Source organism: Streptomyces sindenensis, assembly GCF_014649035.1.
Lineage (GTDB): Bacteria > Actinomycetota > Actinomycetes > Streptomycetales > Streptomycetaceae > Streptomyces > Streptomyces sindenensis.
Map to the genome: position 1 here is coordinate 1 of NZ_BMSG01000023.1, position 55,142 is coordinate 55,142.

Here is a 55,142-nt window from a genome sequence, read left to right on the forward strand (position 1 = left end):
TCGGTCCACTGGAGGTCTGTGGTGGTCGGCTTGATGCTCACCCTGAGTCAGGGCTCCTCTCCACTGTTGTAAACCGGTGACTGTTGCCGCACCGGGCGTTGTCGAGCCTACCCCCGTTGCCGGACACGCTTTCCGTGCACTTTCCAGGGTGTGGGCGACCTGTGGAGTTCGCCTCCCGGCGGAATGCACATCCGGCGAACAGTCACCCTCAACACGACCCCACCCCCGCGAAGGGCGGTGTATCCCCAACGTCTAGAGTGGTCGAGTTCGCGCAAGTCTTCACAAGGGCCTCTCGGTCCGGAGCTTGCTGGGATTTCTCTGTCAGGGGTGTGCGTGACGGCCGTCGAGTCCCGACCCGCAGGGGTCGCCTTGACTCCCAGCCCAGGGGGCCATCGCCCGTTCGGGGCCCGCGTCAAGGCATTCGTGGCGCTTACCAAGCCACGGATCATCGAGCTGCTGCTCATCACCACCGTTCCGGTGATGTTCCTGGCTGCCCAGGGCGTACCCGATCTGTGGCTCGTTCTCACGACCACCATCGGGGGATACCTCTCCGCGGGCGGCGCCAACGCGCTCAACATGTACATCGACCGGGACATCGACGCGCTGATGGACCGTACGTCCCAGCGCCCGCTGGTCACGGGCATGGTCAGCCCCCGCGAATGCCTGGCCTTCGGCATCGGCCTCGCGGTGTTCTCCACGCTCTGGTTCGGACTGCTCGTCAACTGGCTCTCGGCCGCCCTCGCGCTCGGCGCGCTGCTCTTCTACGTCGTCATCTACACGATGCTGCTGAAGCGCCGCACCTCGCAGAACATCGTCTGGGGCGGTATCGCGGGCTGCATGCCGGTCCTCATCGGCTGGTCGGCCGTGACGAACACGGTCTCCTGGGCCGCCGTCATCCTCTTCGCCGTCATCTTCTTCTGGACGCCGCCGCACTACTGGCCGCTGTCGATGAAGGTCAAGGACGACTACGCCCGGGTCGGCGTCCCGATGCTGCCGGTCGTCGCCACCAACCGGGTGGTCGCCAAGCAGATCGTCCTCTACAGCTGGGTGATGGTCGCGGTCTCGCTGCTGCTGACCCCGCTGGGCTACACCGGCTGGTTCTACACCGCGGTGGCGCTGCTGGCCGGCGGCGCCTGGCTCTGGGAGGCCCATGGCCTGCAGAACCGTGCCAAGGCCGGGGTGACCGGGGCCAAGCTCAAGGAGATGCGGCTCTTCCACTGGTCCATCACCTACGTCTCGCTCCTCTTCCTCGCCGTCGCGGTGGACCCCTTCCTCCGCTGACACCCCCGCTTCCGGCGTACGGGCGGGTCGCGTGGCACAAGCCACGTGACCCGCCCGTCGCCAGTTCGTCTACCCGTCGGTAGCATCCTGTCCATGGCAGAGACGGCAGCAGACGCAGCGGACACCGAGCAGACCTCACGGACGGACGCCAGGAAGGCGGCGCGCGACGCGCGCAGGGCGGCGAAGCTCGCCCGCGAGATCGGTGCCTTCGCCAAGGAGCACGGCGGAGCGGAGGGACAGCTCGCCTACATCGGCCAGGCGGGCGCCCGCATCGTCCTGGTCGGCCAGGACGGCGCCTGGGGCGACCTGGTGGCCCCGACCTACGCGGTGGCCGAGAGCGCGACCGCGAAGTCCGGCATCACGATGCACGACGAGTTCGACGGGGAGTTCGCACTCAAGGTCCGCACCGGCCCGTACGAATGGTCCCGGATGGCCGGGATCCAGGTCGGCGGCCCCTCCAACGACCGCTGATCCGGCTTCCGCTCCCGGCGGGTGCCCCGTCGGGCCACGCCTGACCCGGGGCTCACCCGTTGGGCCGTGCGTACCCACGCCGTCCCAGGGAGCCCCGGATGACCGACACCGTGCCCGTGGCCGATCCGGTCGACCAGAACGGCCACGGCGTGCTCCGCACCGAGCTGGGCCTCGGCACCTTCGAGGCCCGGCTCGGTGCCGCCCGCGCCCCGGCCGCCCCCGGCACCACCTTCTTCGGCACCCGGACCGGCTTCGCCGTGCGCCGCTGATGCCCGCCGCTGCTCGGCCTCGAAGCCCACTGCCCGCCCACCCGCCATCCGGCCAGGCGGCGCGAGCCGGGCGTCGCCGAGACCTCTTCGCCGCCTGCTGCGGGCCACCGGGCCCGGTCCGGGTGTGGGCGGCGGCCGGACGCGGCCCGGGTCGCCACGATGATCGGGTCGGGCAACGCGCGCCGGGTGTACGGGCTGGAGTGAGGCGCGAAGAGGGCGGCAGGCCCTCGGCCCCGGAGCACGGGTGAGGGGCGGCAGCCCCCGGCCCGCCGCCCCTCACCCGCTGTACGTATGTGTCTGCTCAGGCCGTACGTGTGTGTCTGTTCAGACGGCCGTCGCCGGTGCCGTCCGAGGCCGCTCGGCGGACGGGCCGGGCAGCGGGGCGGTCGCGTCGTCGCCGCGCTCGCGCATGCTCAGGACGAGCCGTACCACGGCGATCAACAGGATGGCCGAGCCGAACATGTGGACGCCGACCAGGATCTCGGGGACGTCGCTGAAGTACTGCACGTACCCGATCGCGCCCTGGGCGAGCAGCACGAGCAGCAGGTCACGGGCGCGGGCCCGGGTGTCGGCGGGCGCGTCGACCACCCGCAGGGCCAGCCACATCGCGATGGCCAGGGCGCAGACCACCCAGGCGGCGATGGCGTGGACATGGGCGGCGGCCGACCAGTCCCACGGCATGCGCGGCACGTCGCTGCTGTCGCCGGCGTGCTTGCCGGAGCCGGTCACCGAGGTGCCCAGCACGATCAGTACCACCGTCGTCGCCACGATCGCCCACGCCAGCCGGCGCACCGGCAGCGGGGCCCGGGGCCGCGGCGGACCGTCGCCCTCGCCGATCCGTACCCAGGTGATCACGGCGATCGCCAGGAGCGTGTTGGCCAGCAGGAAGTGCCCGGCCACCGTCCACGGGTTGAGTCCCGCCCAGACCGTGATGCCGCCGAGCACGGCGTTGCCCAGCACGATCCAGAACTGCGACCAGGCCAGCCGGGTCAGCTTGCGGCGGCGTGGCTTCATCGAGCTGACGGCGATGATCGCCCAGCCGACCGCGGCCGACAGCACATAGGTCAGCATCCGGTTGCCGAACTCGATCGCGCCGTGCAACCCCTGCTCGGGCGTCGCGAACAGGCTGTCGTCGGTGCACTTGGGCCAGGTGTCGCAGCCGAGGCCCGAACCGGTGAGCCGGACGGCCCCGCCGGTGACGATGATGAAGACGCTCATCACGACGGCGGAGAGCGCGGCGCGCTTCACCACCTTGGTGGACGGCGTCCAGCGCTTGGCGATGAGGGAGATGGGGGTTTCCACGCGGACCATCGTAGGACGGGGCTTGTGCGCGTTTTCACGAGGGGGTGGTACGTGCTTGCTTGCCCGGGAAGATCCCCGTTGCAGCCCTACTCCCAGCGGAAGAACTTCGCGGCCGCGCCGAGCCCCAGCACCGCCCACACCGCGAGGATCCCGGCCTGGGCCCACGGCATCGACGCGCCGTGCTGGAGGACGTCCCGCAACCCTTCCGAGAGTGCCGAGACGGGCAGCAGCCCCAGCACCGACTGCACCGCGTCCGGGAACTTCTCCAGCGGCACGATGACCCCGCCGCCGACCAGCAGCAGCAGGAAGACCAGATTGGCGGCGGCGAGCGTCGCCTCCGCCTTCAGCGTCCCCGCCATCAGCAGCCCGAGCCCGGAGAACGCGGCGGTTCCCAGGACCAGGAGCAGCAGCACCGAGAGCGGGTTGCCCCCGGGCGACCAGCCGAGCGCGAAGGCGATCGCCGTCAGCAGCACGATCTGGAGCACCTCGGTGACGAGCACCGACAGCGTCTTCGCGGTCATCAGAGCCCAGCGGGGCAGCGGGGAGGCCCCGAGCCGCTTGAGGACCCCGTAACGGCGCTCGAAGCCGGTGGCGATGGCCTGGCCGGTGAAGGCGGTGGACATCACGGCGAGGGCCAGGATGCCCGGGGCCAGGAAGTCGACCGACGCGCCCGAGCCCGTGTCGACGATGTCGACCGCGCTGAACAGCACCAGCAGCAGCGTCGGGATGATCACCGTCAGCAGCAGCTGCTCGCCGTTGCGCAGCAGCATCCGGGTCTCCAGCGCGGTCTGCGCGGCGATCATCCGGGGGAGCGGGGCGGCGCCGGGGCGCGGGGTGTACGTACCGGCGCTCATGCGCGCAGCTCCTTGCCGGTCAGTTGCTTGCCGGTCAGTTCGAGGAAGACGTCCTCCAGGGTGTGCCGCTCGACCGAGATGCCCTCGGGCATCACGCCGTGCTGCGCGCACCAGGAGGTCACGGTGGCCAGCAGCTGCGGGTCGACGCTCCCGGTGATCCGGTACGTCCCCGGCAGCGGCTCGGCCGCCCCGCAGCCGTCGGGCAGCGCCTTGAGGAGGGAGCCGAGGTCGAGCCCCGGCCGGCCGGTGAAGCGCAGGGTGTTCTCCGCGCCGCCCCGGCAGAGCCGCTCCGGGCTGCCCTGGGCGACGACCCGGCCCGCGTCGATGATCGCGACGTCGTCGGCGAGCGTTTCGGCCTCGTCCATGAAGTGGGTGGTCAGCACCACGGACACGCCGTCGGCGTGCAGCTCGCGGACCAGGTCCCAGGTGGACCGGCGGGCCTGCGGGTCGAGCCCGGCGGTCGGCTCGTCCAGGAAGACCAGCTCGGGCCGGCCGACGACCGCCATGGCCAGCGAGAGGCGCTGCTGCTGGCCGCCGGAGAGCCGCCGGTAGGCGGTGCGGCCGCAGTCCCCCAGGCCGAGACGCTCGATCAGCGTGTCCACGTCGAGGGGGTGGGCGTGCAGCTTGGCCATGTGGCGGAGCATCTCGTCGGCGCGGGCGCCGGAGTACACGCCGCCGGACTGGAGCATCACCCCGACCCGCGGACGCAGCCGCTCCGCGTCGGCGACCGGGTCGAGGCCGAGGACCCGTACGGTGCCCGCGTCGGGGCGGCGGTAGCCCTCGCAGGTCTCGATGGTGGTGGTCTTCCCGGCGCCGTTCGGGCCGAGGACGGCCGTCACCGCGCCGGCCGCGACGACCAGATCGAGGCCGTTCACCGCGGTCTTCGCGCCGTACCGCTTCACCAGGCCGGTGACCTGTACGACGGGCTCGTTCTCCATGGCAGGGAAGTCTAGGCAGGGTCCGGAGGAGGCCCGCCCCCGGGGCCAGATTAGGTAACCCTAAGTGACGAACCACACCGTAGATCGTTTCGGACCGTGGTTGTCAGGGTCGAATGAATTACGCAACAATGGTGTTGTGAAATACGACGGACGGGCTCCTCAGGAGGAACTCGCGACCGGTGAGCGCTCGACGCGCAACCGGGTCGCGCGCTCCATCCTGGACCACGGTCCCTCCACCGTCGCGGACCTCGCCAAGCGGCTCGGTCTCACCCAGGCCGCCGTCCGCCGCCACCTGGACGCCCTCGTCTCCGACGATGTCGTCGAAGCCCGTGAACAGCGGGTGTACGGGGCGCGGACCCGCGGCAGGCCCGCCAAGGTGTTCGCCCTGACGGACTGCGGCAGGGACGCCTTCGACCAGTCCTACGACAAGCTGGCCGCCGACGCCCTGCGCTTCATCGCCGAATCCGGCGGGGACGAGGCGGTCATCGCCTTCGCCCGCGCCCGGATGGCCGCGATGGGCGAGGCGTACCGCGCCGCGGTCGAGGCCGCGGAGCCCGCGAGGCGCACCGAGGCCCTGGCCAGGGCCCTGTCCGCCGACGGGTACGCTGCTACGGCGCGAAGCGCGCCGGGCCCGCAGCAGGGCGAACAGCTGTGTCAGCACCACTGCCCGGTGGCGCATGTCGCCGAGCAGTTCCCACAGCTGTGCGAGGCGGAGACGGAATTCTTCTCCAGCCTCCTCGGGACCCATGTGCAGCGGCTGGCCACCCTCGCCCACGGCGACGGCGTGTGCACGACGTATGTGCCGCGAAGTGGCCACGCAGCACCCCCACAGACCACCCATTCAGCATCTGCAAGCACGGCCGGGAGGAACCCCGCATGACGCTCCCCACGGAGACTGCCCACCCTGAGCTCGAGGGTCTGGGTACGTACGAATTCGGCTGGGCCGACTCCGACGCGGCAGGCGCGGCGGCGAAGCGCGGTCTCTCCGAGGCTGTCGTCCGCGACATCTCGGAGAAGAAGAACGAGCCCGAGTGGATGCTGAAGCTGCGGCTCAAGGGCCTCAAGCTCTTCGACAAGAAGCCCATGCCCAGCTGGGGCTCGGACCTGTCGGGCATCGACTTCGACAACATCAAGTACTTCGTGCGCTCCACGGAGAAGCAGGCCGCCTCCTGGGAGGACCTGCCCGAGGACATCAAGAACACGTACGACAAGCTCGGCATCCCCGAGGCGGAGAAGCAGCGCCTCGTCGCCGGTGTCGCCGCGCAGTACGAGTCCGAGGTCGTCTACCACCAGATCCGCGAGGACCTGGAGGAGCAGGGCGTCATCTTCCTGGACACCGACACCGCGCTGAAGGAGCACCCGGAGCTCTTCAAGGAGTACTTCGGCACCGTCATCCCGGTCGGCGACAACAAGTTCGCCTCGCTGAACACGGCCGTGTGGTCCGGCGGCTCGTTCATCTACGTGCCCAAGGGCGTCCACGTGGACATCCCGCTCCAGGCCTACTTCCGTATCAACACGGAGAACATGGGCCAGTTCGAGCGGACGCTGATCATCGTCGACGAGGACGCCTACGTCCACTACGTCGAGGGCTGCACCGCCCCGATCTACTCCTCGGACTCGCTGCACAGCGCCGTGGTCGAGATCATCGTGAAGAAGGGCGGCCGCTGCCGCTACACGACCATCCAGAACTGGTCGAACAACGTCTACAACCTGGTCACCAAGCGGGCCGTGGCCTACGAGGGCGCGACCATGGAGTGGGTCGACGGCAACATCGGCTCCAAGGTCACCATGAAGTACCCGGCCGTCTACCTGATGGGCGAGCACGCCAAGGGCGAGACCCTGTCCATCGCCTTCGCGGGCGAGGGCCAGCACCAGGACGCCGGCGCCAAGATGGTCCACATGGCCCCGAACACCTCCTCGAACATCGTCTCCAAGTCGGTGGCGCGAGGCGGCGGCCGCACGTCCTACCGCGGACTGATCGAGATCGGCGAGGGCGCGCCGGGCGCGAAGTCCAACGTCCTCTGCGACGCTCTGCTGGTCGACACGGTCTCCCGCTCGGACACCTACCCCTACGTCGACGTCCGCGAGGACGACGTGTCGATGGGCCACGAGGCGACCGTCTCCAAGGTCTCCGAGGACCAGCTCTTCTACCTCATGAGCCGTGGTCTCACCGAGTTCGAGGCCATGGCGATGATCGTGCGCGGCTTCGTCGAGCCGATCGCCAAGGAGCTGCCCATGGAGTACGCCCTGGAGCTCAACCGGCTGATCGAGCTGCAGATGGAGGGTTCGGTCGGCTAGGTCCGCACCCGAGGACCACCGGGACGGCCGTGCGCGGCCGTCCCCGCCCCACCGAACCACCCCCCTTCTTGACTGAGAAAGCGAGCACTACGACAGCCATGGCTGAGGCTCAGAACACTCCGGTGGGCTCCACCACCGCCGGCTCCATCGCGGTCGCCGCCGAGTCGACCGTCGCCACGCGCATGAGCGCGCCCCCGTCCTTCGACGTCGCGGACTTCCCCGTCCCGCACGGCCGCGAGGAGGAGTGGCGCTTCACGCCGCTGGAGCGCCTGCGCGGACTGCACGACGGCACCGCGGTCGCCACCGGCAGCGGCGTGAAGGTCGCCATCGAGGCCCCCGAGGGTGTCACCGTCGAGACCGTCGGCCGGGACGACTCCCGGCTCGGCAAGGCCGGCACCCCCGTCGACCGGGTCGCCGCCCAGGCCTACAGCTCCTTCGAGCAGGCCTCGGTCGTCACGGTCGCCAAGGAAGCCGTGCTCACCGAGCCGATCCGGATCGCCGTGCACGGCGAGGGCGGCACCGCCTTCGGCCACCAGCTCATCGAGCTGGGCGCCTTCGCCGAGGCCGTCGTCGTCATCGACCACACCGGCGACGCGGTGCTCGCCGCCAACGTCGACTACGTCCTGGGCGACGGCGCCAAGCTGACCGTCGTCTCCGTCCAGGACTGGGACGACACGGCCGTCCACGTCGGCCAGCACAACGCGCTGGTCGGCCGGGACGCCTCCTTCAAGTCGATCGTCGTCACCTTCGGCGGCGATGTCGTCCGCCTGCACCCCCGGGTCGCCTACGCGGCCACCGGCGGCGAGGCGGAGCTCTTCGGTCTGTACTTCACCGACAAGGGCCAGCACCAGGAGCACCGCCTCCTGGTCGACCACAACACCCCGCACTGCAAGTCCAACGCGGTGTACAAGGGCGCCCTCCAGGGCGACGGCGCGCACGCCGTCTGGATCGGCGACGTCCTCATCCAGGCCGCGGCCGAGGGCACCGACACCTACGAGATGAACCGGAACCTCGTCCTCACCGACGGTGCCCGGGTCGACTCCGTGCCCAACCTGGAGATCGAGACCGGCGAGATCCTCGGAGCGGGCCACGCCTCGGCGACCGGCCGCTTCGACGACGAGCAGCTCTTCTACCTCCAGTCCCGCGGTATCCCGGCGGAGGAGGCCCGCCGCCTGGTCGTGCGCGGCTTCTTCGCCGAGCTGGTCCAGCAGATCGGTCTGCCGGACGTCGAGGAGCGGCTCATCGAGAAGATCGAGGCCGAGCTGAAGGCGTCCGTCTGATGTCCTTCGTCAAGGCCTGTGCGCTGAGTGAGCTGGAGGACGACACCCCCAAGCGGGTGGAGCTCGACGGCACACCCGTCTCCGTCGTCCGCACCGAGGGCGAGGTGTTCGCGATCAACGACATCTGCTCGCACGCGAACGTCTCCCTCTCGGAGGGCGAGGTGGAGGACTGCGCGATCGAGTGCTGGCTGCACGGATCCGCGTTCGACCTCCGCACCGGCAAGCCGTCCGGCCTTCCCGCGACGCGCCCCGTCCCCGTATACCCCGTAAAGATCGAAGGGGACGATGTGCTCGTCTCCGTCACCCAGGAGTCCTGAGTCACCCATGGCAACGCTTGAAATCCGCGACCTGCACGTCACCGTCGAGGCCGACAACGCCACGAAGGAGATCCTCAAGGGCGTCGACCTGACCGTGAAGCAGGGCGAGACCCACGCCATCATGGGCCCCAACGGGTCCGGCAAGTCCACCCTCGCGTACTCGCTCGCGGGTCACCCCAAGTACACGATCACCGGCGGTTCGGTCACCCTGGACGGCGAGGACGTCCTGGAGATGTCCGTCGACGAGCGGGCCCGCGCCGGCCTGTTCCTCGCCATGCAGTACCCGGTCGAGATCCCCGGCGTCTCGGTCTCCAACTTCCTGCGCACCTCCGCCACCGCCATCCGCGGCGAGGCCCCCAAGCTGCGGACGTGGGTCAAGGAGGTCAAGGAGACGATGGCCGAGCTCCAGATGGACCCGGCCTTCGCCGAGCGCAACGTCAACGAGGGCTTCTCCGGCGGTGAGAAGAAGCGCCACGAGATCCTTCAGCTGGAGCTCCTCAAGCCGAAGATCGCCGTCCTGGACGAGACCGACTCCGGCCTGGACGTCGACGCGCTCAAGACCGTCTCCGAGGGCGTCAACCGGGTCCGCGCGACCGGCGAGGTCGGCACCCTGCTGATCACCCACTACACCCGCATCCTCAAGTACATCCAGCCCGACTTCGTGCACGTCTTCGCCAACGGCCGGATCGCGGCCTCCGGCGGTGCCGAGCTGGCCGACCAGCTGGAGAACGAGGGCTACGAGGCCTACACGAAGGGTGGCGCTTCCGCGTGACTGACGCCCGACAGGGGCTCTCCGGCCTCCTCGACACCGAGGCGATCCGCAAGGACTTCCCGCTCCTGGACCGCACGGTCCACGACGGCAAGAAGGTCGTTTACCTGGACTCCGCGGCGACCTCCCAGAAGCCGCGCCAGGTCCTCGACGCGCTCAACACGTACTACGAGCGCCACAACGCGAACGTGCACCGCGGCGTCTACACGATCGCCGAGGAGGCCACCGCGCTGTACGAGGGCGCCCGCGACAAGGTCGCCGCCTTCATCAACGCACCCAGCCGTGACGAGGTGATCTTCACGAAGAACGCCTCGGAGTCGCTGAACCTCGTGGCGAACATGCTCGGCTGGGCGGACGAGCCCTATCGGGTGGACCGCGACACGGAGATCGTCACCACGGAGATGGAGCACCACTCCAACATCGTGCCGTGGCAGCTGCTCGCGCAGCGCACCGGCGCGAAGCTGAAGTGGTTCGGCATCACCGACGACGGCCGGCTCGACCTGTCGAACATCGACGAGATCATCACCGAGAAGACGAAGATCGTCTCCTTCACGCTGGTCTCCAACATCCTGGGCACGGTCAACCCGGTCGAGCGGATCATCCGCCGCGCCCAGCAGGTCGGCGCGCTGGTCTGCATCGACGCCTCGCAGGCGGCGCCGCACATGGTGCTGGACGTACAGGCGCTCCAGGCGGACTTCGTGGCCTTCACCGGCCACAAGATGGTCGGCCCGACGGGTATCGGCGTGCTGTGGGGACGGCAGGAGCTCCTGGAGGACCTGCCTCCGTTCCTCGGCGGCGGCGAGATGATCGAGACCGTGTCGATGCACTCGTCGACGTACGCCCCCGCTCCGCACAAGTTCGAGGCCGGTACGCCCCCGATCGCCCAGGCCGTCGGCCTCGGCGCGGCCGTGGACTACCTCACCTCGATCGGCATGGAGAAGATCCACAACCACGAGAAGGCGATCACCGAGTACGCGCTGAAGCGCCTGCTGGACGTCCCCGACCTGCGGATCATCGGTCCGACCACGGCGGAGGACCGCGGTGCGGCGATCTCCTTCACGCTCGGCGACATCCACCCGCACGATGTGGGCCAGGTCCTCGACGAGCAGGGCGTCGCCGTCCGGGTCGGCCACCACTGCGCCCGCCCGGTCTGCCTGCGGTACGGAATTCCTGCGACGACGCGAGCGTCGTTCTATCTGTACTCCACGCCCGCCGAGGTCGACGCCCTGGTGGACGGTCTGGAGCACGTCCGGAACTTCTTCGGCTGAGGGTTGTCTGGTGAAGCTTGATTCGATGTACCAGGAAGTGATCCTGGACCACTACAAGCACCCCCACGGGCGTGGCCTGCGGGACGGTGACGCCGAGGTGCACCACGTCAACCCGACGTGCGGCGACGAGATCACGCTCCGCGTGAAGTACGACGGCGAGACCATCGCCGACGTGAGCTACGAGGGCCAGGGCTGCTCCATCAGCCAGGCCTCCGCCTCCGTGCTGAACGATCTGCTCGTCGGGAAGGAGCTGTCCCAGGCGCAGAAGATCCAGGACGCCTTCCTGGAGCTGATGCAGTCCAAGGGCCAGCTGGAGCCGGACGACGCGATGGAGGAGGTGCTGGAGGACGCCGTCGCGTTCGCCGGCGTCTCCAAGTACCCCGCCCGGGTCAAGTGCGCGCTGCTGAGCTGGATGGCGTGGAAGGACGCGACGGCCAAGGCGCTGTCCGAAGGGAAGACCGCATGAGCGACAACGAGACCGCGACCATGAAGCCGGCCTCCGAGGAGGAGGTCCGCGAGGCGCTGTACGACGTCGTCGACCCCGAGCTGGGCATCGACGTCGTCAACCTGGGCCTGATCTACGGCATCCACGTCGACGACGCCAACATCGCCACCCTCGACATGACCCTGACGTCCGCGGCCTGCCCGCTGACCGACGTCATCGAGGACCAGGCGAAGTCCGCCACGGACGGCATCGTCAACGAGCTCCGGATCAACTGGGTCTGGATGCCGCCGTGGGGCCCGGACAAGATCACCGACGACGGACGCGAGCAGCTCCGCGCGCTGGGGTTCAACGTCTGATCCCGCGCTCCGCAGAGCGCTGAACGGCCATGCCCGCCAGGCAACACCGGCGGGCATGGCCGTTTCCGTGCGGCAGGCCGTCAGACGTGGGCGGGCGGCGGTGGCCCGTACTGCTCGGGCAGCGTCGAGGCCGCCGCCTCGGCCAGGACCGGGCCCAGGTTCTCCGTACGCATGCGGAGGTCGACGTAGAGCAGGCCGATCACCAGCGGCGGGAAGATCGCCGTGAACAACTGGGCGATCAGCTGGCTGATGAACGACACCAGGATCAGACCGCCGAACAGGGCGATGAGCTCCCCGCCGCTCGGGTCGGTGCCCATCTCCTCGGGTTCGAACAGACCGGGGAGCATGCCGACCATCTGGAACGGCATCTGGATCATGTAGCCGATCATGGACGCGAGCGCGTAGGCGAGCAGCCCGACGCCGAAGACCCGCCACCACGTGCCGCGCACCAGCTGGGCCGAGCGGCGCAGGGCCGCGACCGGGCGCTGGCCCTCGAAGACCACCACGGTCGGGGCCAGGGAGAACCGCACCCAGAGCCAGATCGCGAACGGGCCGATGAGCAGCGCGCCGATGAGGCCGGTCACGATCAGCGGCACGACGCCTTGCTCGTCCCCCAGCGAGATCGTGTAGATCATCAGCCCGGCGAAGCCGGCCAGGAAGAGCGCCATCGGGACGAGCATGATCAGCCCGGTCAGGAACACCGTGCCGATGATCGACCAGACCCGCGCCCACGCCCGCTTCCAGACCTCCCCGAAGCGGATCGGCCGGCCGAGGACGGCTTCCTGGAGGACGACGGGGACCGCCGCCTGCACCACGGCCGACGCCAGCAGGTAGGCGATGAGGCCGACGACCATCAGCACACCGAAGGCGACGCCCAGCGGGATCAGCTGCGCCGCGTCCGGAGACCCCGGGGAGTCGGAGGTCAGCTCGTCCCACTGGCTCGCGACGGCGGAGCCGGCCACCACCAGCGCGACGAGCATCACGAGCGTCGCGGCGCCGAACAGCGTCAGAGCCATGCCGATCAGCGGCTTCCAGTACCGCCCGAGTGTCGTGAAGGCGCCGCTGAGCATGTCCGAGATCCTCAGCGGCGCCAGGGGTATCACCCCCGGTCTGGGCGGTGCGGCCCATCCGCCGTGCCAGCCGCCGCCCGGTCCCTGCGCGCCCCCGTGGAAGGGCCCCCCACCGTGAGGTGCGCCCCCGTACGGGCCACCGCCCCACCCTGCGTCCTGCGCCACTGCTTCTCCGTCGAGTCGTCGGCCCGGTCGGCCGGGCCGTTCGTTCAGTCGGCACACCGTAGCGCCCCCCGGCGCGGGCCGATGATATGTACGGGCGTACGCAACGTTGAGTACAGTCGTACACATGGGATACGCATACGGACTGCTCGCCGGTGCCATCGCGGCGGAGGTGGCCGGGACGACGGCCATGAAGTACAGCGAGGGCTTCACCCGGCTCTGGCCCTCGATCGGCACCGTGGTGGGCTACCTCATCGCCTTCACCCTGCTCGCCCAGACCCTCAAGACGCTCTCCGTGGGCACCGCGTACGCCATCTGGGCCGGCGTCGGCACCGCGGCCGTCGCCCTCATCGGGATCCTCTTCCTCGGAGAGTCCAGCAGTCTGGTCAAGATCGCGGGCATCGCGCTGATCGTCGCCGGGGTCGTCGTTCTGAACCTGGGCGGTGCCCACTGATGGCCCGCCGGTACGACCCCGAGCGGCGGACGCGGATCATCGACGCGGCGCTGGCCGTGATCGCGGCCGACGGCATGGCCGGGCTCAGTCATCGCACCGTGGCCGCCCGGGCCGACGTGCCGCTCGGCTCGACCACGTACCACTTCGCCTCGCTCGACGAACTCCTCGTCGCCGCCCTGCGCCGGTGCAACGAGAACTTCGTCCAGGCGCTGCGCTCCAGCGGTCTCTTCGCCGAGGAGGGGGGAGCCGGGCGGGGTGAGGAGGGCGCCGGGCAGGGCGCGGCGGGGGCCGGCCTCGCGGAGGAGCTGACCCGGCTGCTCGACCGGTGGTTCGCGGGCGAACGCGGCGCGATCGAGCTGGAGTACGAGCTGTACCTCGCGGCCCTGCGCCGCCCCGCGCTGCGCCCCGTCGCCGCCGAGTGGACCGAGGAGGCCGTCGCGCTGCTGTCCCGGCGCACCGATCCGCAGACCGCGCGGGCCCTCGTCGCGCTGATGGACGGCGTCTGCCTCCAGGTCCTGCTGACCGGGGGCACGTTCGACGCGCCGTACACCCGCGTGATGCTGGAGCGCATCGTCGCGGGCGGCGGCGTCTGACCCCGCCGTGACCTCCGCTCAGGCCGCCCCGCGGCGTACCGCCTCCAGCGCCTCCCGCACGCTCGCCCCGATGTCCGTGATCGGGTACAGCACCTCGCGGATCGTCCGCTCCCGGTCCACCACGAGCGTCAGCCGCTTGAGTCTGCTCACGCCCGCCGCCCGGAACGTCGGCAGCCGCAGCGCCGCCGTCAGGGCCAGGTCCGCGTCCGAGAGCAGCGGGAAGCGCAGCGCCTCCTTCTCCGCGAAGGCGCGCTGCTCGTCCGGGCGTTGCACGGACACCCCGTGCACCGTCGCGCCCGCCGCCGTGAACTCGGCCAACTGGTCGCGGTACGTGCACGATTCGAGGGTGCAGCCGCTGGCCCCCGGGATCCCCGCCCAGCCCGGCGGATAGGCGTCGCGGGTGGCGTAGGCGCTGGGGAAGCAGTACAGGACGGTGTACGGGGTGCCGGCGACCGGGTCGCGGAGCCGGCCGTCGTTCCCCGGCAGCAGCAGCTCCGGCAGCCGCGTCCCCTTGAGCGCCCGCACCCGGGCCGCTTCCTGCGAGGCATCCGTCGTCGTCGCCATCGTCTCCCCTTCGCCCAGTACCCAGGTGTCGCCCCAGTCCTGGAGCGCGATCAGCACGGGCAGCAGGGCCCGGCCGCGCGGGGTGAGGTGGTACTCGTACCGGACCGGGCGGTCCTGGTACGGCTCCCGGTTCAGCACGCCGGCGTCGACCAGCAGCCGCAGCCGTTCGGTCAGCACCTTGCGCGAGACGCCCAACTCCCGCTGGAGCGCGTCGAACCGGTGCACCCCGCGCGCGGTGTCCCGCACGATCAGCAGCGTCCACCAGTCGCCCACGACGTCGAGCGCCTGGGCGATCGAGCAGTCGGCGTCGGCAAGGCTGGTGCGCTGGGGCATGGTCGTCCTCCGGTTGTGGCCGCTGTCCGCCCCGCCCACCCCGCCGGGGCCTTTCGGTTGACCCCGATGGAATCATGCTGCCATAGTCAGTTCCCATAAGGAACTCGCTGATGGGCGGCGGGTCGTCCAGAGGGGGGCGGGGGATGGGCATGGTGCGCGGAGTGCCGCGGACGGTACGGCTGCTGACGCTCGGGGCGTTCCTCAACGCCGTCGTCAGCTTCACCTTCGTCTATCTCTTCGTGTACCTCGTGGGGCCGCGCGGCCTGAGCGTCACCCAGGCCGGAGTGATCAGCGGCGTCGGCGGCATCGGCCTGGTCGCGGGGAACTTCACCGGCGGCTGGTTCGGCGACCGGTTCGGCCACCGCCGTGCCCTGCTGACCGGCGCCTGTGTGAGCGGCGCGGCGCTCGTCGTCCTGCCCGTCCTGCCGGTCGCCGCCCTGTACGCGGTGCTTCCGGTCGCCCAGTACGCGGCGGGCGTCGTCCGCGCCGCCAACGCCGCACTCGTCGCGGTCTCCGTACCTGAGGGCGGAAGCCGCCGCCAGAGCTTCGCCCTCTTCCGCTTCGCCTCCAACGGCGGCTTCGCCATCGGCCCGCCGCTCGGCGCGCTGGTCGCCACCCGCTTCTCGTACGACTGGCTCTTCGTCGCCGACGGCCTCGGCACCCTCCTCTTCGCGCTCTACGCCGCCCGGATCCTGCCGGCCCGCGGCAGCGCCCACGCGGTCCCCGCCCACGACCCGGACGCGCCGGGCCTCTGGCGCGAACTGCGGGCCCGGCCCGCCGTCCTGGTGCTGCTCGCCGCGATCGTGGTCGTCGACACCGTCTACCGGCAGCAGTACTCGACCCTGCCGGTCTTCCTCGCCGACCACGGGCACACCACCCAGCTCTACGGCTGGCTGCTCGCCGTCAACGGCGGCGTCATCCTCTGCCTCGAACTGCCCGCCGCCCACGCCCTGCGCCGCCGCACCCCGCTCGGCCTCGTCGGCGCCGGACTCCTGCTCGTCGGGCTCGGCTACGCCGTCCTGATCCCCGGCGCGGGCGTGCTCTTCGCCGTCACCATGATGCTCTCCCTGACCCTCGGCGAGATCCTCTACAAGACCCCCGCCACCGCCTACGTCGCCGACCAGGCGCCCGGCCACGCCCAGGGCCGGTTCCAGGCCTGTACGCCGGTGCCTCGATCAGCGGACAGGTGCTCGCCCCGCCGCTCGGGGCCGCCCTGTACGCGGCGGCGCCCGGCCTGCTCTGGCCGCTCTGCGCCCTGCTGGCGGCGGCCGCCGGGGTGGCGGTGCTGGCGGCGCGACGGCTGCCCGGGTCCACGGAGCGGGCCCGGGTGGCGGGAAAGGGGCCGCAGGCCGAGACCGGTTCGCCCGAGCGGGCCCCGGCCGGTTAGGTTGCTGTTCATGACCGACACGACTTCCCAGGGATCTGCCCGTACCACCGGCGCCGTCGCCGCCGGCCTCGCCACCGTCGCCGGTGACGGCACCGTCCTCGACACCTGGTTCCCCGCCCCCGAGCTGACCTCGGACCCCGGCCCGGCCGGTACGCAGCGGCTCACCCCGGACGAGGCCGTGAACCGGCTCGGCGAGGGCGCCGCCAAGGCGATCGGCGTGGACGCCCGGCGCGGCGTCGAGGTCGTCGCCGTGTCCACGGTCATCTCCTCGCTCGACGACAAGCCGCTCGACGCGCACGACGCCTACCTGCGTCTGCACCTGCTCTCGCACCGGCTCGTCCAGCCGCACGGCCAGAACCTCGACGGCCTCTTCGGGCTGCTCGCCAACGTCGCCTGGACCTCGCTCGGCCCGGTCGCCGTCGACGACCTGGAGCGCGTGCGGCTCAACGCCCGTGCCGAGGGCCTCCACCTCCAGGTCACCTCGGTCGACAAGTTCCCGCGCATGACCGACTACGTGGCCCCCCAGGGCGTCCGCATCGCCGACGCGGACCGCGTCCGCCTCGGCGCGCACCTCGCCGCCGGGACCACCGTCATGCACGAGGGCTTCGTCAACTTCAACGCGGGCACGCTCGGCACCTCCATGGTCGAGGGCCGGATCTCCGCGGGCGTCGTCATCGGCGACGGCTCCGACATCGGCGGCGGCGCCTCCACCATGGGCACCCTCTCCGGCGGCGGCAAGGAGCGCATCATCATCGGCGAGCGCTGCCTGGTCGGCGCCGAGGCGGGCGTCGGCATCGCGCTCGGCGACGAGTGCGTCGTCGAGGCCGGTCTGTACGTCACCGCCGGTACGCGCGTCACGCTGCCGGACGGCCAGGTCGTCAAGGCCCGCGAGCTGTCCGGCGCCTCGAACATCCTCTTCCGCCGCAACTCGGTCACCGGCACCGTCGAGGCCCGCCCGAACAACGCGGTCTGGGGCGGCCTGAACGAGGTCCTGCACGCCCACAACTGAGCTTGGGTGGCCGTGACCTGCAGCCGTCCACGTGCCCCCGGCTCTGAACTGGCGCGGTGCTTACGGCAAGTGTCGGCATAATCGCCGACGAGCGCCCTCTCACTTCCTGGACAGGCATGGGAGGGCGCTTGTCCGTCGCCCGCCAGCTCGCCTTGAAGCCCCGTCGCCCCGGGGCCAGGCGGCAGTTCGCCTCATAGTGAGCGTTTTCAGCCTTGTCTCGTTCGACGGGTGCACGGGCTGCGGACAGGGCCCGGTTCGCGGTCTGCTCGGTGGTCGTGACTTCGCAGCTCGGTGGGCGGCGCCGGGCGTGGTGATCCAGTCGTCGGCACTGATACAGGCCACGGCCATACGGGCGAGGGTGTCGTGGCGGCGCAGGTGCACGAGTGTGATCAACGCACGCTGGTACGGCAGGAGTTGCACCGGCCGGCGGTGACCTTCACAGGTGACGATGAGTAGCGTGCCCCGCTCGACCAGGGCGTGAGGCTGGTCGAGTGCGGCAGGATACGGAACCGACAGGGCTCCTGGGTTGCTGAGTTGAGACGTAGAGCACCTCCCTCGACGGCACGGGAGCCCTGTCCGTTGCGCACTCAGATCCCACACAGCCCCGTCACCCGATCAGTGGCGACGCTGAAAGCGCTCAGTGAACCCCCTGCTCGTATCCGGCGTCGGCTACGATCGGAGAGCGTACGAAAGCGCCCTGTATCCAGGCTCGTGGGGGAAACTTGGAAGCAGTTCGGGTTTTCTTCGGGCTGTCGGCGCCGTTAGTCGTGTGCTGGGAGCGAAGGTGGTTCACAGCCCGCCCGGGGCTGACGATTTTGCTGACGCTCGCGTATGGCACCTATGCGATAGCTCCGTACGTCGATGACGTCAGGTCGTGGAGCGCCCTGGTGAGCGCGGCATTGCTGGCCGTGGGCTGCATCCTGCTGTACCGGTCTTCATCCACTCCAGCACTGGGGTTCTCGATCACGAGCCCGTTACCCACGGGCCTGAGCGTCGGCAAGCGATTAGGTATCGTGGCGGTACTGCTGGGCGTGTCGGGCGGCACATGGACGGCTTGGGCTACCGCCTCGGCCTTTTTCGATCAGGTACTCCACAATGACACGCTGGCTGTGATGTTGTCCGCCCTGCTTATTGCGGTTTTCGGAGGCGGAGCCTTCGTCAAGGCGGCAACCGACCCTGTGGTGGAGGAGGTCCACCGGCTGCCCAGTGGGCCGAACAAAGACGCAGCCCTGGCGTTGATTCGAAGTGGCGGCCGGGCTATCGGCCTCTTTGAGCGTGGGCTGCTGTTCATCTTCCTTGCCGCAGGCCAGCCCGAAGCCGCCGCCTTGGTGCTGGCGGCCAAAGCGCTGGCGCGTGCTCCGGTCGATCACGTCAACCAGGCTTCCAAGTACTTCCTCACCGGTACGCTGGCAAGTGTCATCGCGGCATGGATTATGAGTGTGGCTGCACGCGCGGCTGTAGGGCTTCCGATCCTCTAGGAGGAACCTTGGGACTGCGGCAGCACCCTTTCATCCGAGAGTTGCTCTCACTGAATCTGCCCACTGATGACTACGTAGTAGCCGGAAGTGGCCCCTTGCTTGCGCATGGTCTCAGAGGGGATGTGAATGATCTCGACATCGTGGCGCGTGCGGATGCCTGGAAGATCGCTCTGAGCATGGCCGATGCGACGGTGCCGCCATCGGGCCACGGCCAGATGGTGGCACTGTTCGATGGTGACATCGAGATCTTCGACCGGTGGCTGCCGGGGGCACCGAACCCAGATGAGATGATTGATTGTGCGGAAATGGTGGACGGGATCCCTTTTTGTCCGCTCTCTTGGGTTCTGGAATGGAAGCTGTTCTCAAGTCGAGAAAAGGACATGCGGGACATTGAGTTGATCAGGCAGAGGATGGAAACGCCTCAACCGTAGAGGCTGCTTCGCCCGTCGGCCGGATCAGCAGGCGGCGGGGAGTTCCTCGTACGCCTTCCGCAGCCCGTCGGCCGCCTCGCGCCCGGCGGGCTGCAGCGGTTCCCGGACCGGGCCCGCGTCCAGGAGCGCCTTCGCCGTGACGGTCCCGGGCAGCCCGCTCGCCATCATCAGCTCGACGAGCCGGGCCGTGAGTCCGTTGAGCCGGGCCGCCTCGTCCGTGCGGCCCGCGTCGAACGCGTCCAGCGGCGCCCGCATCTGGCGCGGGGCCACGTTCGCGACCGTACTGACATAGCCCGCGCCGCCCACCGCGTACAGCGGCAGGTTCAGTTCCTCGCTGCCCGAGTAGTACGCCAGCGAGGTGCGGGCCAGCACCTTCGTCGCGCCGAGCAGGTCGTAGGAGCAGTCCTTCACCGCAACCACCCGCGGGTGGTCCGCCAGCCGCAGCAGGGTCTCCGGCTCGATCCGGACGCCGGTGCGGCCGGGGATGTCGTACAGCATCAGCGGCAGACCGGTGGACTCGGCCACCCGCAGGAAGTACGCCTCGACGGCGGCCTGGGGCGGGCGGCTGTAGTACGGGCTCACCACCAGCAGTCCGTCCGCGCCCGCCTCCTCGGCCTCCCGGGCCAGGCGCAGGGCGGACGCCGTGTCCGGGCCGCCGACGCCGGTGAGCAGCGGCACCCCGTCACCGACCTCGGCCCGCACGGCACGCAGCAGGGCGGACTTCTCGGCGCCGGTCGTGGTGGGGGACTCGCCCGTGGTGCCGCTGAGGACGATCCCGTCGCAGCCCTCGGCCACCAGGCGCGCGGCGTGCGCGCGGGCGGCGTCCGGGTCCAGGGCGCCGTTGGCGGTGAAGGGTGTGATCATGGCGCAGAGCGTGCGGCCGAAGGGGCGCGGCGGGGTGGTGGTCATGGAGGAAGTCTCGACGCCCGGAACCATAAAGGTCCACTTAGATCTCCTTGTGGTGAACGGCAAGAGCTGCTGAAGAGTGGGGTGGCCGCTGCCGTTCCTCTGACAAGATCGAACGCGCGGACGACCGGCCGCGGCGAGGGGTGGGCGACATGAGTGATGGCGTACGGGTCCGGGTGCGGAGACGGGTCCGGGTGGCCCTGACGGCGGCCGCGCTGACGGCACTGACCGGCTGTTCCGGCTTCCTCGTCCCGGCAGGCGAGGGCGAACGGCCGGACCCCACCCCGTCCGCCTCCGCGTCCGGGCCAGGCATCGTCCGCGCCGAGACCCTGCCCCCGACCCCCGCGCCGGGGGCCGACGCGCCCGCCTACGGCGCCCCCGCGCAGACCGGCCCGACCTCCGCCCCGCCCGGGACGTGCCCCGCTTCCGGGGTCGTGGTGGACATGGGCCCGGTGGAGACCGGCATGATGCACCGGGCTGTCGTGCTCACCCTCACCAACTGCGGCAGCAAGCCCTACGCCGTCGACGGCTACCCCTGGGTCCAGGCCCTCGGCGAGGACGGCAACCCGCTCCCCGTCAAGGTCAACGAGGACGGCTCGTACTTCGGCAGCGACCCGGGCCCGAAGAAGCTGCTCCTCGACCCCGGCCTCACCGTGAAATCGATCCTCGCCTGGGTCTCCACACCGGAGGGCGGCGACCTCATCGAGGGTGACGCCCTGGCCATCTCGGCCGCCCCCGGCCTCCCGGTGCGGGTCTTCCCGCTGGAAGGCCACGACATCCGGCTGATGGACGAACTCAACACGACGGCCTGGCGCACCGAACTCGGCGGCTGACACCGGGAGATCACCGGCGATCACGGCACAGCCCGGGAGCGGGCCCGCCGGCGGATCGCCCCCGCGCCCCTCACGCCCCGGGCGAACGCGGTACGGCCGCACCCGGCGACATCCGGCCGGTACGGCCGCATCCGGCGACATCCGGCGGAACCGCCTTGACCTCAACCGAGCTTGAGGTGTGAACGTGGTGGTCACGCGCACCGAGCGGTGCGCGCGAGAGGGGAACGCCGCCATGACCACGCACTTCACCGACCGCCCCGACCCGGCCCGCGCCGACGCCCAGATCGCCAAGGCCAGCACCTGGAACGTCGGGACACCGCAGCGGCAGCAGGAGGCCGTCGACGCGATCCGGGAGGTCTGGGGGAGCCGGGAGTGGCCGCATCCCGGGCTGCTCTCCTACAGCGTCCACACCGGGGAGGACGGCGCGACCCTGCTGCACTACTCCCAGTGGACCGGCGAACAGGCCTACCAGGACTTCGTGCGCGAGGGGCGCGACGCCCGCAACGCCGAGATCGACGCGGCCGTTCCCGGTATCGAACGGCTCGCGCTGCACACGTACGAGCTGTACCGCTCCGGGCCGCGGGCCGAGGGTGACACCCGGGAGACCGGCTGCGTCGTCATCGTCGACGTCGAGTTCGACGGGCCCGACGCGGCGCGTCAACGCGACTGGGTGGACAGCGTGTTCGAGGCGCTCGGCGAGGAGGAGAGCCTGCCCGCCGGCGGCATCGCCGCGCACTTCCATGTCGGCACCGACGGCACCCGGGTCCTCAACTACGCCGAGTGGGAGAGCGCCGAGCACCACATCGCGGCTCTCGCCGCACCCGGCGAGGGCGTCGGATCCCCCTCTCCGCTCTGGGAACGCGTCCAGAAGTACCCGGGCATGACCGGCGGCGGCGTGCACCGCTACACCCCCTCGCTCAGCATGGAACCGGGCGCGGGCGCGTGAGGGGAGGGCGCGTGGCCGAAGCCGTGGGCGGCATGAGGGGAAAGCGAGGGGGCAAGCGGCCGAAGCCGTGGGCGGCATGCGGTGAATTGCGTCTAGGCTTGGGCGGCTGAACCGCGTACGCACTCCGTACGCCCCCGAGCACGCACCGAGGAGAATCCCCGATGTCCGCAGAGCGCCCCTCCCTGCCGCCGGTGCGGCTCAACTCCGAGGCCGAACTGGCACGGGACGCGCTCGCCGCTCCGCTGTTCGTCCGGGCCGTCAGGCTCGCCCGGTGGGCCGGCGCCGGCACCCGGGTCGGCGCCGGCGGCGAACTCGTCGAGGCGCAACTGCCCGCGGCCGCCGAGCACCTCGGGCTCGCGGCCGACGACGACGGTGCCGCGTACGCCAGCGAGGCCTGGCGGCTCGCCGTGGACACCGGCCTCCTCGACGTCACCGACCCCGAGGAGGAGGACGCCGAGGGGACCGTCTCCGCCGGCGAGAACCTGGCCCTGCTCACCGGCGGCTCCCCGCAGGACGTCCTGTCCATCTGGCTCGACGGCCTGGACGCCGTGCACGCCGACGCCACCGCGCCCGTCCTGGACGACTTCACGGACCTCGTCGGCGAGGACGGTTCGATCGACTTCGACGCCCTGGACTGGGACCCGGAGGCCGAGGCGGAATTCCTCGACGGCGTCCTCGGCAACCTCTACCTGCTCACCCTCGCGGACAACGGCGCGGGTGAAGGACCGGTCCCGCTGCCCGCCCTCGCCGCGTCGATGATCGTCCCCGACGACATGGGCGAGCCCACCGACGACATCCTGGAGCAGGTGTCGGAGGCCATGATGCGCCTCGACGACCAGTTCCGGCTCCTCGAACCCATCGGGATCGTCGAGTACCGGCCGGTCGACGAGGCGCTGATGGTCGAGGAGGGCGAGGCGCCGGTCGACGCCGTCGCGGGCGACGAGGACGACGTCACCCGGTACGGCATGGTCAAGCTCACCCCGCTCGGCCTGTACGGCGTCCGGGCCCGGATGCTGGAGGCCGGGGTGGACGCCCCCGCCGTCGGCGACCTCGCGGGCAAGGGCGCGGACGCCCTCCTCGACGGCATCGCCCGCTACCCGGAGTCCGCCGCCCGCGCCGAGGTCAAGCTCTGGCTCGCGGGCTACGCCGACGGCGCCGTGCCGGCGGCGGCCGAGCTGCTGGCCGCCGCGCGCGGCACCGACGAGGGCGGACCGCTGCGTCGCCTCCACTGCCAGCAGGCCCTCGCCCTGGCCGGCCCGGAGGCGGAGCCCGCCGTACGCGCGGTGCTCGGCGACCGGGAACTGGGCGGCCTCGCCCGCGTCTGGCTCGCGGAGCGCGGCGCCGCCGACGTGCCCGCCCCGCCGGAGGACATGATCTTCTGGCTGGCCATCGACACCATCGCCGCCCACCTGGACGCGGACGGCGAGCTGGACGAGCTCCAGGGCCTGATCGAGGGCCTCTCCGCCCAGCACAGCGGCTTCTTCGACGAGGTCTGGCGCGTCGACCACCCGGCCACCGCCGATGTCCTGGAGGCCATGGGCCGCCTGCACAGCGACAAGAAGGCCGCCAAGGACGCCCGCAAGGCGGCGTTCAAGGCCCGGTCGCGCGCGGGGGGCTGAGGGCGGGGAGAGCATCGCTTTTCCGCTGAGCGCGGCTCCTGCACAGCAGCTGCCGGCGGTCGCGCCACCACACGTTCGGGGTGCTTTTCCGGCGCCCCGTGACGCGTCGTTCTGCCGCTGGAGGCCGGGGAAAGCGCTGACCGGCCCCGGTCGGCGCGGGTCACGAATGCGGTACGTCTGGGCGTCGAGCGGCGGACGGGCATGGCGTCGCGCCTCCACAGGGCGCATACTCGACTTGATGAAACAGTCAGCCGGTTCCCGGCGTCACCTGCCGTCCAGTCCCTTCAACCGCCCGGCCCAGGAGGCCCCACCGGTCGAATGCTTCGATGTGGGCGACAGGGTGTCGCACGACCAGTTCGGACTCGGCAGGATTCTCGCTGTCGAGGGCGACAATGACGCGGTCCTCATCGACTTCTCGGGGCGACAGGGAAGGATCCTGAGCCCCTACTCCAAGCTCACCAAGCTCTGAGACGCCCGCCTTTCTCCGTATCCGGGGCACCTGAACCCAGCCGGTTCAGGTGCCCCGGACGCGTCTAGAGGGCCTGGGCGGCGGGCTTCACCATGCCCCGCACGGTGCGCGACTTCACGAACTCGCCCATCGCGGTCATCTCCCACTCGCCGGTGAACTGCTTGATCAGCTTGGCCATCATCACGCCGGTCTGCGGCTCGGCGCCGGTGAGGTCGAAGCGGACCAGCTCCTCGCCGGAGGCGTCGTCGATCAGCCGGCAGTAGGCCTTGGCGACCTCGTTGAACTTCTGCCCGGTGAACGAGTTCACCGTGAAGACCAGGCCCGTCGCGTCGGCGGGGATCCGGCCGAGGTCCACGACGATCGTCTCGTCGTCGCCCGCGCCCTCACCGGTGAGGTTGTCCCCGGAGTGCCTGATCGCCCCGTTGAGGATGGTCAGCTTGCCGAAGTAGCAGCTGTCCAGGTGGTTGCGGTTGGGGCCGTAGGCGATCACCGAGGCGTCCAGGTCGATGTCCTTGCCGCGGAACGCGGGCTCCCAGCCCAGGCCCATCCTGACCCGCGAGAGCAGGGGTGCGCCGCCCTTCACGAGGGACACGGTCTGGTTCTTCTGGAGGTTGACCCGGCCCTTGTCCAGGTTGATCTTCCCGGAGCCCGCGGCGGGTGCCGCCGGGGGAGCGGGCGGGGCGGCCGGGGCGGGCGGGGCGATCCTCGGGTCGACGGGGGCGGCGACCGGGGCCGGGGGCTGGGGCGCGACCGGGGCGGGGGCCGCCGGAACCGGAGGCGCGACCGGGGCCGCGGGCTCCTCGACCGAGACGCCGAAGTCCGTGGCGATGCCGGCCAGCCCGTTCGCGTACCCCTGGCCGACCGCGCGGGCCTTCCAGGCGCCGTTGCGCAGGTAGACCTCGATGACCACGAGCGCCGTCTCGGAGCCCAGCCGCGGCGGGGTGAAGGTGGCGATCGCGCTGCCGTCGTCCGCGTTGCGCACGGTGGCGGTGGGCTCGATGCCCTGGAAGGTCTGGCCCGCGGCGTCCGGGCTCGCGGTGACGACGATCTTCTCGATGCCCGGCGGCACGGCGGTGGTGTCCACCACGATCGCGTCGGGCGCCGAGCCCCCGCCGGCGCGGTAGGTCACGCCGGGGCCCGAGGGCTGGTTGTAGAAGATGAAGTCGTCGTCGGAACGGACCTTGCCGTCGGCGGTGAGCAGCAGGCCCGAGACGTCGAGCCGCACCGGAGCGGCGACGTCCACCGCCACGCGGGCGACGGAGAGGGGAATGTTCGAGCCGGGGGTCATTGCGGTCATGCACGGGGTAACGAACGACCCGGCTTTGCCGTTCCCTTACCTTTCCCTCTCTCCACCGGATGCTTTTCGGCCGTCCCCCAGGTGCTCAAAAGGGGGCCCGGAAGCGCCTCAGCGGCGGTTGCGCGGGTGGTTGCGGGCGGTGCGTTCGTTGCCGTGCTTGTACGCGCCCGTCCAGCGCGCCATCACCAGCTGCGCGTCGCCCGACGCCACCTCGGCCAGGAACTTCTCCGCCCGGCCGCCGCGCAGCGTGCCCGCGGGCCTGCCGTGGTGGGTGATGGTGACGCTCTGGTCGCCCTGCTGTTCGTACTGGAATCCGGAAGGTCTCGGCATGGCCGTATCCTGCCCGTCCGGACGCCCCCGCGTCGTCCGGATTTCCGTCGTCCCGGCCTTGCGCCCGCTGTTCCCGCCGCCGCCCCGAGAGGCTCAGTGCGGCCAGACCGGCGGGTCCGTCACGAAGGGGCCGCCCACGCAGGCGTGCGCCGGGTTGTCCGGATCCAGCTCGCCCTGGTCGGCCATGAGCTGGGCCGCGTTCACATGCGTGGACAAGCTAGGGAGGAGTGATCGGCGGCGTCAAGAGCCTGCGTCCGCCTTGACCCGTCGACGCAGACTGGCTTAGCGTGACGTTGTTCATAAATATGGACGTCGATCAGGATTATGCACGCCTGTATCTGTTCAGGGAGCGCCCGTGACCTCAGCCCCCCTCGCCGCCCGGCTCCGCGGAGTCGCCGGGCCGCTCTTCTTCCCCGTGACCGCGTTCGGACCGGACGGCACCGTCGACCTCGACGTCTTCCGCGCCCATGTGCGGGCCGGGATCGACGCCGGAGCCGCCGCGGTCTTCGCCTGCTGCGGCACGGGCGAGTTCCATGCGCTGACCCTCGGGGAGTTCCGTCTCGCGGTCGCCGCCGCCGTCGAGGAGACGGCCGGACGGGTCCCCGTCGTCGCCGGAGCCGGTTACGGCACGGCCCTCGCCGTCCAGTACGCGCGGGCCGCCGAGGAGGCCGGAGCCGACGGGCTCCTCGCCATGCCGCCCTACCTCGTCGTCGCCGACCAGGACGGGCTGCTCCGCCACTACGCGGCCCTCGCGGCGGCCACCGGCCTGGAGACGATCGTCTACCAGCGGGACAACGCCGTCTTCACCCCGGAAACCGTCGTCGCGCTCGCCCGCACGCCCGGCGTCGCCGGGCTCAAGGACGGGCTCGGCGACCTCGACCTCATGCAGCGCATCGTCAGCGCGGTCCGCACCCACCGGCCCGACGGCGACTTCCTCTACTTCAACGGGCTGCCCACCGCCGAGCTCACCGGCCTCGCCTACCGGGGCATCGGGATCACCCTCTACTCCTCCGCCGTCTTCGCGTTCGCCCCCGACCTCGCGCTCGCCTTCCACCGGGCCCTGGACTCCGGCGACGACGCCCTGGCCGACGCGCTGCTCGACCACTTCTACCGACCGCTCGCCGAACTGCGCGCGAAGGGGCGCGGATACGCCGTCTCCCTGGTCAAGGCCGGGGTCCGGCTTCAGGGCCTGGACGTCGGCGCAGTCCGCACCCCCCTCACCGAACCGTCCGCCGCGCACGTCAAGGACCTCATCGAGATCATCGCCGGCGGTCGCACCGTGCTGGAGGAGCACGCCGGTCAAGGGCGCTCCGGTCAAGCGGGCTCCGCTCAAGGGCGCTCCGCCGGGGGACGTGCCGCTGAGGGGCACGTCGCTGAGGGGCACGTCACTTCGGGAGGCCCGGCGTGAAGGCGGGCGTCTTCCTCTATCCCTGGGACGTCGTCGGGGACCCGGACGCCGCCGACCGGATCGCCGGCCTCGGCGTCCGGCAGGTCACCCTGGCCTCCGCCTACCACTCCACCCGGGCCCTGACCCCCCGCCACCCCGCCCACCGCATCGTGACCGCCGAGCACGCCGCCGTCCTCTACCCGCCGGACCCGGACCGCTGGGCGGGCCGGCCCCTCGCCCCGTACCGCCAGAGCTGGATGCCCGGCGACGATCCGTACGGGGAGGCCGCCGAGGCGCTGGCCGCCGCGGGCCTGGAAGTGCACAGCTGGGTGGTCCTCGCGCACAGTTCCCGGCTCGGCGCGGAACACCCGGACACCTCGGTGGTCAACGCCTACGGAGACCGCTACCCCTGGGCGCCCTGCATCGCCCGCCCCGCCGTGCGCGCCTACCTCGTGGACCTCGCGGCGGAGGCCGCAGTCCGGCCCGGCGCGCGCGGCACCGAACTGGAGTCCTGCGGCTGGTACGGCTTCGCCCATCTCCACGCCCACGACAAGGTCGCGGGCGTCGGTCTCGGCGACGCGGCGCAGTATCTGATGTCGCTGTGCTTCTGCGCGGTGTGCCGCGAGGGGTACGAGGAGGAGGGCGTCGACCCGGAGGCGCTGTCCGCCGCCGTACGCCGGGCCCTGGAGCCGGCCTGGTCCGGCGGCGGCTCCCCGGAGTCCGGCCGCGACGGCATCGCGCGGCTGCTCGGGCCGACGTCCGCGGACGCCACCCTGCGCCGGCGCGGCCGGGTGGCCCGCGCGTTCCAGGAAGCGGCCGTCGCGGCCGTACGGGCGGCGGCCCCGCCCGGCTTCCAGGTGCTGCTGCACGCCGACCCCGTGCCGTACCGCACGGGGGCCAACGTCGGCGTCGAACCGGACCACATCCTCGCGGTGGCCGACGGGGTGGTGCTGCCCTGCACCGGGGCCGACACCGTACGGGAGGCGGTTCTCGGGCCGTTCGCCGGACGCGGCGGAGTGCGCGCCGCCAACTTCGGGATCGTCACCGGGATGGGCGGCAGCCCCCGCACCCTGGAGCGCGACGCGGCCCACGTCGCCTCGCTCGGCGCTGACCAACTGCGCCTGTACCACGCGGGACTGGCCTCCGGCCCGGACCTGGAGGCGGTCGCGGCGGCACTCTCACGGCTGGGGTGACGGGCCCCCGCACCTCACACGTGCGCCCCTCGGCGTCGCGCGCCCGCCGCCAGCGCCACCGCGGCCAGCACTCCAGCGGCCCCGGCCGACGCCGTCAGCACCCGCACATCCGCCACCGCGACCAGCCCCGCCCCCAGGGCCAGGGCCACCGCGTTGGGCGCCGTCATCAGTGAGCCCGCCGTCGCCGCCGTACGCCCCAGCACCGCGTCCGGCGTCTCCCGCTGCACCGCCGTCGCCGCCGCGACCAGCACACACGGCAGACCGAACCCGATCACCGCGCTGGCCCCCAGCGCCACCGCGTCCGACGCCACCGCCCGCGCCCCGACCCTCAGCGCGAACAACGCGATCCCGCCCGCCGCGAACACCCGCTCGGGCAGCCGGCGCAGCAGCGGGCCCGCCAGCAGGCCCACCGCCACCGACCCCGCGCCCTGCACCGCGTACAGCACGCCCGCGTACGCCGGGGCCCGGCCGAGCACCTCGTCGACGTACGCGAAGGTCACGGCCCCGTTCACGCCCGCCAGCAGCATCGTGGCCGCCCCCGCCGCCACCAGGGGGCGCAGCACGGGCGAGGCGCCAATCCGCCGCAGCCCGGCGGCGAGTTCATCACGCCGGGAACCCGCCGGGGCCGGGTCCCGAAGCGGACTTCCCGCCGGCAGCCGGGCGAAGACCAGGGCGGCCAGCGCGCAGGTCGTCGCCGCCAGCAGCGCCACGGCCGGGCCGCCGAAGCGGACGTACAGCCCCGCGCCCGCCAGCGGGGCGACCAGCTTCATGCCCTCGTTGGCCGTCATCCGCAGCCCGTTGAAATCCGCCCGCAGCGAGGCGGGCACGGCCCCCGCGACGAGTGCCGACTCCGCCGCGTCCAGCACGACGCCGCCCGCCCCGTGGAGCACCAGCACCGCGAAGACCAGCCAGACGGCGCTGCCCGAGTCCACCGGTACCAGCGGGAGAAGCAGGCAGGCCATCACCAGATTGCCCCGGACCAGCAGCACCTTCCGGTCCATCCGGTCCGCGAGCGCGCCGAGCGCCGGGCCGGCCAGTACCGGGGCCCACAGGGCGAACACCGTGAGCGCCGCCAGACTGTTCGACCCGGTCAGCGACTTGACCCAGATGCCCGCCGTGAGCCACATCGCCGATGTACCGAATCCGGAGACGACCACCCCCGCGAGACAGCGCCCCGCCGTCCGGTCCCGCAGGACCCTCCCCACCGCCGAACCGCCGCCCATGCCGCCGCCGTCCTCTCCGCTCCGCGCTCCGCGCCGCGCATCCGCGCCGTGTGCGGCTCATGGTGGGGAATAAGGCCGTTCGGCGGCATCGGGCGGATGCCTTAGGCGTGTCCTCCAACGTCCTCCGTGCGGTGTGCAGCCACTGGGAGTACAGATCCCGCCCGTCGCGGGCACGGGCCCGGCCCGCCCCGCCCTCGCCGTGGGCGGGTGCTCGCCCACGGGCTCACCTCTCCAGCGCCGCCTTCATCATCTTCTGCGCGATCGGTGCGGCCAGTCCGTTGCCGCTGACCTCGGCGCGCGCCGAGCCGGAGTCCTCGACGAGCACCGCGACCGCGACCTCCTTGCCGCTGCGCTCGTCCTTCGCGTACGAGGTGAACCAGGCGTACGGGGTGTTGCTGTTGTCCACGCCGTTCTGCGCGGTGCCGGTCTTCCCGCCGACCTCGGCCCCGGCGATCTTCGCGTTGGTGCCGGTGCCCTCCTCGACCACGGTCACCATCGCGCTGCGGAGCTGCTCGGCGGTCTTCTCCGCCACCACGCGCTTCGTGTCGCCGTCCTCGGTCTCCTCCAGCACCGTGCCGTCCCCGTCGGTCACCGAGGACACCATGTGCGGCGCCGCCAGCTCACCGCCGTTGGCCAGCGCCGAGGTGACCATCGCCATCTGGAGCGGGGTCGCGGTGACCTCGAACTGGCCGATGCCCGTCAGCGCCGTCTGCGCCTTGTCCATGCCGGTCGGATACACGCTCCGCGCCGCCCGCACCGGCACGTCCAGCTTCTCGGTGTCGAACCCGAACGCGTCCGCCGTCTCCTTGACCTTGTCCTGGCCGAGATCGGCCGCCACCTTGGCGAAGACGTTGTTGCAGGAGTACTGGAGGGCGGTGCGCAGCGTCGCGTTCTCGCAGGGGGCGGACGCGTTCTCGTTGCGCAGGACCGTGCTGGTGCCGGGCAGGGTGTACGGGTCGGGGCTGTCGGTGGCCTCGTCGACCGAGCCGTACAGCCCGTTCTCCAGCGCCGCCGCCGCGACCACCAGCTTGAACGTGGAGCCCGGCGCCAGCGGCTGCCGCAGCGCCCGGTTGACCAGCGGCTTGTCCGGATCGTCCAGCAGCTTCCGCCAGGTGTCGCCGTCCGTCGTCCCGCTGATCTTCGAGGGGTCGTACGAGGGGGTCGAGACCATGCCGAGGATCCGGCCGGTCGCCGGGTCGATCGCCACCGCCGCGCCCTTGTCGTCGCCGAGCGCCTCGTACGCCGCCCTCTGGACACCCGGGTCGATGGTGGTGAGGACGTTGCCCGGCTTCGCCTGCCCGCCGGTGATCAGGTCCTTCGGGTTCTTCAGCCGGTCGTCCGTGCCGTCCAGGACGTCGCCGTGGATGCCTTCGAGCTGGGTCGCCCCGTACGCCTGCGAGCTGTAGCCGGTGACAGCCGCGTACAGCTCGCCCTGGGTGTACGTGCGCTTGTACCGGAGGTCGCCACCACTGGTCCCCTTCGATCCGGTGACCGGCGAACCGGCCACGATGATGTCTCCGAGCGGCTGCGCGTACCGCGCGATCGTGTTCCGCCGGTTGTGCTCGTCGTCTGCGAGCGCCTTGGCCCCGTAGCCCTGCACCCAGGTCGCCCGCACCAGCAGGGCGAGCACCATGAGCAGGCAGAAGGCCGAAGCGCGCCTGATGGTCTTGTTCATCCCGCTGGAGGGACGAGCGGGCCCGCTCCGCCCGTTCCCGATCGTGCCGCTTCTCACCGTTTTCTCACCCTGGTTCCTCACCCGGGGTTTCCTCCCGGGGTGGGGAGCCGGCGCGGCTCAGCCCGGGGTGATGAAGCCGGACTCGTACGCCGCGATGACCGCCTGGGTGCGGTCCCGGGCGCCGGTCTTCGCGAGGACCGCCGCCACATGGGTCTTCGCCGTCGCCGGGCCCACGGAGAGCCGGCCCGCGATCTCCGCGTTGGTCAGCCCCGCCGCCATCAGCCGCAGCACGTCCGCCTCCCGGTCGGTCAGCCGCGCCACCCACGCCGGGGCCCTGGCCGACCGGCGCGCCGCGTGCTCGGCGGCCAGCGTGCGCACCGCCGCAGGGTAGAGGAGCGAGTCGCCGCACGCCACCAGACGCACCGCCTGCACCAGCTCCTCCGCCGCCGCCCGCTTCAGCAGGAACCCGGCCGCCCCGGCGTGCAGGGCCTCGTACACGTACGCGTCGTTCTCGAAGGTCGTCACCACGACGATCCTCGGCGGGTCCTCCAGCGTGGCGAGGATCTGCTCCGTGGCCCGGATGCCGTCGATCTCCGGCATCCGTACGTCCATCAGCACCACGTCGGGCCGCAGCTCCCGCACCACGGAGACGGCCTCCGCGCCGGTGGTCGCCTCCCCGACGACCTCGACGCCCTCCTCGGCGTCCAGGATCACCCGCAGCGCCGTACGCACCATCCGCTCGTCGTCCGCGAGCACCACCCGCACCGGAGCCCCGCTCATCCCCGTCCCTCCGCCCGGCCGGCCGTCCCCGCCGCTCCCGTTCCCGGCATCGTCAGCGGCAGCCGGGCGGTGAGCCGCCAGACCCCCTCGCACGGTCCTGCCTCGGCCCGGCCGCCCAGCTGGACGGCCCGCTCCACGGTGCCGCGCAGTCCGCGACCGCCCCCGGGCCGTGCCACGGGTGGGCGCTCGCCCAGCGGATTCTCCATCACGATCTCCAGCTCCCTCTCCCGTTCCCGTACCGCGATCAGCAGCCGCACCGGGGCGGGCTCGTCGCCCCCGCCGTGCCGCAGGGCGTTGCTCAGCCCCTCCTGGACGATCCGGTACGCCTCCCGCCCGACCACCGGGTCCACCGTGCCCGGGTCCTCCGGACCGCCCTCCCGCTCGTACGCCACCGGCACCCCGCAGTGCGCCAGCAGCCCGCCGAGCGCGTCGAGACCCGGCCCGTGCGCCGTGCCCTCCTCGCCCGGCTCCCCGTCCTGCCGCAGCAGCCCCAGCACCGAGTCCAGCTCGCCGACCGTGCGCCGCGTCGTCTCCTCGATGGCGGTCAGCGCCTCCCGCACGAACTCCGGGTCCCGGTCCAGGACCCGGCGCGCCGCCCCCGCCTGAAGCGTCACCGCGCTCAGCGCGTGCCCCACCGAGTCGTGCAGTTCCCGGGCGAGCCGGTTGCGCACCGCCAGCTCCGCCGCGCGGCGCTCGGCGGCGGCCAGCCGGTCCTCGGGCGTCGGCCCCAGCAGCACCGGCGCCCGCCGGGCCAGCACCTCCCCGGCCACGGCGGCGGCCAGCGCCAGCGCCAGCAGCAGGGCGAGCCCCGCGAACGGTGCGAGGGCCAGGGCCCACGGCTCTCGCAGCGCCTCCGGCCCCTCCAGCAGCCAGGTCTCGCGCAGTCCGGCGAAGAACGGCAGGGCCATCACCACCACCGCGAACGGCGGCAGCGTCAGCGTGGCCCCGCTGATGATCCCGCCGAGCGCCAGATGCAGGGTGTACCAGCCGGCGGTACGTGCCCGGGCCTGCCGGGTCCGGGCGGGCGGCCCGTCGGCCAGCAGGGCGGGCGGGACCCCGCACAGGGCGCGGGCGGCGGCCACGGACAGCGGCCGGGCGAGGGCGGAGAAGCCGGTGACCGCGGCCATCGGCAGGGCGAGGCCGAAGGCGATGAGCTGCCCGGACACGGAGGAGAAGAGCGGTTCACCATCGCCCGCCATGCCCACCAGGACCGTGCCGACCAGGAAGTACGGCATCAGCAGCGCGCCGCCGATGATCAGGTGCAGCCAGCGCAGCCGGGCCCGCCGCCCGAACAGCGCGGCGAGCGGCCTCACGACCCCCGGCTCTCGTCGAGCTCCCCGCGTGCGGACAGCGCGGAAGCCGCCGCGCGCTCCGCGAGGAAGTACGCGCCCAGCGTCACGACGAGCGCCCCGGCCAGCATCTGGACAGCGTAGGTCACCGTGGTCGCCGCCGTCGGCCGGTCCGCCGCATCGCCCGCGCCCATCAGCCCGGCGAGGCTCAACCACCCGCCCCAGCAGGCCATCTGAGCCGAACCGCACCAGGCCAGGACCAGCGGCAGCCGCAGGGAGAGGCCGCCGGTGCGCCGGAAGGCGAGCAGCAGCCCCCCGACGGCGGTGACCACGACGAAGAGCAGGCTGACCGCTTCGAGGACGTAGAAGTCGCTGGTGCGGTCCGCCGCCCGGGCCGGCTCCAGCCCGGCGGTCGAACCGGTCGCCCACAGCAGGTGGGTGACGCCCGGGACCAGGGTCGCCGACGCGGCGGCGACGGCGGTCGCGCGCAGGGCGGGCGCGGTCGGAGTCGCCGGCAGGTCCCGCAGCCGCCCCCGCCACAGATGACCCCAGCGCTCCCTGGCGTACAGGGCGAAGAGGCTGCCCAGGGCGAGGCCCTGGACGATGAAGCCGCCGTAGACGACACCGAACACCCACGTTTCGAGGAACGTCTGGGAACGCCCCTCGCCCACCGGCCCGCCACCGCCGAGGAGCCGTACGACCAGCTGGACCGGGTAGGCCGTCATGATCGGCAGCAGCAGACCGCTCGCCACCCACATCGGCAGCACCAGCAGCCAGGCGGGCACCCGCAGCCCCCAGGGCCGGGTGAGCAGCAGCGCGAGGACGACGACGCCACCGTCCATCAGCACGGTGGCCCCGTTGGCGACGGCCAGCGCGGTGCCGCCGTCCAGCAGCGGGCTTCCGTCGGGGATCCCGAGCCGGCTGCCCGCCATCCAGGCCGTCTTGAGGCCGATGTACGGCAGGCAGGACGCGATGGCGACCACCCGCAGCACGGACCGAGCGCGGCCGACGCGGTACGGGGGCGCCCCGGGCGGTACGTCGGTGCCGGTGCGTTCCTCGGGTGGTGCGTCGGTGCCGGTGCGCGGGTTCGCTGTCATGCCACCAGGCTTTCGCGCGGGCCGCCCCCGTACGTCCTGCCCGCCGACGATCCGCCTCCGCCGCGCGGGGGAGGCCGCGACGTGCGAGGGAGCCTTACGCGCGCAGCGTCACCAGCACCTCGTCGATCTCCTCGCCCCGGGCCCGGGCGAACCCCCGGTCCGTACCGGTCACCACGAAGCCGCACTTCTCCAGCACCCGGCGCGAGCCGAGGTTGTCGGCCGCCGCCCGGGCGTGCAGCGGGCGCGTGGACGTCTCGTCGAGGAAGGCCCGCAGCGCGGCCGTCGCCAGCCCCCGGCCCCAGTGCGCGCGGGCGATCCAGTCCGTCACCTGGCGGCCGCCGGCCTCCCCGTACGCCCCGACATGGCCCACCACGACGCCGTCGGCCAGCACCGTGCGCATCACCACCCCGCCGGACCCGGACCGGATCCGCGCCCAGCGGGCGTCGAACGCGGCGCGGTCGGTGGGGTCCTCCGGGGTGAACGCGGCGACCCGGGTCGCGTCCGCATCGCTCATCCAGGCGAAGAACAGCGGCAGGTCGGCGTCCTCCACCGCACGCAGCGTCACCTCGGCCATCAGAGCCTCCGCGTCGCGAGGGAGAGCCGGTCCCGGGCGTCGAACAGGGCGTCCTTCACCATCTGCTCGTGGCCGGGGGTGAGCCGGGCGACCGGCACCGAGCAGCTGATCGCGTCCCTGGCGGGCGTCCGGTAGGGGATCGCGACCCCGAAGCAGCGCAGACCGAGGGTGTTCTCCTCGCGGTCCACCGCGTAGCCCTGCTCGCGGACCAGCCGCAGCTCCTCGATGAGCTTCTCGCGGTCCGTGATGGTGTGCTCGGTCAGCGCCGGCAGCGTCTCGGGCAGCATCTTGCGGACCTGCTCGTCGCTGTGGGTGGCCAGCAGCGCCTTGCCGAGCGACGTGGAGTGCGCGGGCAGCCGGCGGCCGACCCGGGTGAAGGGGCGCAGATAGTGCTGGGACTGCCGGGTCGCGAGGTAGACCACGTTCGTCCCGTCGAGGCGGGCCAGGTGGATGGTCTCCGTGGTGTCGTCGGAGAGCCGGTCCAGCGTCGGCCGGGCGGCGGCCACGACCTCGTCGCCGTCGATGTACGAGGTGCCCACCAGCAGGGCGCGGACCCCGATCCCGTACCGGGTGCCCGTCGCGTCGGTCTCGACCCAGCCCAGCTCCACCAGGGTGCGCAGCAGCATGTAGAGGCTGGACTTGGGGTAGCCAACCGCCTCCTGGACGGCGGCCAGCGAGTGCATGCCGGGCCGCCCCGCGAAGTATTCGAGGAGCTCCACGGTCCGTACCGCGGACTTGACCTGTGCCCCACCGGACTCGGCGACCGACATCGCCCACGCCCCCTTCTTCTTCCAGCTCATCGACTTCTCGTCCGCGTCGCCGCCCGCGTCGCGGACCGCGTCGCCGTCCGAAAAGCCGCCACACGATTGCCAACACGGAACGCCCGGAAATAGAGTCCCAGGACATTCACGATCAGGAACGCTGTTCAGAATACCGAACACTTGCTGATGTGCGGCCGAAGTCGGCCGGGACGCCGGCGGGGTCTCGGCCGCGCGGCGACCGGGAACCGGCCGGGGACCGGTCGCGCGACGGAAGGGAATCACGGTGAGCGCAGTACAAGTCTGGAGTGTCGACCCCCGAACGGGGAACCCGCGCGAGCAGGTTGCCGTGGAGGCCACCGCCGAGGAGGTCGACCGCGCGGTCCGGTCGGCCCACGCCGTACGGGACGCCCTCGCCGACCGGGTGGCGCGGGCCGCGTTCCTGCGGGCGGCGGCGGAGCTGCTGGAGGAGTCCGGCGAGCGCGTCATCGAGGCCGCCGACGCGGAGACCGCCCTCGGGCGGGCCCGGCTCACCGGTGAACTCGCCCGTACGGCAGCCCAGTTCAGGGCCTTCGCGGAGGTCGTCGACGAGGGCGCCTACCTCGACGTGCACATCGACCACCCGGACGCCTCCCGGACCCCGCCCTGGCCCGACCTGCGCCGCTACAAGATCCCGCTCGGGGTCGTCGCCGTCTACGCCGCGAGCAACTTCCCGCTCGCCTTCTCCGTGCCCGGCGGCGACACCGCCAGCGCCCTCGCGGCCGGCTGCCCGGTCGTCGTCAAGGCGCATCCCGACCACCCGGCCACCTCCGAACTCTGCGCCTCGGTCCTGCGCCGCGCCGCCGCCCGCACCGGGCTCCCCGAGGACGTCCTCACCGTGGTGCACGGCTTCGACGCGGGCGTCGAACTGATTCGCCACCCGCTGGTGAGCGCCGCGGGCTTCACCGGCTCCGTACGCGGCGGACGCGCGCTGTACGACGCGGCGGCCGCCCGCCCGGCCCCCATCCCCTTCCACGGCGAACTCGGCTCCCTCAACCCGGTCGTCGTCACCGCGGCCGCCGCCGCCGAGCGCGCCGGGGAGATCGGTACGGGCCTCGGCGGCTCGATGACGCTCGGCGTCGGCCAGTTCTGCACCAAGCCCGGCTTCGTCCTCGTCCCCGAGGGCGCGGCGGGCGACCAGCTCCTCAAGTCCCTCGCCGGGACGGTCGGTTCGACCGGTTCCGGCGTCCTGCTGGACCACCGCATGCGGGACGCCTTCGTCGCGGGCGTACGGGAGCGGGCGGCGCTGCCCGACGTCGACGCCCCGGTCCCCCCGGGCGCGGCCGGCGAGCACACCGTCTCCGCCGGATTCCTCACCGTGCCCGCGGCCCGGCTCACCGCCGAGGGCCCGCACGACGCGCTGCTGGAGGAGTGCTTCGGCCCGGTCGCCGTGATCGCCCGGTACGCCTCCGTCGACGAGATCGCCGCCGTCCTCGCCCGGCTGCCGGGGAACCTCACCGCCACCCTCCAGACCGCCGGCGACGAGACCGGGGACCCCGACGCGGGCCCGCTGCTCGCCGCCCTCACCCCGCTCGCCGGGCGCATCCTCGTCAACGGCTGGCCGACCGGCGTCGCCGTCGCCCCCGCCCAGCACCACGGCGGCCCCTACCCGGCGACCACGTCCACCTCGACCTCGGTCGGCGCGACGGCGATCGAGCGCTGGCTGCGCCCGGTGACGTACCAGTCCACCCCCGAGACGCTCCTGCCGCCGGAGCTGCGCGAGGACAACCCGCTCGGCCTGCCCCGCAGGGTGGACGGGCGCCGCGCATGAGCCTGCGTCTGGACCGCATCCCCTTCGCCCTGGACCCGGCGGGCCCCGACGGGCGGTGGACCCACGCGGACGGCGTCCTGACCGGCCGGTCCGGCCCCGGCCAGGACCTCTTCGTCCCCCCGTCCGGCGACTCCCTCGCCCCGGCCTCCGACGCCCCGCGCCTGCTCGGCGCTGTGGGCGACGGGGACTTCCGGCTGGTGGCCCGGGTCCGGCCAGGGCTGGCGGCGGCCGGCGACGCGGGGGCGCTGTTCCTCCGGGTCGCGGACCGGGAGTGGGCCAAGCTCTGCCTGGAGCACTCCGCCGGCCTCCCGACCGTCTGCACCGTCGTCACCCGGGGCCACTCCGACGACGCCAACGCCTTCGTGGTGGAGGAGGGCGTCTGCTGGCTCCGGCTCAGCCGCACCGGCAGCGCCTACGCCTTCCACGCCTCCGCCGACGGCGACAGCTGGACCTTCGTCCGCGTCTTCACCCTCGGCACGCCCGACGAGCGGGCGGCCGCCCGCGTCGGCTTCCTCGTCCAGTCGCCCACCGGGGACGGCTGCGGCGCGGTCTTCGACCGGATCGCGTTCCTGCCCGGGGGAGTGGCCGACCTGCGCGACGGGCGGTGAGGTGACCGGGGAGGGGGAGGGCGCGGGGTGCGCGCCGGGCGTCAGGGCCTGGGGACGTGCGTACGGGCGTCAGGGCGCCGTCGCGGCCCGGTCCGACTCGCCGCGCAGCACGCAGAACTCGTTGCCCTCGGGGTCGGCGAGCACCGCCCAGCCGGAGCCGTCCGGATTGCGGAGATCAGCGACGAGGGCGGCGCCGAGGGCCAGCAGCCGCTCCACCTCCTCCTCGCGCGAGGTCCGGGGGCGCAGACACAGATGGAGCCGGTTCTTGCCCTGCTTCGGCTCGGGGACCTGATGGAAATAGAGCATCGGGCCCTCCGCCATCATCACCTGCGTCTCCGCCATGCCCGGCTCGTCCTCCGGATGCAGCGGACGGCCGGTCACCTCGCTCCAGAACCGCGCCAGCTCATACGCGTTCACACAGTCGATCGCCACGTTCTGCACCACTGAGACCATGCGCGCGAGCTTCCCCGATTTCCGCTCCGGACGCCAGCGGGTCGCGGGGCGGGAATCACCAGGTCAGGTTCGGTGTTCGCACGGAGACGTGACGTACGGAGGGCCTCTCCGCACGCCCCCTGTGAGCCTGGGAGAGAAGAAGAGTCATGCGCGTCGAGATCTGGAGCGACATCGCCTGCCCGTGGTGCTACATCGGCAAGGCCCGCTTCGAGAAGGGCCTCGCGGAGTTCGCCCACCGCGACGAGGTCGAGGTGGTGCACCGGTCCTTCGAGCTCGACCCCTCCCGGGCCAAGGGCGACACCGCGCTCGTGATCGACATGCTGGCCGAGAAGTACGGCCGCAGCCGCGAGGAGGCCGCCGCGATGGAGGCCAACGTCGCCGCCAACGCGCAGTCCGAGGGGCTCGGCTACCGCACCGAGGGCCGTGACCACGGCAACACCTTCGACATCCACCGGCTGCTGCACCTGGCCAAGGCCCGGGGCCGCCAGGACCAGTTGCTGACCCTCGCCTACCGGGCGAACTTCGCCGAGGAGCGCTCCGTCTTCGACGGCGAGGTGCTGGTCGCCCTCGCCGAGGAGGCCGGACTCGACGCCGACGAGGCCCGCGCGGTGCTCGCCGACCCCGAGGCGTACGCGGACGACGTCCGGACCGACGAGCGCGAGGCGGCCGAACTGGGCGCCAACGCCGTGCCGTTCTTCGTCTTCGACCGGCGGTACGGCATCTCCGGCGGCCAGCCCTCCGAGGTCTTCGTCCAGGCGCTGGAGCAGGCCTGGAAGGACCGTCCCGCCACCGCGCTGACCACGGTCGGCGACGACGCGGCGGCCTGCGGCAGCGACGGGGCCTGCGAGGTTCCGCAGGACTGAGCCGCAGGGCTGGGCCGCAGGGCTGAGCTCGCGCCGGTCCCGCCGGTCGCGCCGGTGGCGATTCATAAGCACTTCTTTGGGGTTCCCCTTAACTCTCTGTAATTGACTTTGGGTTGAGGGGGCTCCAGGGTGGACGCATGACGATTCCCGCGCCCATCCAAGCCGCTGCCGTCGAGTTCGCGCCCGAGGTCACCTACCTCAACACGTCCAGCTGGGGCCTGCTGCCCCGCCGGACGATCGCCGCCGTCAAGGCCCTGGCCGACGAGAACGCCGCGGGCCGCAGGGTGGGGGCCGGCGGCTTCGAGGCCGTGGAGGCCGCCCGGGTCGGTTTCGCCCGGCTCGTCGGGGTCCATCCGGACCGGGTCGCCACCGGCAGCTCCGTCACCGTCCATGTCGGCCTGATCGCCGCCTCGCTGCCGCCCGGCGCCGAAGTCCTCTGCCCCGAGGGCGAGTTCTCCTCCGTGGTCAGCCCGTTCGCGCTCCGCGGCGATCTGCGCATGCGGTACGCGCCGCTCGCGGACCTCGCCGGGGCCGTCCGCGCGTCGACCGCGCTGGTCGCCTTCTCCGCCGTGCAGTCGGCCGACGGCCGGGTCGCCGACCTCGCCGCCGTCCGCGCCGCCGCCGCGGCGCACGGGGCCCGCACGCTGCTGGACGCCACCCAGGCGGCGGGCTGGTTCCCGGTGGACGCCGGGGCGTACGACTACACCGTCACCGGCGGTTTCAAGTTCCTGCTCTGCCCGCGCGGTACGTCGTTCCTGACCGTCACCGAGGAGGCGCAGGACACCCTGCCCGCCCTCTTCGCGGGCTGGGTCTCCGCGGGTGCCCCCTGGACGAGCAACTACGGCCCGCTGGAGCGCCTCGCCCCCACCGCCCGCGGCTTCGACGAGCCGCCCGCCTTCCTCTCGTACCACGGGGCCGAGCAGTCCCTCGCCCTGCTCGCCGAGGTCGGCACCGACGCCCTGTACACGCACGCCACCGGGCTTGCCGCCCGGCTGAGGGAGGGGCTCGCCGCCCTCGGGCACGAGGCCGTCCCCGGGGAGTCGGCGATCGTCGCCGTACCGGGGCTCGACGGGCGTCAGCCCGAGCTGGTGGAAGCCGGGATCGCCGTTTCCGCCCCGGCCGGGAATCTGCGGATCTCCTGCCACCTCTACAACACCGAGGCCGATGTGGACCGGCTGCTGGACTTCCTGGCCTGAGCCGTGTCCGTACGGGCTTGGACCGAGCCGTACGGACGCGGCTCAGGCGGACGCGGCCCGGCGCCGGTCGGGGCAGTCCTCGGTCTCCCGGCAGAGGTTCTCCTCGACCTTCGCCAGCAGCCGCAGCAGCTCCGTGCGCTCGGCCGGGTCCAGGCCCGCGAGCGTGTGCTCCTCCAGGTCCCCCCAGGCGGCCTCCACCGCGGTGTGCAGCGCGCAGCTCTCGTCCGTCGCCTCGACCAGCACGGCCCGCCGGTCGGCCGGGTCGGGGCGGCGACGCACATGCCCGGTCTGCTCCAGCCGCTGGAGCATCTTCGTGACCGTGGACGGGTCCAGCTCCAGGGCCCTGATCAGCTCGGTCTGCCGGACCGCCCCCCGGTCCCACAGGTGCATCATCAGCAACTCCTGCCCCGGGTAGAGGTCCACTCCCCTGAGCGCCTTGCCCGCCGCGATCCGGTGCAGCCGGGCCACCCGGGAGACGGCGTGGCTGATGGGCCCGCCGAGCGCCGCCCTGGGCAGCGCGTTCGTACAGGCGTCTTCCGCGGGGGTGGCGCGGCCGGTGGTCATGGCGGGCTCCTGGGTCCTCGGGGCGGCGAGCGGCGGCTTCGGTGATGGCCTCGGTGGCGGCTTCCGATGATGCCCGACGGTTTCGGACAACTTTACCTTGGTCGGCCAATGGATGGGTTACAGTTACTCCCGGCGGCGATTGTTGGCCGACCACATATTTTCTCTTGGCCGACCACATACTTTTCTGGGAGCCCCTCATGACCACCGTTTTCGACCCGATCGACCTGTCCGGCACCCCCCTGGCCAACCGCATCGCGCTGGCCCCGATGACCCGCAGCCGGGCCGGTGAGGGCGGCACCGCCACCGAGCTGACCGCCACGTACTACGCCCAGCGCGCCTCGGCGGGGCTCGTCATCACCGAAGGCATCCAGCCGTCCGTCGTGGGCCAGGGCTACCCCTCCACGCCCGGCCTGCACAGCGCCGAGCAGGTCGCCTCCTGGCGTACGGTCACCGACGCGGTGCACGCGAAGGGGGGCCGGATCTTCGCCCAGATCATGCACGCGGGCCGCATCGGCCACCCGGTCCTGCTGCCGGACGGGCTCGTCCCCGTCAGCGCCTCCCCGGTCAAGGCCGAGGGACAGGTCTACACCCACGTCGGACCGAAGGACTTCGTCGAGCCGCACGAGCTGACCGACGCCGAGGTCCGCGCGACCGTCGCCGACTTCGTCACCGCCTCCCGCAACGCCGTGGCGGCCGGGTTCGACGGCGTCGAGCTGCACGGCGCCAACGGCTACCTCATCCACCAGTTCCTCGCCCCCAACACCAACCGGCGCACCGACGCGTGGGGCGGCTCCGACGAAGCCCGCACCCGCTTCGCCGTCGAGGTCGTCAAGGCCGTCGCCGCCGAGATCGGCCCGGAGCGCACCGGACTGCGCATCTCGCCCGGCAACCCGTACAACGACATCGACGAGCCCGCGCCGGAGGCCACCTACACCGCGCTGGTCCGCGCGATCGAGCCGCTCGGCCTCGCCTATCTGCACATCCTGGAGGCCACCCCGATCCGCGAGCTGACCCTCGCCCTGCGCAAGGCATTCTCCGGGACCGTCGTCATCAACGTGCACTCCGACGGACCCACCGGGCCGGGCGACCACACGGTGATCGACGACGGCATCGCCGACCTGATCTCCTACGGGGCGCTCTTCCTCGCCAACCCGGACCTGCCCGCCCGGCTGAAGGCGGGCGGCCCGTTCAACACCCCCGACCCGTCGACCTTCTTCGGCGGCGACGCCAAGGGCTACACCGACTACCCGGCGCTCGACGCCGTCTGATCCTCCAGGGGCCGCCCGTCCCACCGCCACGCGGTGCGGCGCGGGTGGCCCGGCAGTTCGGCGCGGCCGGTGGCCCACAGCAGGACGGCCCACCGGTCGCCACCCGCCGGCGCGTCCGGGAAGAGCCGCGCCAGCGCCCGGTCGCAGAGTGCGGCGGGCGGCTCCCACGACAGCCCGAGGCCCGCCGCCAGGTCATGGGTGTGCACCAGGGTCTCCACCACCCCCATCGCGGCGAAGCCCTCCGGGTCGGAGATCCCGTACCCGTGGTACGAGCGCACTCCGGGCGGCGTCGTGCGCACCATCGAGGCCAGCAGCGCCCCGCTCGCCTCCAGCGTGGCGAGCAGCCCGGCCGGCCCGGCCGCCCGGGCGGCGAAGACCGCGTTGTGCGGGCCGCCCTCACGGTCCGGCGTCCACCGGTAGGGCACATCGTGGTCCAGCGGGGGCGTCCGGGGCCCCAACTGCACCGCGTACGCGAACAGATCGTCGCTCAGGTGCTCCGCCGTCTCCCAGCAGGTCCACTCCAGCGAGCCCGCCCGGGCCTCCCAGCGGTCCGCCGGGGCCGGTGCCAGCGTGTCCACCGCGAGCCGCACGGCGGCCGTCACGTCGTCGGCGGTCACCGGCAGCCGGGTCCCGGTCAGCGCCGCCCGCTCGGCCGCGCCGCACTCCACGCAGAACTCGTTGCCCTCGGGGTCGGCGAGCGTCGCCCAGCCCCGCCCGTTGGGTTTGCGGTGGTCGCCGACGAGGGTCGCCCCGAGCGCGAGCAGCCGCTCGACCTCCTCGTCGCGGGAGCGGTCGTGCGGCTGGATGTCGAGATGGACGCGGTTCTTGGTCTGCTTCTTCTCGGCCACCCGCACGAACAGGAGCGCCGCGCCGGGGGCCTCCACCAGCGCCTCCGGGTCGCCGGGCTGGTCCTCGTCGGACAGCGGCGCACCGAGCACCCGGGCCCAGAAGCTGCCCAGCGCGTAGGCGTCGGCGCAGTCGATCGTGATGTGGCGTACATGGGAAGTCATGGCGGACACCCTCTCCGCCGACCCGGGCCCCGGTCCAGCGAGTTACGCGGCGAGCCGCCCGTGCCCCGGACCCGTACGGCACGCGCGAAGGGCCGGGACGGCGTACCGTCCCGGCCCTTCCCAGCCTCGCGTCGTGCTACCTCACCGGGGTGAAGTCCCGCGCCCCGATGAACTCCGGGCGGCGGATCGGAGCCGCGAAGGGCTCCTGCGCCGCGTTCTCCACGCTGTTGAAGACGATGAAGACGTTGCTGCGCGCGTACGGGGTGATGTTGTCGCCCGAACCGTGCATGGCGTTGCAGTCGAACCAGGTCGCCGAACCGGCCTTGCCCGTGAAGAGCTTGATGCCGTGGCGGTCCGCCATCTTCGTCAGCGCCTCGTCGGACGGGGTGCCGGCGTCCTGCATCTGGAGCGACTTCTTGTAGTTGTCCTTCGGCGTCTCGCCCGCACAGCCGAGGAACGACTTGTGCGAACCGGGCATGATCATCAGCCCGCCGTTGGTGTCGTAGTTCTCCGTCAGCGCGATCGACACGGACACCGTCCGCATGTTCGGCAGACCGTCCTCCGCGTGCCACGTCTCGAAGTCCGAGTGCCAGTAGAAGCCCGAGGCCCCGAAGCCCGGCTTCACATTGATCCGGGACTGGTGGACGTACACGTCCGAGCCGAGGATCTGGCGGGCCCGGCCCACCACCCGCTCGTCGCGGACCAGCCCGGCGAAGACCTCGCTGATCTTGTGGACCTCGAAGACGGACCGCACGTTCTGCGACTGCTTCTCCACGATGGAGCGCTCGTCGGCACGGATCAGCGGGTCGGCGACCAGCCGGTCCAGCTCCGCCCGGTAGACGGCGACCTCGTCCGGCGTGATCAGCTGCTCGATGCTGAGGAAGCCGTCGTGCTCGTAGCTCTGGAGGTCCTTGGCGGCGATCGGACCCGGTGCGCCCGGCGCGGACCAGATGACCGGGTCCTGGCGGGGAGTGGTCATCTCGGCGGCGCCGCGCGAGGGGTACAGATCGGCGCGTACTTCGGTGGTCATGGTTCAGCCCTCCTCGGTCAGCAGTGGGTAGACACCGTTCTCGTCATGGTCCTCCCGTCCGGTGACGGGGGGATTGAAGACGCACACGCAGCGGAAGTCGGTCTTGGGCCGCATGGTGTGCCGCTCATGTCCGTCCAGCAGATACATCGTGCCGGGCGTGATCCAGTGCTTCTCGCCGGTCTCGTCGTTGGTGAGCTCGGCCTCGCCCTCGGTGCACAGCACCGCCTCGATGTGGTTCGCGTACCACATGGAGGTCTCCGTGCCCGCGTACAGCACGGTCTCGTGGAGCGAGAAGCCCACCTTCTCCTTGGCGAGCACGATGCGCTTGCTCTCCCAGGTGCCGGACGCGGCCTTCACATGCCGGTCGGTGTTCTCGATGTCACTGAACGATCGGACGATCACGGTGAGCGGTTGCCTTTCTCTTCTCTGCACGGGGCCCGGGCCGCGAGGCCCGGGCCCTCTTCTTCTCCGCCTGCCCCGGGAGTGCCGGGTCAGGCCGTCTCGCGGACGGAGCGGGCCAGCGTGCGCAGGCCCTCGTCCAGTTCCTCGGGGGTGATGGTCAGCGGCGGCAGCAGCTTGACCACCTCGCTCTGCGGGCCGGAGGTCTCCAGCAGGAGCCCCAGCTCGAAGGCGCGGGCACAGACCGCGGAGGCGCGGGCCGGGTCCTCGAACTCCATGCCCCACACCAGGCCCCGGCCGCGGAAGCTCGCGGTCGACTCCTCGGCGCAGATGGCCAGCAGCGTCTGCTCGACCTGCTCGCCGCGGGCCAGGGTCTGCTTCTCCGTCTGGCCGTCCGCCCAGTACGCCTGCAGCGCGGCGGCGGCCGTGACGAAGGCCGGGTTGTTGCCGCGGAAGGTGCCGTTGTGCTCGCCCGGCTCCCAGATGTCCAGCTCCGGCTTGAACAGGCAGAGCGCCATCGGCAGACCGTAGCCGCTGATGGACTTCGACAGCGTGACGATGTCCGGGACGATGCCGGCCTCCTCGAAGGAGAAGAAGCCACCGGTCCGGCCGCAGCCCATCTGGATGTCGTCGACGATCAGCAGCATGTCCTGGCGTTCGCACAGCTCCTTGAGCGCGCGCAGCCACTCGGGGCGGGCGACGTTGATGCCGCCCTCGCCCTGGACCGTCTCCACGATCACGGCGGCGGGCTTGTTCAGCCCGGAGCCCTGGTCCTCCAGCAGCCGTTCGAACCACAGGAAGTCGGGGACCGTACCGTCGAAGTAGTTGTCGAACGGCATCGGGGTGCCGTGCACCAGCGGGATCCCGGCCCCGGCGCGCTTGAAGGCGTTGCCGGTGACGGCGAGCGAGCCCAGCGACATGCCGTGGAAGGCGTTGGTGAACGAGACGACGGACTCGCGGCCCTTGACCTTACGGGCCAGCTTCAGCGCCGACTCGACGGCGTTGGTGCCGGTCGGGCCGGGGAACATCACCTTGTACGGCAGGTCGCGCGGGCGCAGGATCACGTTCTGGAACGTCTCCAGGAACGCGCGCTTGGCGGTGGTCGCCATGTCCAGGCCGTGGGTGATGCCGTCGCGCTCGATGTAGTCGATCAGCGCTCGTTTCAGCACCGGGTTGTTGTGGCCGTAGTTGAGCGAGCCGGCCCCGGCGAAGAAGTCCAGGTAGGAGTGGCCGTCCTCGTCGGTCAGCCGGGCGCCCTGCGCACGGTCGAAGACGGCGGGCCAGCCGCGGCAGTAGCTCCGGACCTCGGACTCCAGGGTCTCGAAGACACTCAGTGCGGGCGGGGTGATGGTCACAGCGGATCTCCTGCGTGAGGGGGTGTGACGGGCGGTGGTCTCGTGCTCCCCGCCGCACGGATGCGGCCGGGATCGCGCCGGGCGGTCGGCCGGCGCGAAAAGTCGTGGGGGCCGGGCACACGGATCGGGTGCCGGGCTGCGAGGGGCGGGCGGCGGGCGTACGGATCGGTACGCCGAGGGCGCACCCGGGCGGGCTCAGGTGGCGAACGGGCCGATCCGGTAGAGCACCTCGGGCAGGTGGGTCCCCTCGGGGAACAGGTCGCCGTCGAAGAGGACCTCCTGCTCCAGTGCCACGTCGTGCCGCTGGGCGTAGGACGTGAACAGCCGGTCGGAGGCGGTGTTGTCCGGGGTGATCGTCGTCTCCACGGACGACAGGCCCTGGTCGGCGGCGACCCGGGCGGTCAGCGCGTCCAGCAGCGTCGCGGCCAGCCCCTTGCCGCGGTGGGCCGCGTCGACGGCCACCTGCCAGACGACGAGGGTCTGGGGGCGGTCGGGCCGGATGTAGCCCGTCACGAAGGCGATGGGCTCGCCGCTCTCGCCACGGGCGACGACGGACGTCGCGGCGAAGTCACGGCACCACAGCAGGTAGCTGTACGAGGAGTTCAGGTCCAGGACCTGGGAGTCGCGGGCAATGCGCCAGATCGCGGCTCCGTCCTCCACTCGCGGCGCATCGATACTGAGGAATTCGCTTCGGGCACGGGCAAGATCTGCTGGTGCGGCGGTCATGAAATTGAATTTACCCAGCAAATTTCGAAATTGCATCGCGGCGAGGGGTTGGGTGAAGACGCCCGATGTGTTATCAGGCGTGCGCGAGCTGCCTCGTGATTCGAGGGGAGTTTCAGCCCCTTTGTCCTGAATTTAACGGGCATAACGCCCACTCTGTGGAGTCGGTCACAAGGTCGTAACTCTCGTGGAACGTGTCCGAATCTTGAAGTCGGATCCGCGCGAAAAACTTCCGTGTTTAGAAGACGGAGAAGCGGGCAAAAGAATGCGGGGAGCTGCTTTGAATAAAGTAGCTCCCCGCATTGTGGGTGTTTATCGGCTCGGCCAGGTTTCCGAAACGGCCCGGCGGGCAGCCTCGATATCGACCGGCCGGCCCGCATCGGTCAGCGCCGCCCCCAGAGCCGCGAGCGAGGACAGCACCGTGCCCCGCGTCGCATCCGCCCCGTAATGGTTGACCCGGATCATCTCCTTGGACAGCGCCCCGCCGCCCGCGACCAGTGGCAGCGCGGGGTCCGCCGCCAGTGCCGCCGCGACCAGCGCGGCCGCGTCCGTCCCCGCCGGGGCGCGCAGCGTCGTCGCCACCGGGGCCGCGTCCCGCGCCTCGTGGACATACGGCTCAAGACCGCCGCCCAGCGCCACCGCTCCCGCCCGGGTCGCCGCGGCGGCCGAGGCGTGGCGGGCCATCACCGTCTCCAGCCCCTCGTCCTCGATCCGGGCCACGCACGCCTCGAGACCCAGCATCTCCAGCTGCGCCGGGGCGTGCGGCAGAGCCGTGCGGCCGCCGTCGATCCAGCGCTCCTTCCAGTCCAGCAGCGAGAGGTAGGAGCGGCGCGGGGCGGCCGGGTTGGCGGCGATCCGCTCCCACGCCCGCGCGCTCACCGACACCGCGGAGACCCCGGCGGGCCCGCCCATGGCCTTCTGCGCGCCGATCACGCACAGGTCGACGCCCCAGACGTCCGGCAGCAGCGGCTCGGCGCCCACCGAGGCGACCGCGTCCAGCATGAACAGCGCCCCGTGCGCCCGGACGACCTCGCCGATCTCCGCGACCGGGTTGGTGTTGCCGGTCGCCGCCTCCGCGTGCACCAGCGAGACGAAGTCGATCTCCGGGTGCCCGGCCAGCGCTTCGGCGACCTGGTCGGCGGTCACCGCCGTGTGGAAGGGCACCGCGAGGTCGACGACCTGGGCGCCGCAGTCCCGCAGCCAGTTGCCGAAGGTCTGCCCGTACGGGCCCGTGACCACGTTCAGCGCGGTCGAGCCGGGCCGTGCGCCGCCGCGGATGCAGCCCTCCAGCGGGAGCAGCGCCTCGCCCTGGGTGATGACGACGTCCTGCTCCGTGGCGAGGAGCCGGGCCACGCGCCGCTCGATCGCCGCGAAGTGGCCGGCGGTCAGCGGGGGAAGGTCGAGGAAGGGGTGCGTCACGGTGGGGCTCTCTTCGGGTTCGTCCGTCGGTCGAAAGGCACTGGCAGCCTACCGACGGCCCACGGGCGGCCTCGTACAGTGCCGCGTATGAGTGATCGGGTGAGGGTTCGGACGGTTGTCGGGACGGGTGGTCGCAGTGAGTGACCGAAAGGAGCGGCCGGTGCTGCGGGTGAAGGGCCGGGTGCTCGTCGGCCCGGACGAGGTGCGGGACGAACTGTGGGCGGTGGACGGACGGATCACCTACGAGCGGCCGCCCGGCGCGGACGGGGCGGTGACGGTCAGGGGCTGGGCGCTGCCCGGCCTCGTCGACGCCCACTGCCATGTCGGCCTGGACCGGCACGGACCGGTCGACGCGGCGACCGCGGAGAAGCAGGCGCTCACCGACCGGGAGGCCGGGACCCTGCTGATCCGGGACGCCGGATCCCCCTCCGACACTCGCTGGATCGACGACCGCGAGGACCTGCCGAAGATCATCAGGGCCGGCCGCCACATCGCCAGGACCCGCCGCTACATCCGTAACTACGCGCACGAGATCGAGCCCGGCGACCTCGTCGCGTACGTCGCCCAGGAGGCCCGGCGCGGCGACGGCTGGGTCAAGCTGGTGGGGGACTGGATCGACCGCGACGCCGGGGACCTCACCGCCTGCTGGCCGCGCGGCGAGGTCGAGGCGGCCATCGCCGAGGCGCACCGGCTGGGCGCCCGGGTCACCGCGCACTGCTTCGCCGAGGAGTCGCTGCGCGACCTGGTGGAGGCGGGCATCGACTGCGTCGAGCACGCCACCGGCCTCACCGAGGAGACCATCCCGCTCTTCGCCGAACGCGGCGTCGCGATCGTCCCCACGCTGGTCAACATCGCGACCTTCCCCGACCTCGCGGCGGGCGGCGAGGCCAAGTTCCCCCGCTGGTCGGCCCATATGCGGCAGCTGTACGACCGCCGCTACGACACCGTGCGCTCCGCGTACGACGCCGGGATCCCGGTCTACGTCGGCACCGACGCGGGCGGCTCCCTGGCGCACGGCCTGGTCGCGGGCGAGGTGGCCGAGCTGGTGAAGGCGGGCATCCCGCCGCTGGAGGCCCTCTCCGCGACCGCGTGGGGAGCCAGGCGGTGGCTGGGGCGGCCCGGCCTCGACGAGGGGGCTCCGGCGGACCTGGTCGTGTACGACGCGGACCCGCGCGCGGACGTCCGGGTGCTGGCGGCGCCCCGGCACATCGTGCTGAACGGGCGGGTCATCGGCTGACCCGGCGGTGCGTTGACGGGCAGTGACGGATGCGGCCCCGGCTCGTTGACACGGCCGGCCCGTCCACGCGCCGCGGCCCTCACCGCGTGAAACGGGTGACGGAGGGAGGCGGGAGGGAACGCACGTGCCGAAAGATTCGAATATGCGCGCGGAAACCCCCCTTTGGGGTGAACTCACGTCAGGTATCCGCCAGTTCACCCTCAGTGCGTAAAGATTCACGGAGTCGAGGCCACCGGCCGGGCGATGTCCCCCATTGGACTGTGCCGGTGGCTCCATGTCTCTTGTGGGGGTTCCACCATCTTGAACAGCAACACCTTCCGTCTCGCCGCCGTGGCGGTCGCCGCCGCCCCCGTCGCGCTGCTTGCCGCCGTCCCCGCGCACGCAGCCCCGGCGACGCCCACCACCGGCGGTGAGGGCAGGGCGAGCGCCGTCGTGCTCCGTACCGGGCTCGACGTCTCGCTCCTCAACAAGTCCGTCCAGGTGCCCCTGAAGGCCACGCTCAACGAGGTGCAGGCCCCGGCCAGTGCCGAGAAGACCGCGCTGACCGTCAACCTGGACGGGGTGGAGGGCCGCCCGGTGGACGTTCTGCGCGCGGACGTGGCCACCGCCAACGCCACCGTGGACGAGCACAGGGCCGAGGGGTACACCAACCTGGCGAAGGCCCGGATCCACGTCCCCGGACTCGCGGCGATCCCGCTCGTCGAGGTCGAGAAGGTCACCTCCAAGGCGCTCTGCGAGACGGGCAAGCAGCCCGTCGCCGAATCGAACGTGCTCGGCCATGTCGCGGTGCTCGGCAAGAAGGTGACGCTCAGCGCGGGCGGCCCGACCCAGGTGTCCGTGCCGGGCGTCGGAGAGGTCACCCTCGACCTCTCCAAGACCGTCACCACCGAGCGCACGGCCGCCGCGACGGCCCTTCAGCTCAAGGTGGCGGTCAACCCGCTGAAGCTCAACGTCGCCGAGGTCGACGGCGACGTCACCCTCGCCGAGGCGACCTGCGAGACCCCGAAGGGGCCGAAGACGCCCGAGGAGCCGAAGACCCCCGAGGAGCCGAAGACGCCCGAAGAGCCGAGCTCCACCGACGGCGGCTCCACGGGCGACGACGTGAAGACGCAGACCGGCTCCGACACCGGCCCCGCCCCCACCGAGGCCAACCTCGCCGAGACCGGCGGCAGCTCCACCACCCCGTACATCGCGGGCGGCGCGGCCCTCCTCCTCGCCGTCGGCGCGGGCGCCACGGTGCTGGCGCGCAGGCGCAGCAGCGGCCAGAGCTGATCCGTACGACGGGGGACGGGGGCGGCATGACGGGGGACGGGGGCGGCGTTCGCACGGCGAGCGCCGCCCCCACGTGCCAGGCCCTCAGCGCCCCGATCTCGCGGGCAGCGCCTGCACGGCCTGGTCCAGGGCCTGGAGGAAACGATTGGTCGTGGCCCGGTCGCGGACCGCGAGCCGCAGCCACCGCGGCCCGAGCCCCGGGAACGTATCGCCGCGCCGGGCCGCGAAGCCCAGCAGCCGCAGCCGCTCCCGGACCTCCGCCGCCCGCTCCAGCCGCACCAGCACGAACGGCCCCCGGGCCGCCTCCACCACCTCCACCTCGCTGAACTCCGCGAGACCGGCGAGCAGATGCGCCCGGTCCACCGTGATCCGGTCCGCCGCCTGAGCCGCCTCCACCAGCGCCCGCGGCTCCATGCACGCCTCCGCCGCCGCCAGCGCCGGGGTGGACACCGGCCACAGCGGCTGCGCGTCGGCGAGCCGCGCCACCGTCTCCGGCTCGGCCAGCACGTATCCGATCCGCAGCCCGGCGAGCCCCCACGTCTTGGTGAGGCTGCGCAGCACCACGAGCCCCGGAATGTCCGTCCGGTCGCACAGCGCCTCGCGCTCGCCCGGCACGACGTCCATGAACGCCTCGTCGACCACCAGCGTCCGCCCCGGCCGCGCCAGCTTCTCCAGCAGGGCCGCCGGATGCAGCACGGACGTCGGGTTCGTCGGATTGCCGACCATCACGAGGTCCGCCTCCTCGGGCACCGCCGCCGGATCGAGCCGGAAGCCGTCCTCGGCCCGCAGCAGAACCCGCCCCACCTCGTGCCCGGCCGCCCGCAGCGCCGCCTCCGGCTCCGTGAACTGCGGGTGCACCACGACCGGGCGGCGGGCCGGCAGCGCCCGGGCGATCAGGACGAACGCCTCGGCCGCGCCGGCCGTCAGCAGCACCCGCTCCACCGGCAGCCCGTGCCGGCCGGCGACCGCGGCCCGGGCGGACGACCCGTCGGGATAGGCGGCCAGCGAGGTGAGCGACGCGGCTATCCGCTCGCGCAGCCAGGGGGGAGGGGTGTGGGTACGGACGTTCACGGCGAGATCGGTCAGATTCTCGCCGCGCACCTCCGCGTCGCCGTGGTGCCCCAGGTCGGGCCCGGCGCTCTCGAGGTCCCGCGTGGGGGGATGCGTGGGGGGGTTCATGGCAGCCATGGTGAACGGGCGGGAGCCTGCCGTCACCGGTGAGGTGGAAGTTTTCCCGCCGGAAACATCGAAAGTCCCGTCGGCGGCCGGAAAACGGCGGGCCACCGCACACGTCGCCACCCCCTTCGCCGCCGCCTTCCCGCCCGGGGAGCGGGTCTTCGGCACCACCAGCTCGTCCGCCTCGATCAGCGCGGCGGCCTCCGCGACCGACGGAGTCCCCGCCGCCGCGCCCACCCCGGCCGACGGGTGCGGCACCCGGACCGCGGCCAGCGCCCCCGCCGGATGGGTGCGCACCGGTACGCCGAGCCGGGCCGCCGCCCCCACGATCCCCGGCTCGTCCCCCTTGGCGTCGACCGTGGCCACCTCCACCACGTCCGCCGGGTCCAGTCCCGCCCCGCTCAGCACCGCCTCGATCAGCGCGAACACCGCGTCGCCCGGAACACCCCGGCGTGCGCCGACCCCCACGACCAGACTGCGGGCGCCGGACTCGGGTCCAGGGCCGAGGGATGCTCCGGTCATCGGCGGAGTCCTGCCTTTCAGGTCATACGTCTCGGTGGTGCGGGGGAGGGGGCGGGGCCGCTCCGTATACGAATCCGGATACGGAGGACGGGCCCGGGCGACGGGAGGGGCGGCGGGGACGCCACCGGTAAGGACACCCTGAGATGCGCGGAGGGGGCCCGATCGGCTAGCAAGGCCCCATGGCGGTGTTCGTCGCGCTCGGCGCGTTCCTGATGACCCTGGCCGGTGGCTGGGTCGCCCAACGCGTCACCGACCGCCGCCATCTGGTGCTCGGTCTCGCGGGCGGGCTGATGCTCGGCGTGGTCGGCCTGGACCTCCTGCCGGAGGCGATCGAGGCGGCGGGCGAGCCGGTGTTCGGGGTGCCGATGGCGCTGCTGCTGTTCGTGGGCGGCTTCCTGGTGGCCCATCTGGTCGAGCGGCTGCTCTCCGCACGCCGGGTGGCACACGGGGCGGGCGGCGGGCACCACGGCGACCGCGTCCCGCAGGTGGGGCTGACGGCGGCCGCCGCGATGGTCGGCCACAGCCTGATGGACGGCATCGCGCTCGGCGCCGCCTTCCAGGTCAGCGGTTCCATGGGCGTGGCCGTCGCGCTGGCGGTGATCAGTCATGACTTCGCCGACGGATTCAACACGTACACCCTCACCAGTCTGTACGGGAACGCCCGCCGCAAGGCGCTCGTGATGCTGTTCGCGGCCGCCGTGGCACCGGTCGTGGGCGCGGCGACGACGCTGCTGTTCACCCTTCCGGAGGAACTGCTCGGCGGCTATCTCGGTTTCTTCGGCGGAGCCCTGCTCTACCTGGCCGCTGCGGAGATCCTTCCCGAGGCGCACCACACCCATCCCACCCGCTCCACCCTTCTCTGCACCATCGGGGGCGTGGGCTTCATCTGGCTGGTCGTCGGCATCGCGGAGTGAGCCGCGCGTACGCCCCGGACGTCCCGGTGCGCCGGACGCGCCGCAGCCCGCCACGCCGGACGCGCCCGTCGGCACGCGATCCGCGAAGCCGGGCGGAGGTGGTCCGTTCACCGTGCCGGATGCGCCCGGCAGTGCTCGACGAACCGTCGGGCCACCTCGGGCGACGCGGCCCAGTGCGTGTGCAGATAGCTCGCGTGCACGCCCCGCTGGACGTATCCCTCGACCCGCCGCTCCGGCTGGTGCATGCCCCAGGCGGGCGTGGTGCCCGCCGCCGGCTCCAGCACCGTGCGGTGGAACTCATGACCGCGCATCCGGGTTCCCGCCGCCGCCAGCGGGCTGTCCGAGACCGCCACCGCCTGCCGGTAGCCGAGCGTCAGCCGCTTGGACATCCGGGCCTCGGCGTCCAGCACCCCGCACATCGGCTTCCCGTCCAGCTCCCGGGCCAGATACAGCAGCCCCGCACACTCGGCGGCCACCGGCGCCCCGCTCAGGGCCAGTTCCGTGACCGCCCGCCGCAACGACTCGTTGGCCGACAGCTCGGGGGCGTACACCTCCGGGAACCCGCCGCCGATCACGAGCCCCGCCGTCCCCACCGGCAGCTTCTCGTCCCGCAGCGGATCGAAGGTCACGACCTCCGCACCGGCCGCCGTCAGCAGCTCCGCGTGTTCCGCGTACGCGAAGGTGAACGCCGCCCCGCCCGCCACGGCGACAACGGGCTTCTCGGCGCCGGCCCCGGGGGCGTACGCGGGCTCCCACGGCTCGTCCGCCAGCGCGGGAGCCGTCCGCGCCAGCGCCAGCAGCGCGTCCAGGTCGCACCCGGCGCGCACCCGCTCACCCATGGCCCGTACGGCGTCCACCGCGTCGCCCTGCCGCTCGGCGACCGGGACCAGACCCAGGTGCCGCGAGGGCGTCGCGACCTGCGGGGCCCGCCGGATCACCCCGAGCACCGGCAGCCCCGACTCGTCCAACGCGTCCCGCAGCAGCGCCTCGTGCCGGTCGGAGGCCACCTTGTTCAGGATCACCCCGCCGATCCGCACCTCGGGGTCCCAGGAGGCGAACCCGTGCACCAGGGCCGCCACGGACCGGGACTGCGAGGACGCGTCCACCACCAGCACCACGGGCGCCCTGAGCAGCTTGGCCACCTGCGCGGTCGACGCCAGCTCGCCCTGCCCCGAGGCACCGTCGTACAGCCCCATCACGCCCTCGACCACGGCGAGATCGCACCCCGCCGACCCGTGCGCGAAGAGCGGGGCGACGAGGTCGGTCCCGCACATGTACGCGTCGAGATTCCGGCCGGGGCGGCCCGTCGCCAGGGAGTGGTAGCCCGGATCGATGTAGTCCGGGCCGACCTTGTGCGGCGAGACGGCCAGCCCGCGCGCGGCGAAGGCGGCCATCAGACCGGTGGCGACGGTGGTCTTGCCGCTGCCCGAGGACGGAGCGGCGATGACCAGACGGGGCACACTCACCACTCGATGCCCCTCTGGCCCTTCTGCCCCGCGTCCATCGGGTGCTTGACCTTCGACATGTCGGTCACCAGGTCGGCGGCCTCGACGAGCTTGTCGGGCGCGTTGCGGCCGGTGATCACCACATGCTGGGTGCCGGGCCGGTTCCGCATGAC

General features: G+C 72.2%; 55 protein-coding genes and 4 pseudogenes (1 of these 59 running past the window's edge). 31 read left to right on the top strand and 28 right to left on the bottom strand.

What is annotated here, in order from left to right:
• The first annotated feature begins 327 nt into the window (after positions 1-327).
• The 3 genes and pseudogenes from IE145_RS22900 to IE145_RS22910 all read left to right on the top strand — a co-directional run.
• Positions 328-1,281 (top strand): heme o synthase, encoded by a 954-nt coding sequence (locus IE145_RS22900; protein WP_189527335.1) that lies wholly within the window; start codon positions 328-330, stop codon positions 1,279-1,281.
• Positions 1,282-1,374: 93 nt separating this feature from the next.
• A complete protein-coding gene (locus IE145_RS22905; protein WP_189527336.1) occupies positions 1,375-1,752 on the top strand; it encodes a hypothetical protein in 378 nt (125 codons plus the stop codon).
• A 98-nt stretch (positions 1,753-1,850) separates the two neighbouring features.
• Positions 1,851-2,133, top strand: a pseudogene (locus tag IE145_RS22910) (amidohydrolase); the annotation flags it as partial.
• Positions 2,134-2,345: 212 nt separating this feature from the next.
• Here IE145_RS22910 and IE145_RS22915 read toward each other — a convergent pair.
• From IE145_RS22915 to IE145_RS22925, 3 genes are all read right to left on the bottom strand, one after another.
• Positions 2,346-3,332 (bottom strand): COX15/CtaA family protein, encoded by a 987-nt coding sequence (locus IE145_RS22915; RefSeq protein ID WP_189527337.1) that lies wholly within the window; start codon positions 3,330-3,332, stop codon positions 2,346-2,348.
• 77 nt (positions 3,333-3,409) lie between these two features.
• Complete coding sequence (locus tag IE145_RS22920) at positions 3,410-4,177, bottom strand: ABC transporter permease (RefSeq protein ID WP_189527338.1); 768 nt, start codon at positions 4,175-4,177, stop codon at positions 3,410-3,412.
• On the bottom strand, positions 4,174-5,115 hold the full coding sequence (locus IE145_RS22925) for an ABC transporter ATP-binding protein (RefSeq protein ID WP_189527339.1): 942 nt from the start codon (positions 5,113-5,115) through the stop codon (positions 4,174-4,176). Before IE145_RS22925 ends, IE145_RS22920 begins: the two co-directional genes overlap by 4 nt.
• A gap of 136 nt (positions 5,116-5,251) precedes the next feature.
• Between IE145_RS22925 and IE145_RS22930 the strand changes: the two genes are divergently transcribed.
• From IE145_RS22930 to IE145_RS22965, 8 genes are all read left to right on the top strand, one after another.
• Complete coding sequence (locus tag IE145_RS22930; RefSeq protein WP_189527340.1) at positions 5,252-5,995, top strand: helix-turn-helix transcriptional regulator; 744 nt, start codon at positions 5,252-5,254, stop codon at positions 5,993-5,995.
• Complete coding sequence (gene sufB, locus IE145_RS22935) at positions 5,992-7,413, top strand: Fe-S cluster assembly protein SufB (RefSeq protein ID WP_189527341.1); 1,422 nt, start codon at positions 5,992-5,994, stop codon at positions 7,411-7,413. The genes IE145_RS22930 and sufB overlap by 4 nt, the downstream gene beginning before the upstream one ends.
• Before the next feature lie 98 nt (positions 7,414-7,511).
• On the top strand, positions 7,512-8,693 hold the full coding sequence (gene sufD / locus IE145_RS22940) for a Fe-S cluster assembly protein SufD (protein ID WP_189527342.1): 1,182 nt from the start codon (positions 7,512-7,514) through the stop codon (positions 8,691-8,693).
• Positions 8,693-9,010, top strand: a complete 318-nt coding sequence (locus IE145_RS22945; RefSeq protein ID WP_010061308.1) for a bifunctional 3-phenylpropionate/cinnamic acid dioxygenase ferredoxin subunit — start codon at positions 8,693-8,695, stop codon at positions 9,008-9,010. Before sufD ends, IE145_RS22945 begins: the two co-directional genes overlap by 1 nt.
• A 7-nt stretch (positions 9,011-9,017) precedes the next feature.
• Entirely contained in the window at positions 9,018-9,782 is a 765-nt protein-coding gene (sufC, locus tag IE145_RS22950) for a Fe-S cluster assembly ATPase SufC (protein WP_006123660.1), read from the top strand.
• Complete coding sequence (locus IE145_RS22955; RefSeq protein ID WP_189527343.1) at positions 9,779-11,047, top strand: cysteine desulfurase; 1,269 nt, start codon at positions 9,779-9,781, stop codon at positions 11,045-11,047. Before sufC ends, IE145_RS22955 begins: the two co-directional genes overlap by 4 nt.
• Before the next feature lie 10 nt (positions 11,048-11,057).
• Positions 11,058-11,513 carry a Fe-S cluster assembly sulfur transfer protein SufU gene (sufU, locus tag IE145_RS22960; protein WP_280929087.1) on the top strand — a complete coding sequence of 152 codons (456 nt, stop codon included), beginning with the start codon at positions 11,058-11,060 and terminating at the stop codon, positions 11,511-11,513.
• Positions 11,510-11,848: a metal-sulfur cluster assembly factor gene (locus IE145_RS22965; RefSeq protein WP_003969897.1), complete on the top strand. Its 339-nt coding sequence runs from the start codon at positions 11,510-11,512 to the stop codon at positions 11,846-11,848. Before sufU ends, IE145_RS22965 begins: the two co-directional genes overlap by 4 nt.
• A gap of 80 nt (positions 11,849-11,928) precedes the next feature.
• On the opposite strand, the gene IE145_RS22970 is transcribed toward IE145_RS22965, so the two are convergent.
• Entirely contained in the window at positions 11,929-12,918 is a 990-nt protein-coding gene (locus IE145_RS22970) for a DUF7847 domain-containing protein (RefSeq protein ID WP_189527345.1), read from the bottom strand.
• Between the two features lie 289 nt (positions 12,919-13,207).
• Here IE145_RS22970 and IE145_RS22975 point away from each other — a divergent pair, with 289 nt between their 5' ends.
• Positions 13,208-13,534 carry a DMT family transporter gene (locus IE145_RS22975; protein ID WP_006123656.1) on the top strand — a complete coding sequence of 109 codons (327 nt, stop codon included), beginning with the start codon at positions 13,208-13,210 and terminating at the stop codon, positions 13,532-13,534.
• A complete protein-coding gene (locus tag IE145_RS22980; RefSeq protein WP_189527346.1) occupies positions 13,534-14,127 on the top strand; it encodes a TetR/AcrR family transcriptional regulator in 594 nt (197 codons plus the stop codon). Before IE145_RS22975 ends, IE145_RS22980 begins: the two co-directional genes overlap by 1 nt.
• Positions 14,128-14,145: 18 nt before the next feature.
• Here IE145_RS22980 and IE145_RS22985 read toward each other — a convergent pair whose 3' ends face one another.
• Positions 14,146-15,024 carry a winged helix-turn-helix transcriptional regulator gene (locus tag IE145_RS22985; protein WP_189527347.1) on the bottom strand — a complete coding sequence of 293 codons (879 nt, stop codon included), beginning with the start codon at positions 15,022-15,024 and terminating at the stop codon, positions 14,146-14,148.
• A gap of 143 nt (positions 15,025-15,167) precedes the next feature.
• Here IE145_RS22985 and IE145_RS22990 point away from each other — a divergent pair.
• Positions 15,168-16,411, top strand: a pseudogene (locus IE145_RS22990) (MFS transporter).
• A gap of 10 nt (positions 16,412-16,421) precedes the next feature.
• Positions 16,422-17,420 (top strand): 2,3,4,5-tetrahydropyridine-2,6-dicarboxylate N-succinyltransferase, encoded by a 999-nt coding sequence (gene dapD / locus IE145_RS22995; protein ID WP_189527348.1) that lies wholly within the window; start codon positions 16,422-16,424, stop codon positions 17,418-17,420.
• A gap of 342 nt (positions 17,421-17,762) precedes the next feature.
• On the opposite strand, the pseudogene IE145_RS23000 reads toward dapD, so the two are convergent.
• Positions 17,763-17,936, bottom strand: a pseudogene (locus IE145_RS23000) (IS5/IS1182 family transposase); the annotation flags it as partial.
• 371 nt (positions 17,937-18,307) lie between these two features.
• Here IE145_RS23000 and IE145_RS23005 point away from each other — a divergent pair.
• Both IE145_RS23005 and IE145_RS23010 read left to right on the top strand, forming a co-directional pair.
• Positions 18,308-18,898, top strand: a complete 591-nt coding sequence (locus tag IE145_RS23005) for a hypothetical protein (RefSeq protein ID WP_189527349.1) — start codon at positions 18,308-18,310, stop codon at positions 18,896-18,898.
• Positions 18,899-19,020: 122 nt separating this feature from the next.
• A complete protein-coding gene (locus IE145_RS23010) occupies positions 19,021-19,329 on the top strand; it encodes a hypothetical protein (RefSeq protein ID WP_189527350.1) in 309 nt (102 codons plus the stop codon).
• Positions 19,330-19,353: 24 nt separating this feature from the next.
• Here IE145_RS23010 and dapA read toward each other — a convergent pair whose 3' ends face one another.
• On the bottom strand, positions 19,354-20,238 hold the full coding sequence (gene dapA, locus IE145_RS23015; protein WP_189527351.1) for a 4-hydroxy-tetrahydrodipicolinate synthase: 885 nt from the start codon (positions 20,236-20,238) through the stop codon (positions 19,354-19,356).
• 149 nt (positions 20,239-20,387) lie between these two features.
• On the opposite strand from dapA, the gene IE145_RS23020 reads away from it, so the two are divergent.
• From IE145_RS23020 to IE145_RS23035, 4 genes are all read left to right on the top strand, one after another.
• Complete coding sequence (locus tag IE145_RS23020; RefSeq protein ID WP_189527352.1) at positions 20,388-21,068, top strand: DUF4232 domain-containing protein; 681 nt, start codon at positions 20,388-20,390, stop codon at positions 21,066-21,068.
• 232 nt (positions 21,069-21,300) lie between these two features.
• Positions 21,301-22,014 (top strand): antibiotic biosynthesis monooxygenase, encoded by a 714-nt coding sequence (locus IE145_RS23025; protein ID WP_189527353.1) that lies wholly within the window; start codon positions 21,301-21,303, stop codon positions 22,012-22,014.
• 161 nt (positions 22,015-22,175) lie between these two features.
• Positions 22,176-23,633, top strand: a complete 1,458-nt coding sequence (locus IE145_RS23030) for a hypothetical protein (protein WP_189527354.1) — start codon at positions 22,176-22,178, stop codon at positions 23,631-23,633.
• 238 nt (positions 23,634-23,871) lie between these two features.
• Positions 23,872-24,102: a hypothetical protein gene (locus IE145_RS23035; protein WP_003969918.1), complete on the top strand. Its 231-nt coding sequence runs from the start codon at positions 23,872-23,874 to the stop codon at positions 24,100-24,102.
• A 64-nt stretch (positions 24,103-24,166) separates the two neighbouring features.
• On the opposite strand, the gene IE145_RS23040 is transcribed toward IE145_RS23035, so the two are convergent.
• From IE145_RS23040 to IE145_RS23050, 3 genes and pseudogenes are all read right to left on the bottom strand, one after another.
• Positions 24,167-25,399, bottom strand: coding sequence for a TerD family protein (locus IE145_RS23040; protein ID WP_189527355.1), 1,233 nt, complete (start codon positions 25,397-25,399; stop codon positions 24,167-24,169).
• 108 nt (positions 25,400-25,507) lie between these two features.
• Positions 25,508-25,729, bottom strand: coding sequence for a hypothetical protein (locus IE145_RS23045; RefSeq protein WP_088574017.1), 222 nt, complete (start codon positions 25,727-25,729; stop codon positions 25,508-25,510).
• 93 nt (positions 25,730-25,822) lie between these two features.
• A pseudogene (locus IE145_RS23050) lies at positions 25,823-25,927 on the bottom strand (NAD-dependent epimerase/dehydratase family protein); the annotation flags it as partial.
• Positions 25,928-26,084: 157 nt separating this feature from the next.
• Between IE145_RS23050 and IE145_RS23055 the strand changes: the two are divergent.
• Together IE145_RS23055 and IE145_RS23060 are read left to right on the top strand one after the other, a co-directional pair.
• Entirely contained in the window at positions 26,085-27,137 is a 1,053-nt protein-coding gene (locus IE145_RS23055; RefSeq protein ID WP_189527356.1) for a 5-dehydro-4-deoxyglucarate dehydratase, read from the top strand.
• Positions 27,134-28,309 carry a hypothetical protein gene (locus tag IE145_RS23060; protein WP_189527357.1) on the top strand — a complete coding sequence of 392 codons (1,176 nt, stop codon included), beginning with the start codon at positions 27,134-27,136 and terminating at the stop codon, positions 28,307-28,309. Before IE145_RS23055 ends, IE145_RS23060 begins: the two co-directional genes overlap by 4 nt.
• Before the next feature lie 14 nt (positions 28,310-28,323).
• On the opposite strand, the gene IE145_RS23065 is transcribed toward IE145_RS23060, so the two are convergent.
• From IE145_RS23065 to IE145_RS23095, 7 genes are all read right to left on the bottom strand, one after another.
• Positions 28,324-29,532, bottom strand: coding sequence for an MFS transporter (locus IE145_RS23065; protein WP_189527358.1), 1,209 nt, complete (start codon positions 29,530-29,532; stop codon positions 28,324-28,326).
• 223 nt (positions 29,533-29,755) lie between these two features.
• Positions 29,756-31,207 (bottom strand): peptidoglycan D,D-transpeptidase FtsI family protein, encoded by a 1,452-nt coding sequence (locus tag IE145_RS23070; RefSeq protein WP_189527359.1) that lies wholly within the window; start codon positions 31,205-31,207, stop codon positions 29,756-29,758.
• A 117-nt stretch (positions 31,208-31,324) separates the two neighbouring features.
• The gene (locus tag IE145_RS23075) at positions 31,325-31,987 is read right to left on the bottom strand and encodes a response regulator transcription factor (protein ID WP_189527360.1); all 663 of its coding nucleotides are present in this window, start codon (positions 31,985-31,987) and stop codon (positions 31,325-31,327) included.
• Positions 31,984-33,300 carry a sensor histidine kinase gene (locus tag IE145_RS23080; RefSeq protein ID WP_189527361.1) on the bottom strand — a complete coding sequence of 439 codons (1,317 nt, stop codon included), beginning with the start codon at positions 33,298-33,300 and terminating at the stop codon, positions 31,984-31,986. The genes IE145_RS23075 and IE145_RS23080 overlap by 4 nt, the downstream gene beginning before the upstream one ends.
• A complete protein-coding gene (locus IE145_RS23085) occupies positions 33,297-34,373 on the bottom strand; it encodes a hypothetical protein (RefSeq protein WP_229825751.1) in 1,077 nt (358 codons plus the stop codon). The genes IE145_RS23080 and IE145_RS23085 overlap by 4 nt, the downstream gene beginning before the upstream one ends.
• Positions 34,374-34,467: 94 nt before the next feature.
• A complete protein-coding gene (locus IE145_RS23090) occupies positions 34,468-34,947 on the bottom strand; it encodes a GNAT family N-acetyltransferase (protein WP_189527362.1) in 480 nt (159 codons plus the stop codon).
• Positions 34,947-35,717, bottom strand: a complete 771-nt coding sequence (locus IE145_RS23095) for an IclR family transcriptional regulator (RefSeq protein WP_006123634.1) — start codon at positions 35,715-35,717, stop codon at positions 34,947-34,949. Before IE145_RS23095 ends, IE145_RS23090 begins: the two co-directional genes overlap by 1 nt.
• Positions 35,718-35,991: 274 nt before the next feature.
• Between IE145_RS23095 and IE145_RS23100 the strand changes: the two genes are divergently transcribed.
• Entirely contained in the window at positions 35,992-37,515 is a 1,524-nt protein-coding gene (locus IE145_RS23100; RefSeq protein ID WP_189527363.1) for an aldehyde dehydrogenase (NADP(+)), read from the top strand.
• On the top strand, positions 37,512-38,123 hold the full coding sequence (locus IE145_RS23105; protein WP_189527364.1) for a DUF1349 domain-containing protein: 612 nt from the start codon (positions 37,512-37,514) through the stop codon (positions 38,121-38,123). Before IE145_RS23100 ends, IE145_RS23105 begins: the two co-directional genes overlap by 4 nt.
• A 69-nt stretch (positions 38,124-38,192) precedes the next feature.
• On the opposite strand, the gene IE145_RS23110 is transcribed toward IE145_RS23105, so the two are convergent.
• Positions 38,193-38,576, bottom strand: coding sequence for a VOC family protein (locus IE145_RS23110; protein ID WP_189527365.1), 384 nt, complete (start codon positions 38,574-38,576; stop codon positions 38,193-38,195).
• 146 nt (positions 38,577-38,722) lie between these two features.
• Here IE145_RS23110 and IE145_RS23115 point away from each other — a divergent pair, with 146 nt between their 5' ends.
• Together IE145_RS23115 and IE145_RS23120 are read left to right on the top strand one after the other, a co-directional pair.
• Positions 38,723-39,439 (top strand): DsbA family oxidoreductase, encoded by a 717-nt coding sequence (locus tag IE145_RS23115; protein ID WP_189527366.1) that lies wholly within the window; start codon positions 38,723-38,725, stop codon positions 39,437-39,439.
• 137 nt (positions 39,440-39,576) lie between these two features.
• Positions 39,577-40,635, top strand: a complete 1,059-nt coding sequence (locus IE145_RS23120) for an aminotransferase class V-fold PLP-dependent enzyme (protein WP_189527367.1) — start codon at positions 39,577-39,579, stop codon at positions 40,633-40,635.
• A 42-nt stretch (positions 40,636-40,677) separates the two neighbouring features.
• Here IE145_RS23120 and IE145_RS23125 read toward each other — a convergent pair whose 3' ends face one another.
• Positions 40,678-41,199 (bottom strand): MarR family winged helix-turn-helix transcriptional regulator, encoded by a 522-nt coding sequence (locus tag IE145_RS23125; protein ID WP_189527368.1) that lies wholly within the window; start codon positions 41,197-41,199, stop codon positions 40,678-40,680.
• A 197-nt stretch (positions 41,200-41,396) separates the two neighbouring features.
• Between IE145_RS23125 and IE145_RS23130 the strand changes: the two genes are divergently transcribed.
• On the top strand, positions 41,397-42,467 hold the full coding sequence (locus IE145_RS23130) for an alkene reductase (protein ID WP_189527369.1): 1,071 nt from the start codon (positions 41,397-41,399) through the stop codon (positions 42,465-42,467).
• On the opposite strand, the gene IE145_RS23135 is transcribed toward IE145_RS23130, so the two are convergent.
• From IE145_RS23135 to IE145_RS23160, 6 genes are all read right to left on the bottom strand, one after another.
• Positions 42,443-43,477 carry a VOC family protein gene (locus IE145_RS23135; protein WP_189527370.1) on the bottom strand — a complete coding sequence of 345 codons (1,035 nt, stop codon included), beginning with the start codon at positions 43,475-43,477 and terminating at the stop codon, positions 42,443-42,445. The two genes, IE145_RS23130 and IE145_RS23135, sit on opposite strands and share 25 nt — an antisense overlap.
• Before the next feature lie 136 nt (positions 43,478-43,613).
• Entirely contained in the window at positions 43,614-44,507 is an 894-nt protein-coding gene (gene thpD, locus IE145_RS23140) for an ectoine hydroxylase (RefSeq protein WP_189527371.1), read from the bottom strand.
• A gap of 3 nt (positions 44,508-44,510) precedes the next feature.
• On the bottom strand, positions 44,511-44,909 hold the full coding sequence (locus IE145_RS23145; RefSeq protein WP_006123624.1) for an ectoine synthase: 399 nt from the start codon (positions 44,907-44,909) through the stop codon (positions 44,511-44,513).
• An 89-nt stretch (positions 44,910-44,998) separates the two neighbouring features.
• Positions 44,999-46,261, bottom strand: a complete 1,263-nt coding sequence (gene ectB / locus IE145_RS23150) for a diaminobutyrate--2-oxoglutarate transaminase (RefSeq protein ID WP_189527372.1) — start codon at positions 46,259-46,261, stop codon at positions 44,999-45,001.
• Between the two features lie 195 nt (positions 46,262-46,456).
• Positions 46,457-46,987 (bottom strand): diaminobutyrate acetyltransferase, encoded by a 531-nt coding sequence (ectA, locus tag IE145_RS23155; RefSeq protein ID WP_078566394.1) that lies wholly within the window; start codon positions 46,985-46,987, stop codon positions 46,457-46,459.
• A gap of 309 nt (positions 46,988-47,296) precedes the next feature.
• The gene (locus IE145_RS23160) at positions 47,297-48,403 is read right to left on the bottom strand and encodes a pyridoxal-phosphate-dependent aminotransferase family protein (RefSeq protein WP_189527373.1); all 1,107 of its coding nucleotides are present in this window, start codon (positions 48,401-48,403) and stop codon (positions 47,297-47,299) included.
• A 160-nt stretch (positions 48,404-48,563) separates the two neighbouring features.
• Here IE145_RS23160 and IE145_RS23165 point away from each other — a divergent pair, with 160 nt between their 5' ends.
• A complete protein-coding gene (locus IE145_RS23165) occupies positions 48,564-49,640 on the top strand; it encodes an amidohydrolase family protein (RefSeq protein ID WP_189527423.1) in 1,077 nt (358 codons plus the stop codon).
• A gap of 300 nt (positions 49,641-49,940) precedes the next feature.
• Complete coding sequence (locus IE145_RS23170; protein WP_189527374.1) at positions 49,941-50,912, top strand: SCO1860 family LAETG-anchored protein; 972 nt, start codon at positions 49,941-49,943, stop codon at positions 50,910-50,912.
• An 84-nt stretch (positions 50,913-50,996) separates the two neighbouring features.
• Here the strand turns inward: IE145_RS23170 and cobC are convergent, their stop codons facing one another.
• Entirely contained in the window at positions 50,997-52,610 is a 1,614-nt protein-coding gene (gene cobC, locus IE145_RS23175; protein ID WP_189527375.1) for an Rv2231c family histidinol phosphate aminotransferase CobC, read from the bottom strand.
• A gap of 179 nt (positions 52,611-52,789) precedes the next feature.
• On the opposite strand from cobC, the gene IE145_RS23180 reads away from it, so the two are divergent.
• Positions 52,790-53,524 (top strand): ZIP family metal transporter, encoded by a 735-nt coding sequence (locus IE145_RS23180; protein WP_189527376.1) that lies wholly within the window; start codon positions 52,790-52,792, stop codon positions 53,522-53,524.
• 107 nt (positions 53,525-53,631) lie between these two features.
• On the opposite strand, the gene IE145_RS23185 is transcribed toward IE145_RS23180, so the two are convergent.
• Together IE145_RS23185 and cobO are read right to left on the bottom strand one after the other, a co-directional pair.
• Positions 53,632-54,993: a cobyrinic acid a,c-diamide synthase CobB gene (locus tag IE145_RS23185; protein WP_189527377.1), complete on the bottom strand. Its 1,362-nt coding sequence runs from the start codon at positions 54,991-54,993 to the stop codon at positions 53,632-53,634.
• On the bottom strand, positions 54,987-55,142 hold the 3' portion of the coding sequence (gene cobO / locus IE145_RS23190) for a cob(I)yrinic acid a,c-diamide adenosyltransferase (RefSeq protein ID WP_075267032.1). 444 nt of this gene lie beyond the right edge of the window; 156 of the gene's 600 nt are visible here — the last part of the coding sequence; the start codon falls outside the window, past its right edge; it ends in the stop codon at positions 54,987-54,989. Before cobO ends, IE145_RS23185 begins: the two co-directional genes overlap by 7 nt.

Excerpts from the sequence above, each read along its gene's own strand:
- sufB (WP_189527341.1), top strand. The coding sequence starts at position 5,992 with ATGACGCTCCCCACGGAGACTGCCCACCCTGAGCTCGAGGGTCTGGGT.
- IE145_RS22925 (WP_189527339.1), bottom strand. The coding sequence starts at position 5,115 with ATGGAGAACGAGCCCGTCGTACAGGTCACCGGCCTGGTGAAGCGGTAC.
- IE145_RS23130 (WP_189527369.1), top strand. The coding sequence starts at position 41,397 with ATGACCACCGTTTTCGACCCGATCGACCTGTCCGGCACCCCCCTGGCC.
- IE145_RS23075 (WP_189527360.1), bottom strand. The coding sequence starts at position 31,987 with ATGAGCGGGGCTCCGGTGCGGGTGGTGCTCGCGGACGACGAGCGGATG.
- IE145_RS23040 (WP_189527355.1), bottom strand. The coding sequence starts at position 25,399 with ATGACCGCAATGACCCCCGGCTCGAACATTCCCCTCTCCGTCGCCCGC.
- IE145_RS23020 (WP_189527352.1), top strand. The coding sequence starts at position 20,388 with ATGAGTGATGGCGTACGGGTCCGGGTGCGGAGACGGGTCCGGGTGGCC.
- IE145_RS23115 (WP_189527366.1), top strand. The coding sequence starts at position 38,723 with ATGCGCGTCGAGATCTGGAGCGACATCGCCTGCCCGTGGTGCTACATC.
- IE145_RS23090 (WP_189527362.1), bottom strand. The coding sequence starts at position 34,947 with ATGGCCGAGGTGACGCTGCGTGCGGTGGAGGACGCCGACCTGCCGCTG.
- IE145_RS23095 (WP_006123634.1), bottom strand. The coding sequence starts at position 35,717 with ATGTCGGTCGCCGAGTCCGGTGGGGCACAGGTCAAGTCCGCGGTACGG.
- IE145_RS22975 (WP_006123656.1), top strand. The coding sequence starts at position 13,208 with ATGGGATACGCATACGGACTGCTCGCCGGTGCCATCGCGGCGGAGGTG.
- IE145_RS23085 (WP_229825751.1), bottom strand. The coding sequence starts at position 34,373 with ATGACAGCGAACCCGCGCACCGGCACCGACGCACCACCCGAGGAACGC.
- IE145_RS23105 (WP_189527364.1), top strand. The coding sequence starts at position 37,512 with ATGAGCCTGCGTCTGGACCGCATCCCCTTCGCCCTGGACCCGGCGGGC.
- IE145_RS23135 (WP_189527370.1), bottom strand. The coding sequence starts at position 43,477 with ATGACTTCCCATGTACGCCACATCACGATCGACTGCGCCGACGCCTAC.
- ectA (WP_078566394.1), bottom strand. The coding sequence starts at position 46,987 with ATGACCGCCGCACCAGCAGATCTTGCCCGTGCCCGAAGCGAATTCCTC.
- IE145_RS22985 (WP_189527347.1), bottom strand. The coding sequence starts at position 15,024 with ATGCCCCAGCGCACCAGCCTTGCCGACGCCGACTGCTCGATCGCCCAG.
- dapA (WP_189527351.1), bottom strand. The coding sequence starts at position 20,238 with ATGACCACCACCCCGCCGCGCCCCTTCGGCCGCACGCTCTGCGCCATG.
- IE145_RS23110 (WP_189527365.1), bottom strand. The coding sequence starts at position 38,576 with ATGGTCTCAGTGGTGCAGAACGTGGCGATCGACTGTGTGAACGCGTAT.
- IE145_RS23120 (WP_189527367.1), top strand. The coding sequence starts at position 39,577 with ATGACGATTCCCGCGCCCATCCAAGCCGCTGCCGTCGAGTTCGCGCCC.
- cobC (WP_189527375.1), bottom strand. The coding sequence starts at position 52,610 with ATGACCGGAGCATCCCTCGGCCCTGGACCCGAGTCCGGCGCCCGCAGT.
- IE145_RS22970 (WP_189527345.1), bottom strand. The coding sequence starts at position 12,918 with ATGCTCAGCGGCGCCTTCACGACACTCGGGCGGTACTGGAAGCCGCTG.
- IE145_RS22980 (WP_189527346.1), top strand. The coding sequence starts at position 13,534 with ATGGCCCGCCGGTACGACCCCGAGCGGCGGACGCGGATCATCGACGCG.
- IE145_RS23180 (WP_189527376.1), top strand. The coding sequence starts at position 52,790 with ATGGCGGTGTTCGTCGCGCTCGGCGCGTTCCTGATGACCCTGGCCGGT.
- IE145_RS23070 (WP_189527359.1), bottom strand. The coding sequence starts at position 31,207 with ATGAACAAGACCATCAGGCGCGCTTCGGCCTTCTGCCTGCTCATGGTG.
- thpD (WP_189527371.1), bottom strand. The coding sequence starts at position 44,507 with ATGACCACCGAAGTACGCGCCGATCTGTACCCCTCGCGCGGCGCCGCC.
- IE145_RS23030 (WP_189527354.1), top strand. The coding sequence starts at position 22,176 with ATGTCCGCAGAGCGCCCCTCCCTGCCGCCGGTGCGGCTCAACTCCGAG.
- IE145_RS22920 (WP_189527338.1), bottom strand. The coding sequence starts at position 4,177 with ATGAGCGCCGGTACGTACACCCCGCGCCCCGGCGCCGCCCCGCTCCCC.
- IE145_RS23045 (WP_088574017.1), bottom strand. The coding sequence starts at position 25,729 with ATGCCGAGACCTTCCGGATTCCAGTACGAACAGCAGGGCGACCAGAGC.
- IE145_RS22915 (WP_189527337.1), bottom strand. The coding sequence starts at position 3,332 with ATGGTCCGCGTGGAAACCCCCATCTCCCTCATCGCCAAGCGCTGGACG.
- sufC (WP_006123660.1), top strand. The coding sequence starts at position 9,018 with ATGGCAACGCTTGAAATCCGCGACCTGCACGTCACCGTCGAGGCCGAC.
- IE145_RS23025 (WP_189527353.1), top strand. The coding sequence starts at position 21,301 with ATGACCACGCACTTCACCGACCGCCCCGACCCGGCCCGCGCCGACGCC.
- IE145_RS22905 (WP_189527336.1), top strand. The coding sequence starts at position 1,375 with ATGGCAGAGACGGCAGCAGACGCAGCGGACACCGAGCAGACCTCACGG.
- IE145_RS22965 (WP_003969897.1), top strand. The coding sequence starts at position 11,510 with ATGAGCGACAACGAGACCGCGACCATGAAGCCGGCCTCCGAGGAGGAG.
- IE145_RS22945 (WP_010061308.1), top strand. The coding sequence starts at position 8,693 with ATGTCCTTCGTCAAGGCCTGTGCGCTGAGTGAGCTGGAGGACGACACC.
- dapD (WP_189527348.1), top strand. The coding sequence starts at position 16,422 with ATGACCGACACGACTTCCCAGGGATCTGCCCGTACCACCGGCGCCGTC.
- IE145_RS23035 (WP_003969918.1), top strand. The coding sequence starts at position 23,872 with ATGAAACAGTCAGCCGGTTCCCGGCGTCACCTGCCGTCCAGTCCCTTC.
- IE145_RS23065 (WP_189527358.1), bottom strand. The coding sequence starts at position 29,532 with ATGGGCGGCGGTTCGGCGGTGGGGAGGGTCCTGCGGGACCGGACGGCG.
- IE145_RS23125 (WP_189527368.1), bottom strand. The coding sequence starts at position 41,199 with ATGACCACCGGCCGCGCCACCCCCGCGGAAGACGCCTGTACGAACGCG.
- sufD (WP_189527342.1), top strand. The coding sequence starts at position 7,512 with ATGGCTGAGGCTCAGAACACTCCGGTGGGCTCCACCACCGCCGGCTCC.